At 68.9% G+C, this 55,213-nt stretch carries 63 protein-coding genes and 2 tRNA genes; 35 read left to right on the forward strand and 30 right to left on the reverse strand.

From position 1 onward, the window contains the following. Positions 1-584: 584 nt before the first annotated feature. The 4 genes from ACYVD1_RS08440 to ACYVD1_RS08455 all read right to left on the reverse strand — a co-directional run bounded on the left by ACYVD1_RS08440 (position 585) and on the right by ACYVD1_RS08455 (position 3,034). Positions 585-1,391 (reverse strand): MBL fold metallo-hydrolase, encoded by an 807-nt coding sequence (locus ACYVD1_RS08440; protein WP_460769946.1) that lies wholly within the window; start codon positions 1,389-1,391, stop codon positions 585-587. Between the two features lie 108 nt (positions 1,392-1,499). After that, a complete protein-coding gene (locus tag ACYVD1_RS08445) occupies positions 1,500-2,339 on the reverse strand; it encodes an NUDIX hydrolase (protein ID WP_460769949.1) in 840 nt (279 codons plus the stop codon). A 59-nt stretch (positions 2,340-2,398) separates the two neighbouring features. After that, positions 2,399-2,860 (reverse strand): RidA family protein, encoded by a 462-nt coding sequence (locus ACYVD1_RS08450; RefSeq protein WP_460769952.1) that lies wholly within the window; start codon positions 2,858-2,860, stop codon positions 2,399-2,401. Next, the gene (locus ACYVD1_RS08455; RefSeq protein ID WP_460747452.1) at positions 2,861-3,034 is read right to left on the reverse strand and encodes a DUF4177 domain-containing protein; all 174 of its coding nucleotides are present in this window, start codon (positions 3,032-3,034) and stop codon (positions 2,861-2,863) included. It abuts the gene before it with no gap. Between the two features lie 147 nt (positions 3,035-3,181). On the opposite strand from ACYVD1_RS08455, the gene ACYVD1_RS08460 reads away from it, so the two are divergent. The 5 genes from ACYVD1_RS08460 to ACYVD1_RS08480 all read left to right on the forward strand — a co-directional run bounded on the left by ACYVD1_RS08460 (position 3,182) and on the right by ACYVD1_RS08480 (position 7,188). Further along, entirely contained in the window at positions 3,182-4,234 is a 1,053-nt protein-coding gene (locus ACYVD1_RS08460; RefSeq protein ID WP_460769956.1) for an ArsA-related P-loop ATPase, read from the forward strand. 32 nt (positions 4,235-4,266) lie between these two features. Beyond that, positions 4,267-5,445, forward strand: coding sequence for an ArsA family ATPase (locus ACYVD1_RS08465; RefSeq protein WP_460770225.1), 1,179 nt, complete (start codon positions 4,267-4,269; stop codon positions 5,443-5,445). A 235-nt stretch (positions 5,446-5,680) separates the two neighbouring features. After that, on the forward strand, positions 5,681-5,878 hold the full coding sequence (locus tag ACYVD1_RS08470; RefSeq protein WP_460769960.1) for a hypothetical protein: 198 nt from the start codon (positions 5,681-5,683) through the stop codon (positions 5,876-5,878). 372 nt (positions 5,879-6,250) lie between these two features. Beyond that, positions 6,251-6,433, forward strand: coding sequence for a hypothetical protein (locus ACYVD1_RS08475; protein WP_460769963.1), 183 nt, complete (start codon positions 6,251-6,253; stop codon positions 6,431-6,433). Beyond that, positions 6,418-7,188, forward strand: coding sequence for an RNA-guided endonuclease TnpB family protein (locus ACYVD1_RS08480; RefSeq protein WP_460769966.1), 771 nt, complete (start codon positions 6,418-6,420; stop codon positions 7,186-7,188). Before ACYVD1_RS08475 ends, ACYVD1_RS08480 begins: the two co-directional genes overlap by 16 nt. A 68-nt stretch (positions 7,189-7,256) precedes the next feature. Here ACYVD1_RS08480 and ACYVD1_RS08485 read toward each other — a convergent pair whose 3' ends face one another. After that, positions 7,257-7,595, reverse strand: coding sequence for a WhiB family transcriptional regulator (locus tag ACYVD1_RS08485; protein WP_460769968.1), 339 nt, complete (start codon positions 7,593-7,595; stop codon positions 7,257-7,259). Positions 7,596-8,034: 439 nt separating this feature from the next. On the opposite strand from ACYVD1_RS08485, the gene ACYVD1_RS08490 reads away from it, so the two are divergent. Next, a complete protein-coding gene (locus ACYVD1_RS08490; RefSeq protein ID WP_460770227.1) occupies positions 8,035-10,419 on the forward strand; it encodes a penicillin-binding protein in 2,385 nt (794 codons plus the stop codon). A 137-nt stretch (positions 10,420-10,556) separates the two neighbouring features. On the opposite strand, the gene ACYVD1_RS08495 is transcribed toward ACYVD1_RS08490, so the two are convergent. Then, positions 10,557-11,009: a GatB/YqeY domain-containing protein gene (locus ACYVD1_RS08495; protein WP_460769970.1), complete on the reverse strand. Its 453-nt coding sequence runs from the start codon at positions 11,007-11,009 to the stop codon at positions 10,557-10,559. A 97-nt stretch (positions 11,010-11,106) separates the two neighbouring features. Between ACYVD1_RS08495 and ACYVD1_RS08500 the strand changes: the two genes are divergently transcribed. Together ACYVD1_RS08500 and ACYVD1_RS08505 are read left to right on the forward strand one after the other, a co-directional pair. Then, positions 11,107-12,027, forward strand: coding sequence for a metallophosphoesterase (locus ACYVD1_RS08500; protein WP_460769972.1), 921 nt, complete (start codon positions 11,107-11,109; stop codon positions 12,025-12,027). 97 nt (positions 12,028-12,124) lie between these two features. Further along, positions 12,125-12,198: transfer RNA gene (locus ACYVD1_RS08505), tRNA-Pro, on the forward strand. Between the two features lie 125 nt (positions 12,199-12,323). Here the strand turns inward: ACYVD1_RS08505 and ACYVD1_RS08510 are convergent. Then, the gene (locus tag ACYVD1_RS08510; RefSeq protein ID WP_460769974.1) at positions 12,324-13,874 is read right to left on the reverse strand and encodes a tyrosine-type recombinase/integrase; all 1,551 of its coding nucleotides are present in this window, start codon (positions 13,872-13,874) and stop codon (positions 12,324-12,326) included. Between the two features lies 1 nt (position 13,875). Further along, positions 13,876-14,634, reverse strand: a complete 759-nt coding sequence (locus tag ACYVD1_RS08515; RefSeq protein WP_460769976.1) for a hypothetical protein — start codon at positions 14,632-14,634, stop codon at positions 13,876-13,878. Between the two features lie 173 nt (positions 14,635-14,807). Here ACYVD1_RS08515 and ACYVD1_RS08520 point away from each other — a divergent pair, with 173 nt between their 5' ends. The 13 genes from ACYVD1_RS08520 (at position 14,808) to ACYVD1_RS08580 (ending at position 23,017) form a co-directional block, all read left to right on the forward strand. Then, on the forward strand, positions 14,808-14,984 hold the full coding sequence (locus ACYVD1_RS08520) for a helix-turn-helix transcriptional regulator (protein ID WP_460769978.1): 177 nt from the start codon (positions 14,808-14,810) through the stop codon (positions 14,982-14,984). Beyond that, a complete protein-coding gene (locus ACYVD1_RS08525) occupies positions 14,981-15,331 on the forward strand; it encodes a hypothetical protein (RefSeq protein ID WP_460769981.1) in 351 nt (116 codons plus the stop codon). The genes ACYVD1_RS08520 and ACYVD1_RS08525 overlap by 4 nt, the downstream gene beginning before the upstream one ends. A gap of 415 nt (positions 15,332-15,746) precedes the next feature. Next, positions 15,747-18,275: a DUF927 domain-containing protein gene (locus tag ACYVD1_RS08530; RefSeq protein WP_460769983.1), complete on the forward strand. Its 2,529-nt coding sequence runs from the start codon at positions 15,747-15,749 to the stop codon at positions 18,273-18,275. Between the two features lie 368 nt (positions 18,276-18,643). Continuing rightward, a complete protein-coding gene (locus ACYVD1_RS08535) occupies positions 18,644-19,207 on the forward strand; it encodes a hypothetical protein (protein ID WP_460769985.1) in 564 nt (187 codons plus the stop codon). Beyond that, entirely contained in the window at positions 19,204-19,938 is a 735-nt protein-coding gene (locus ACYVD1_RS08540; protein WP_460769987.1) for a helix-turn-helix domain-containing protein, read from the forward strand. The genes ACYVD1_RS08535 and ACYVD1_RS08540 overlap by 4 nt, the downstream gene beginning before the upstream one ends. Next, a complete protein-coding gene (locus tag ACYVD1_RS08545; protein ID WP_460769990.1) occupies positions 19,935-20,201 on the forward strand; it encodes a hypothetical protein in 267 nt (88 codons plus the stop codon). The genes ACYVD1_RS08540 and ACYVD1_RS08545 overlap by 4 nt, the downstream gene beginning before the upstream one ends. Further along, on the forward strand, positions 20,198-20,527 hold the full coding sequence (locus tag ACYVD1_RS08550; RefSeq protein WP_460769992.1) for a hypothetical protein: 330 nt from the start codon (positions 20,198-20,200) through the stop codon (positions 20,525-20,527). The genes ACYVD1_RS08545 and ACYVD1_RS08550 overlap by 4 nt, the downstream gene beginning before the upstream one ends. A 79-nt stretch (positions 20,528-20,606) precedes the next feature. Next, positions 20,607-21,164, forward strand: coding sequence for a hypothetical protein (locus tag ACYVD1_RS08555; protein ID WP_460769994.1), 558 nt, complete (start codon positions 20,607-20,609; stop codon positions 21,162-21,164). Continuing rightward, positions 21,164-21,370: a hypothetical protein gene (locus ACYVD1_RS08560; RefSeq protein WP_460769998.1), complete on the forward strand. Its 207-nt coding sequence runs from the start codon at positions 21,164-21,166 to the stop codon at positions 21,368-21,370. Before ACYVD1_RS08555 ends, ACYVD1_RS08560 begins: the two co-directional genes overlap by 1 nt. A 110-nt stretch (positions 21,371-21,480) precedes the next feature. Continuing rightward, positions 21,481-21,840, forward strand: coding sequence for a hypothetical protein (locus ACYVD1_RS08565; RefSeq protein ID WP_460770001.1), 360 nt, complete (start codon positions 21,481-21,483; stop codon positions 21,838-21,840). Beyond that, entirely contained in the window at positions 21,837-22,109 is a 273-nt protein-coding gene (locus ACYVD1_RS08570) for a hypothetical protein (RefSeq protein WP_460770003.1), read from the forward strand. Before ACYVD1_RS08565 ends, ACYVD1_RS08570 begins: the two co-directional genes overlap by 4 nt. Next, positions 22,106-22,420: a hypothetical protein gene (locus ACYVD1_RS08575; RefSeq protein ID WP_460770005.1), complete on the forward strand. Its 315-nt coding sequence runs from the start codon at positions 22,106-22,108 to the stop codon at positions 22,418-22,420. The genes ACYVD1_RS08570 and ACYVD1_RS08575 overlap by 4 nt, the downstream gene beginning before the upstream one ends. Positions 22,421-22,444: 24 nt before the next feature. Continuing rightward, complete coding sequence (locus ACYVD1_RS08580) at positions 22,445-23,017, forward strand: hypothetical protein (RefSeq protein ID WP_460770008.1); 573 nt, start codon at positions 22,445-22,447, stop codon at positions 23,015-23,017. A 1,076-nt stretch (positions 23,018-24,093) separates the two neighbouring features. Here the strand turns inward: ACYVD1_RS08580 and ACYVD1_RS08585 are convergent. Continuing rightward, positions 24,094-24,330: a hypothetical protein gene (locus tag ACYVD1_RS08585; RefSeq protein ID WP_460770012.1), complete on the reverse strand. Its 237-nt coding sequence runs from the start codon at positions 24,328-24,330 to the stop codon at positions 24,094-24,096. 111 nt (positions 24,331-24,441) lie between these two features. Between ACYVD1_RS08585 and ACYVD1_RS08590 the strand changes: the two genes are divergently transcribed. Both ACYVD1_RS08590 and ACYVD1_RS08595 read left to right on the forward strand, forming a co-directional pair. Continuing rightward, positions 24,442-25,545 (forward strand): helix-turn-helix domain-containing protein, encoded by a 1,104-nt coding sequence (locus ACYVD1_RS08590; protein WP_460770015.1) that lies wholly within the window; start codon positions 24,442-24,444, stop codon positions 25,543-25,545. Between the two features lie 12 nt (positions 25,546-25,557). Beyond that, the gene (locus ACYVD1_RS08595; RefSeq protein WP_460770017.1) at positions 25,558-26,136 is read left to right on the forward strand and encodes an HD domain-containing protein; all 579 of its coding nucleotides are present in this window, start codon (positions 25,558-25,560) and stop codon (positions 26,134-26,136) included. 186 nt (positions 26,137-26,322) lie between these two features. On the opposite strand, the gene ACYVD1_RS08600 is transcribed toward ACYVD1_RS08595, so the two are convergent. The 12 genes from ACYVD1_RS08600 to ACYVD1_RS08655 all read right to left on the reverse strand — a co-directional run bounded on the left by ACYVD1_RS08600 (position 26,323) and on the right by ACYVD1_RS08655 (position 33,021). Then, positions 26,323-28,548 carry an FtsK/SpoIIIE domain-containing protein gene (locus ACYVD1_RS08600; protein WP_460770019.1) on the reverse strand — a complete coding sequence of 742 codons (2,226 nt, stop codon included), beginning with the start codon at positions 28,546-28,548 and terminating at the stop codon, positions 26,323-26,325. Positions 28,549-28,839: 291 nt separating this feature from the next. After that, positions 28,840-30,102, reverse strand: coding sequence for a hypothetical protein (locus tag ACYVD1_RS08605; RefSeq protein WP_460770022.1), 1,263 nt, complete (start codon positions 30,100-30,102; stop codon positions 28,840-28,842). 29 nt (positions 30,103-30,131) lie between these two features. After that, complete coding sequence (locus ACYVD1_RS08610; protein ID WP_460770025.1) at positions 30,132-30,380, reverse strand: hypothetical protein; 249 nt, start codon at positions 30,378-30,380, stop codon at positions 30,132-30,134. Further along, positions 30,377-30,580 carry a hypothetical protein gene (locus tag ACYVD1_RS08615; RefSeq protein WP_460770029.1) on the reverse strand — a complete coding sequence of 68 codons (204 nt, stop codon included), beginning with the start codon at positions 30,578-30,580 and terminating at the stop codon, positions 30,377-30,379. Before ACYVD1_RS08615 ends, ACYVD1_RS08610 begins: the two co-directional genes overlap by 4 nt. Continuing rightward, positions 30,580-30,729, reverse strand: coding sequence for a hypothetical protein (locus ACYVD1_RS08620; RefSeq protein ID WP_460770033.1), 150 nt, complete (start codon positions 30,727-30,729; stop codon positions 30,580-30,582). The genes ACYVD1_RS08615 and ACYVD1_RS08620 overlap by 1 nt, the downstream gene beginning before the upstream one ends. Before the next feature lies 1 nt (position 30,730). Continuing rightward, a complete protein-coding gene (locus ACYVD1_RS08625; protein ID WP_460770036.1) occupies positions 30,731-30,961 on the reverse strand; it encodes a hypothetical protein in 231 nt (76 codons plus the stop codon). A gap of 122 nt (positions 30,962-31,083) precedes the next feature. Then, positions 31,084-31,224: a hypothetical protein gene (locus tag ACYVD1_RS08630; RefSeq protein WP_460770039.1), complete on the reverse strand. Its 141-nt coding sequence runs from the start codon at positions 31,222-31,224 to the stop codon at positions 31,084-31,086. A gap of 24 nt (positions 31,225-31,248) precedes the next feature. Continuing rightward, on the reverse strand, positions 31,249-31,407 hold the full coding sequence (locus tag ACYVD1_RS08635) for a hypothetical protein (protein WP_460770042.1): 159 nt from the start codon (positions 31,405-31,407) through the stop codon (positions 31,249-31,251). An 84-nt stretch (positions 31,408-31,491) separates the two neighbouring features. Further along, positions 31,492-31,926: a hypothetical protein gene (locus ACYVD1_RS08640; protein WP_460770043.1), complete on the reverse strand. Its 435-nt coding sequence runs from the start codon at positions 31,924-31,926 to the stop codon at positions 31,492-31,494. Positions 31,927-31,978: 52 nt separating this feature from the next. Further along, a complete protein-coding gene (locus ACYVD1_RS08645) occupies positions 31,979-32,167 on the reverse strand; it encodes a hypothetical protein (protein WP_460770044.1) in 189 nt (62 codons plus the stop codon). Between the two features lie 29 nt (positions 32,168-32,196). After that, a complete protein-coding gene (locus ACYVD1_RS08650; RefSeq protein ID WP_460770047.1) occupies positions 32,197-32,586 on the reverse strand; it encodes a hypothetical protein in 390 nt (129 codons plus the stop codon). An 81-nt stretch (positions 32,587-32,667) separates the two neighbouring features. Next, complete coding sequence (locus tag ACYVD1_RS08655; RefSeq protein ID WP_460770049.1) at positions 32,668-33,021, reverse strand: hypothetical protein; 354 nt, start codon at positions 33,019-33,021, stop codon at positions 32,668-32,670. Positions 33,022-33,108: 87 nt separating this feature from the next. On the opposite strand from ACYVD1_RS08655, the gene ACYVD1_RS08660 reads away from it, so the two are divergent. Both ACYVD1_RS08660 and ACYVD1_RS08665 read left to right on the forward strand, forming a co-directional pair. After that, positions 33,109-33,342 (forward strand): hypothetical protein, encoded by a 234-nt coding sequence (locus ACYVD1_RS08660; RefSeq protein WP_460770051.1) that lies wholly within the window; start codon positions 33,109-33,111, stop codon positions 33,340-33,342. Between the two features lie 414 nt (positions 33,343-33,756). Next, positions 33,757-35,283, forward strand: coding sequence for an amidase family protein (locus ACYVD1_RS08665; RefSeq protein ID WP_460770053.1), 1,527 nt, complete (start codon positions 33,757-33,759; stop codon positions 35,281-35,283). On the opposite strand, the gene ACYVD1_RS08670 is transcribed toward ACYVD1_RS08665, so the two are convergent. Beyond that, the gene (locus ACYVD1_RS08670; protein WP_460770056.1) at positions 35,280-35,798 is read right to left on the reverse strand and encodes a lytic polysaccharide monooxygenase auxiliary activity family 9 protein; all 519 of its coding nucleotides are present in this window, start codon (positions 35,796-35,798) and stop codon (positions 35,280-35,282) included. The two genes, ACYVD1_RS08665 and ACYVD1_RS08670, sit on opposite strands and share 4 nt — an antisense overlap. Positions 35,799-36,374: 576 nt before the next feature. Here ACYVD1_RS08670 and ACYVD1_RS08675 point away from each other — a divergent pair. Then, positions 36,375-37,499: a DUF4037 domain-containing protein gene (locus ACYVD1_RS08675; RefSeq protein ID WP_460770059.1), complete on the forward strand. Its 1,125-nt coding sequence runs from the start codon at positions 36,375-36,377 to the stop codon at positions 37,497-37,499. Between the two features lie 110 nt (positions 37,500-37,609). Beyond that, positions 37,610-38,434 carry an oxygenase MpaB family protein gene (locus tag ACYVD1_RS08680; RefSeq protein ID WP_460770061.1) on the forward strand — a complete coding sequence of 275 codons (825 nt, stop codon included), beginning with the start codon at positions 37,610-37,612 and terminating at the stop codon, positions 38,432-38,434. On the opposite strand, the gene ACYVD1_RS08685 is transcribed toward ACYVD1_RS08680, so the two are convergent. Both ACYVD1_RS08685 and ACYVD1_RS08690 read right to left on the reverse strand, forming a co-directional pair. After that, positions 38,427-41,411: an AfsR/SARP family transcriptional regulator gene (locus ACYVD1_RS08685; RefSeq protein WP_460770063.1), complete on the reverse strand. Its 2,985-nt coding sequence runs from the start codon at positions 41,409-41,411 to the stop codon at positions 38,427-38,429. The genes ACYVD1_RS08680 and ACYVD1_RS08685 overlap by 8 nt on opposite strands. Positions 41,412-41,542: 131 nt before the next feature. Beyond that, positions 41,543-41,716: a hypothetical protein gene (locus ACYVD1_RS08690; protein WP_460747618.1), complete on the reverse strand. Its 174-nt coding sequence runs from the start codon at positions 41,714-41,716 to the stop codon at positions 41,543-41,545. A gap of 816 nt (positions 41,717-42,532) precedes the next feature. Between ACYVD1_RS08690 and ACYVD1_RS08695 the strand changes: the two genes are divergently transcribed. The 3 genes from ACYVD1_RS08695 to ACYVD1_RS08705 all read left to right on the forward strand — a co-directional run bounded on the left by ACYVD1_RS08695 (position 42,533) and on the right by ACYVD1_RS08705 (position 44,653). Further along, complete coding sequence (locus tag ACYVD1_RS08695; protein ID WP_460770065.1) at positions 42,533-43,150, forward strand: hypothetical protein; 618 nt, start codon at positions 42,533-42,535, stop codon at positions 43,148-43,150. Further along, a complete protein-coding gene (locus ACYVD1_RS08700; protein WP_460770067.1) occupies positions 43,147-43,743 on the forward strand; it encodes a DUF4352 domain-containing protein in 597 nt (198 codons plus the stop codon). Before ACYVD1_RS08695 ends, ACYVD1_RS08700 begins: the two co-directional genes overlap by 4 nt. Positions 43,744-43,909: 166 nt before the next feature. Continuing rightward, entirely contained in the window at positions 43,910-44,653 is a 744-nt protein-coding gene (locus ACYVD1_RS08705; protein WP_460770069.1) for a hypothetical protein, read from the forward strand. A 92-nt stretch (positions 44,654-44,745) separates the two neighbouring features. Here the strand turns inward: ACYVD1_RS08705 and ACYVD1_RS08710 are convergent, their stop codons facing one another. Next, positions 44,746-46,056, reverse strand: a complete 1,311-nt coding sequence (locus tag ACYVD1_RS08710; RefSeq protein ID WP_460770071.1) for a hypothetical protein — start codon at positions 46,054-46,056, stop codon at positions 44,746-44,748. Positions 46,057-46,179: 123 nt separating this feature from the next. Between ACYVD1_RS08710 and ACYVD1_RS08715 the strand changes: the two genes are divergently transcribed. From ACYVD1_RS08715 to ACYVD1_RS08725, 3 genes are all read left to right on the forward strand, one after another. Beyond that, on the forward strand, positions 46,180-46,707 hold the full coding sequence (locus tag ACYVD1_RS08715; protein ID WP_460770073.1) for an NUDIX hydrolase: 528 nt from the start codon (positions 46,180-46,182) through the stop codon (positions 46,705-46,707). Positions 46,708-46,901: 194 nt separating this feature from the next. Beyond that, entirely contained in the window at positions 46,902-47,339 is a 438-nt protein-coding gene (locus tag ACYVD1_RS08720) for a hypothetical protein (RefSeq protein WP_460770075.1), read from the forward strand. A 149-nt stretch (positions 47,340-47,488) separates the two neighbouring features. Next, entirely contained in the window at positions 47,489-48,301 is an 813-nt protein-coding gene (locus ACYVD1_RS08725; RefSeq protein ID WP_460770229.1) for a DUF2786 domain-containing protein, read from the forward strand. A 211-nt stretch (positions 48,302-48,512) separates the two neighbouring features. Here ACYVD1_RS08725 and dnaN read toward each other — a convergent pair whose 3' ends face one another. Together dnaN and ACYVD1_RS08735 are read right to left on the reverse strand one after the other, a co-directional pair. Further along, positions 48,513-49,655 carry a DNA polymerase III subunit beta gene (gene dnaN, locus ACYVD1_RS08730; protein WP_460770231.1) on the reverse strand — a complete coding sequence of 381 codons (1,143 nt, stop codon included), beginning with the start codon at positions 49,653-49,655 and terminating at the stop codon, positions 48,513-48,515. 220 nt (positions 49,656-49,875) lie between these two features. Then, a complete protein-coding gene (locus tag ACYVD1_RS08735) occupies positions 49,876-50,334 on the reverse strand; it encodes a DUF4442 domain-containing protein (protein WP_460770233.1) in 459 nt (152 codons plus the stop codon). A gap of 139 nt (positions 50,335-50,473) precedes the next feature. Between ACYVD1_RS08735 and ACYVD1_RS08740 the strand changes: the two genes are divergently transcribed. Together ACYVD1_RS08740 and ACYVD1_RS08745 are read left to right on the forward strand one after the other, a co-directional pair. Beyond that, positions 50,474-50,562 (forward strand) — tRNA-Ser (locus ACYVD1_RS08740). Positions 50,563-50,699: 137 nt separating this feature from the next. Beyond that, positions 50,700-51,011 (forward strand): hypothetical protein, encoded by a 312-nt coding sequence (locus ACYVD1_RS08745; RefSeq protein WP_460770078.1) that lies wholly within the window; start codon positions 50,700-50,702, stop codon positions 51,009-51,011. Positions 51,012-51,141: 130 nt separating this feature from the next. On the opposite strand, the gene ACYVD1_RS08750 is transcribed toward ACYVD1_RS08745, so the two are convergent. From ACYVD1_RS08750 to ACYVD1_RS08760, 3 genes are all read right to left on the reverse strand, one after another. Beyond that, positions 51,142-52,074, reverse strand: coding sequence for a universal stress protein (locus ACYVD1_RS08750; RefSeq protein WP_460770082.1), 933 nt, complete (start codon positions 52,072-52,074; stop codon positions 51,142-51,144). A gap of 117 nt (positions 52,075-52,191) precedes the next feature. Then, the gene (locus ACYVD1_RS08755) at positions 52,192-53,109 is read right to left on the reverse strand and encodes a universal stress protein (protein WP_460770085.1); all 918 of its coding nucleotides are present in this window, start codon (positions 53,107-53,109) and stop codon (positions 52,192-52,194) included. A gap of 163 nt (positions 53,110-53,272) precedes the next feature. Next, positions 53,273-55,051, reverse strand: coding sequence for a MinD/ParA family ATP-binding protein (locus ACYVD1_RS08760; RefSeq protein ID WP_460770087.1), 1,779 nt, complete (start codon positions 55,049-55,051; stop codon positions 53,273-53,275). Positions 55,052-55,213 lie beyond the last annotated feature (162 nt).

The following is a 55,213-nucleotide window of genomic DNA, read 5'->3' on the forward strand; positions in this document are numbered from 1 at the left end:
ACAGTGACTCGACAGGGGCGTGCTGGTGCAGCAGACTCATGGTGACGGCCTTCGGGTTGGTCATCAGCGTCTCGACAGCGCACATGATCACGCGAAGGCCGTTGTTGTGTCCGGGGAACGGGAAAGCCCGTGACCGAGATGTTGTGCGGTCACGGGCTCGAGGTTAAACGACAAGCTAGGGCGTGTTTTTTGGATCATTCCGCGCTCGCTGCCACCACGCTGCCTCTCGCGGCGCCGATGAAGCTCGGACAGCCAAACCCGGGCTGAACTTCGCTCATCGTCTGGCGGGAGATTGCGTGGACGGCCGCTCGCATCGATGTCGGCTCCGCCGACACGAGCGAAAGCATCCAGAAAAACACGGCCTGGCCAGAACCCGCCCCTACCAGCAGGTAGTGCCCCCACCGGTAGGCGCCGCACCCGCTGGTAGGCCTTGTGCCCGCCACCAGGTGGCCGCGTCCGTCAGGACGCCGTGGCGGGACGGAGAACGCTGTGCGGCCGTCACCCCTTCGGGGTGACGGCCGCAGCGCTGTTCCGGGGGTCTCAGCGGCGGAGAGAGGGCACGCCGACCGGTACGCGGCACCCCGTCAGTTCTCGACGCCCTCGGGCAGCTCACCCTTGGTCGCCAAGTAGCGCAGCTGCGCACGGACCGAGGAGGCCGCCGCGGGCCGGATCCGCTCCGCGATGTCCGGGTAGACCCGGTCGATGACCTCGTCGACCTTGGTCGCGCCCGCCTCCACCGCGTCCCGCACCTGGGCCAGGCGCGACTCGCGGTGGCCGATGTAGGAGTTCAGCGTCGCCAGCGGCGACGTCAGGATGGGCCCGTGGCCCGGCAGCAGGGTCCGCACCTGGTATTCCCGGGCCAGGTCGCGCAGCCGGTACAGCGAGTCCATGTAGGGGGCGAGACCGTCGTCTCCGTCGATTACGGGAGTCCCGTGACCGAGGATCGTGTCGCCGGTGAGGACGGCGCTGTCGGCCTCCAGGAAGAAGCACACCGAGTCGTCGGTGTGCCCCGGGGTCTCGAGGACCCGGATCTCCAGACCTTCCGCGTCGATCAGCTGCCCGTCCGACAGACCCGCACCGCTCACCCGCATCTCCGGGTCGACCGCGTGCACAGGGGCGCCAGTCAGCTCGGAGAAGTACCGCGAACCCTCGGTGTGGTCGAAGTGTCGGTGTGTCACCAGACCCATCAGGACCTGAGCGCCCTGTTCCTGAACGGTCCGCGCCACACGTTCCAGGTGCCGCTCGTCGTGCGGCCCGGGGTCGACGACCACGACACCGCGCGCACCCGGCTCCCTCAGGATCCAGGTGTTGGTTCCCTCCAACGTCATCGGTCCAGGGTTGGGGCACAGTACGCAGCCAGCGCGCAGTGTCCCGGAACCGTCGATCCTCATCGCACCTCGCTTCGCTCGCCGAAACCGGACTGGTCTGAAGGACGGCCAAGAGGACATGCTGGGAAACCTATCCGCGGAGCGGCGCTCCACACCGCTTGGTGGGCACGCTCACTGCGCCGTGTTGGGTCTCGGTAGGGGGAAGTGGGTCCCGTCTGGGGCCACGATACGGAGTTGACCGTCGATTTCCCGAACGTCCGGTTCGATGGGAACGATATCCCGTCGGCTCTCCCGCACACCTCGGAGGGTCCGCCGATCCGCCAGCTGGGCACAGGCGATCACCGTCGGCGGGAGCATCGGCATCCGGCCCGCCTCCCACTCCGAGGCGACCACCGAGGGGTCCGTCCACTGCGTGAGGTCCGCCTCGCCTCCGACGTCGCGCGCCCGCTGCCCCGGAGGGAGTTCGGCGGTGAAGAACCAGGTGTCGAAACGGCGCGGCTGCGGTGCGGGGGTGATCCAACGCGACCATGCGCGCAACCACTCCGAGCGCAGTACGAGGCCACGTCGTGACAGCACCTCGGTGAAGGAGCGGGAACGGTCGATGAGGCCCAGCCGGTCCTCCTCCCAGCCGTCGACGGCGGTGTCCAGGGTGATGGACTCCTCGCCCGCGCGCTCCGGCTCACTGGCCAGCAGCACGCCGGTCTCCTCGAAGGTCTCGCGGACGGCGGCGCACACCAGCGCCCGGGCCATCGGCACGTCGGTGCCGAGGGTCTCCGCCCACTCCTCCGGACTCGGGCCGGTCCAAGGCAGGGCGCCGTCGGCGTCGCGCTCGTCCACCCGGCCACCGGGAAAGACGTAGGCGCCCGGGGCGAAGCCCATGGAGGGGACCCTGCGCATGAGCAGGACCTCCATGGGGCACTCCGCCTGGGCCCCTGTGGTGCCCGCCGCCGGACGCAGAAGCATCACGGTTGCGGCGGGACGGGGCCGGGCCACGCCGTCGTTCTCGGTCATCGACGCACTCCTGTCGTTCGCGATAGCCGCGCCGTGGCCCGGAAGATCCTCGGGACCGGTCAGCGGACCTCAACGATCATGTCAACCTCGACCGGAGCGTCCAACGGCAGGGCCGCGACACCGACGGCGGCCCGGGCGTGCACGCCGGCCTCGCCGAAGACCTGGCCCAGCAGTTCGCTGGCCCCGTTGATCACGCCGGGGTGCCCGGTGAAGTCGGGGGAGCTCGCGACGAAGCCGCCCACCTTCACGATCCGCACCACGTTCGACAGTTCCCCGATCTCGGCACGCACCGCCGCGATGGCGTTCAGCGCGCAGACGGCGGCCAGGTCCTGAGCGGTCTCGGCGTCCACCTCGGCACCGACCTTGCCGGTCTCAGGGAGCTTGCCTTCGAGGAACGGCAGCTGCCCCGAGACGTACACGTGGTCACCGCTGCGCACGGTCGGCTGGTAGGCAGCCACCGGGGGTACGACCTCGGGCAGGGTCAGGCCCAGTTCAGCGATGCGCTCCTCGGGGGTCGCCATCTAGACGGCCCGCTTCATGTAGGCGACGTACTGCTGGTTGCGCGGGTCGGTGCCCTCGGGCAGCGGCGCGGGCACGACGGAGACCAGCTCCCAGCCGTCCTCACCCCAGTTGTCCAGGATCTGCTTGGTCGCGTGCGACAGCAGTGCCACGCTCTGGTACTCCCACTTGGTCATGGTCTAACCCCTCTCGGTCGTCAACGGCCCCGCAGGGCCGCACCTCAACGCCGCTCACCCTACTCACCCGCACCCAATCGGCAGGCCAGGCGACCCCCGCGCCGCGGCACTCTCGCCCGGTGACGGCCCGCACATAGACTCCCTTGGGTGAACGATCGTGAACGGGGAACGCACGACCGGGGCCCGGAGGGGGCGTTCGCCCCTGCCCGACTGCACATCGTGACGGGCAAGGGCGGCACGGGTAAGACGACGGCGGCGGCGTCCCTGGCCCTGGCACTGGCGTCCGGGGGCGGACGGGTGCTGCTGGTCGAAGTGGAGGGCCGCCAAGGGGTGGCCACCCTGCTCGGGAGCTCGGCCCTGCCCTACGAGGAGCGCGCGATGATGTCCGCTCCGGGCGGCGGCTCCGTGTACGTACTGGCGGCGGACGCCGAGGCGGCCCTGCTGGAGTACCTGGAGATGTTCTACGGGATGCGCAGGGCCGGGCAGGCACTGACCAAGCTGGGCGCAGTGGATTTCGCGACCACCATCGCGCCGGGCCTGCGGGACGTCCTGCTCACCGGCAAGGCGACCGAGGCGGTCCGGCGCCGTGTCGGCGGGCGGCGCCGCTCCACCGACACCCCTTCCGAAGCGCCCTTCCACTACGACGCCGTGGTCATGGACGCACCGCCCACCGGGCGGATCGCGCAGTTCCTGAACGTGAACTCCGAAGTGGCCGGGTTGGCCCGGGTGGGTCCGATCCGCAACCACGCCGACCGGGTCATGGAGGTCATCCGCTCCGAGCAGACCAGGGTGCACTTCGTGACCCTGCTGGAGGAGATGCCCTCCCAAGAGACCCGGGACGGGCTCGCCGAGATCGGCGGACTCGGACTCCACCTGGGCACGGTCTTGGTCAACATGGTCAGCCCTCCGCTCCTCGGCCCCACCGACCTGGCGGCCGCGGCCGCCGGAGACCTGGACACCGCCGAACTCGCCTCCGGGCTGAAGGCGGCCCGGCTGGACGGCGCCGAGGAGCTCGCCGCGGACCTCGCCGGCGAGGTCCGCGCCCACGCCCTGCGCCACCTCCTGGAGCAGAGGGTGCGCGAGGATCTCGAGGGACTGGAACGCCCCCTGCTGGAGCTGCCCTTCTTGGCGGGCGGAGTGGGCCGGGCGGCACTGGGCACACTCACGCAACGGCTGATCGAGCAGGGGGTGGCACGGTGACCGGCACCGCTCCGGAGGGCACCCGGGCCCCCGTGTCCGAACGGTTCAGGTCCAGTACGGTCAGGTCCGAGGCGGGTCGGCTGGACGTGGACGGCCTCGTCGACGACCCGGCGACCCGGATCGTCGTGTGCTGTGGGGCGGGCGGGGTCGGCAAGACCACCACCGCGGCCGCCTTGGGCCTGCGCGCTGCCGAGCGCGGACGGCGGGCCGTCGTGATCACCGTGGACCCGGCCAGGCGCCTGGCCCAGTCGATGGGCCTGGAGGAGTTGGACAACACTCCCCGCCCGGTACCGCTCCCCGAGACGGCTACGGGCAGCCTGCACGCCATGATGCTGGACATGAAGCGGACCTTCGACGAGGTCGTGCGGGAGCACGCCGACCCCGAACGGGCCCGCCAGATCCTGGCCAACCCCTTCTACCAAACGCTTTCCACGAGCTTCTCCGGAACACAGGAGTACATGGCGATGGAGAAGCTGGGACAGCTGCGCCAGTCCGGCGAGTGGGACCTCATCGTGGTGGACACCCCGCCCAGCAGGTCGGCCCTGGACTTCCTCGACGCCCCGAAACGGCTCGGCCGGTTCCTGGACGGCAAGCTCATCCGGTTCCTGAGCACCCCTGCGAGCACGGGGGCGTTCCGGTTGCTCGGCGCCGGATTCAACGTGGTGAGCTCGGTGGTGGGCAAGATCGTCGGTGCCCAGTTCCTGGCCGACCTGCGATCGTTCGTCTCCGCCTTCGACACGGTGTTCGGCGGTTTCCAGGAGCGCGCGGAGCGCACCTACCGGCTGCTCCAGACACCGGGAACGGCATTCGTGGTGGTGGCCGTACCGGACACGGACGCGATGCGCGAGGCCTCCTACTTCATGGAGCGGCTGGCGAAGGAGTCCATGCCGCTGGCCGGTCTGGTGATCAACCGGACCCACCCCCTGCCGCCCGGCCCCGGGGCACGGCTGGGCGCCGACACGGCACTGGCGGCGGCCGCGCCTTTGGCGGAGGGGGGAACACACCCGCTGGCCGCCGCCGCCCTGCGGCTGCACGCGGAACGGGTTCAGACGCACGAACGCGAGGCGCGGCTGAGCACTCGGCTGATGTCCGCGCACCGAGGGGTCCGGGTGGCCGAGGTCGCCGCCCGGCCGGAGGACGTACACGACCTCGTCGGCCTGCGCGGGATCGGGTCGGCCCTGGCGGGGGAGGACCCCACCGAGGGGTCCTGACCGAGGGTCCGCTTGAGGTTGTGAGCTGTTCCGGGTTCCATCAGCAACCCTCCACCCCGGTCAACACACAGCACGACGGCCGCAGGCCACCGGCGCAGAACCAGGCACTCAGACCGGTCCGGAGAAAAAATCAGGGGAGTTCGCCGATTCTCCGGACACCGGCCGGATCGGCCCGCTAACGTCTTTCTCGAACGTGTGAACGAGGCGAATGAGACGCCGGGAGGGGGTGGAACCCGTGGCCGAGACCGCTCTACACCAGGACGAGCAACAAGCAGAAGGCAAGAACAAGCGCAAGAAGAAGCGGGGGTTCGAGCCCCGCCCCGGGCACGCGGTCCAGGCCTACGTCTTCGCCCTGGACCCCGGCGCCGAGACCGAGCAGCGGCTGCGCTCGCACTGCGGAGCCGCCCGGGTTAGCTTCAACTGGGCACGCTGAATCGCCCTGGCCACCTGGGACCAACGCAAGGCCGAGGCCTCCTACGGGGTTGCTGAGTCCGAGCGCACCCCGTGGCGGTCCTGGTCGCTGCCCGCCCTGCGGCGGGCGTTCAACGCCACCAAACGCCAGGACCCCCGGTTCGCCACCTGGTGGGCGGACAACTCCAAGGAGGCCTACAACACCGGCCTAGCGAACGCGGCGGCTGCCTTTGACGGCTACTCCGCCGCCAAGCGGGGCGATCGCAAGGGTGCGAGGGTGGGGGTGCCGCGGCCCAAGTCCAAGCACCGGGCGCCGCTGTCGTGCCGGTTCACCACCGGGGCGATCCGGTGTGAGGACTCCCGTCGTCATGTCACCTTGCCGGTGGTGGGGCGGGTGCGCACCCATGAGTCCACCCGCAAACTCCACCGCCGCCTGGCCAACGGCACCGCGCGTATCCTCTCGGCCACGGTCTCGCACCGGCGGGGGCGGTGGCAGGTGGCCTTCCAGGTCGAGATCGAGCGCGCCCCACCACTCCGGCCCGGCCGGAGGGGGTGGCCGGGGTGGACCTGGGCCTGACGTCCCTGGCGGTGGTCGCCGACTCCGACGGTGGGGCGCGGCAGGTGGCCAACCCCCGCCACCTGGAGGGGGCACTGACCGACCTGCGCCGGGCCTCGCGGGTGGTGTCGCGGCGCCAGGGCCCGGACCGGCGCACCGGGCGCCCTCCCTCGAAGCGGTGGGTCAAGGCCAACCGGAACCGCAACAGGGTGCACCACCGGGTGGCGAACCTACGCACCGATGCGCTGCACCACCTGACCACCAGTGTGGCGCGCGAGTACGGCACCGTGGTCATCGAAGACCTCAACGTGACCGGGATGGTCAAGAACCGGCGTCTGGCCCGCCGCATCCATGATGCGGGGTTCGGGCAGATCCGCCGCCAGCTGGACTACAAGACCGCCTGGAACGGCGGGCGCCTGGTGGTGGCCGACCGGTGGTTCGCCAGTAGTAAGACCTGCTCGGGGTGCGGGGCGACGAAAGCCAAGCTGCCGCTGCACATCCGGGTGTTCGACTGCGATGAGTGTCCCCTGGTGTTGGACCGGGATGTGAACGCAGCGCGCAACCTCGCCGCCTTGGCGGCGCAGGTGGGCAGTACCGGTACCGGAGTGGCCGGAGACCGGGGAGCGGAAGCTCTGAAGGCCCGTGGAGCCGACCGTAGGACCCGCACCACCCGCACCCGCCGCAGGGCGGGTGCGGGGCGGGCCGGTGGCGCAAGACCGCAAAGGCGGAAAGAAACGGGACACCGTCGTCAGGACACCCAGCTGAGGTTGTGGTGACACCGTCACGGACCTTTCGTACAGAAACGCACGGAATGCTGATGTTTGCTTAAGTCATCAGCAACGGTTCAGGAGGCTGCGCTCGGAGTTGAGGAGGCTTCACCGCACTTGGCGGCCGCGTACCGGGAGAGATCATCCGCGCCATCGCGGCGGGCCTCCTCCAGGACGGGGGCCCACCTGGTGACCTCCGGGTGCTTGCGCAGCAGGGAGCGGCGCTCTCTCTCGGTCATGCCGCCCCAGACCCCGAACTCGACGCGGTTGTCCAGCGCGTCGGCCAGGCATTCGGCGCGTACCGGGCAGCCGTGGCAGAGGAGCTTGGCCCGGTTCTGCGCGGCCCCCTGAACAAAGAGGGCGTCGGGGTCGATCCGTCGGCACTGTGCGCGCGTCGTCCACTGGTTGGTCCACATGTGGCCCACTTCCCAGACGTGTGGTCTCGCTCTCGCGGTCACGGGTGGTTGGTGTGCTCTGGTTGAGTGGAGGAGAACACGGTGGCCTCCCGCTACCGCGTGGGGTTCGATGTACACGTGGTGTCACGACACCCCCACATCTCGAAAGTACGGTCCGAACGGTCACACCGACCAGAACCCAATCGACCCACTTCCCGTCTCATGGATATGGCCCGAGCGGGCCATTGCGCGACCGCGGACCTCTCTCCCTCCGACTGGGGAGGCGCCCGCCGGCCGAACCGCACCGGGGCCGGTCTGCGATAACCGTGGAAAGATGGTCTGGGGGCACTGCACGTGCGTCAGCACGGGCGATGCGGCGTGAAAACACACCATTCGTTACCGATCGCACCACTTTTGAGCGTTCGTGGTCACTTAGTCTGATGGGGTGGGTCAGGGGACATTGCTTCAAAGAATCAGCCAACTGGTGGTCGTCGGCGTGATAGCCGGTCTCCTCGTAGCCGCGCTCGCCCTCCCGGCGGTCGGCGGCATGGGGATCACCGCACGCAACGTCGCCAGCGGCTTCCTGGACATGCCCAGCCAGCTCGAGACGCCGCCGCCGCCGCAGCGGTCGACCATCTATGACAGCGAAGGCGGCACCATCGCCGAGATCTTCGATCAGAACCGGGAGCTCGTCGACATCGACGACATCTCGCCGGTCATGATCGACGCGATACTGGCGATCGAGGACTCCCGCTTCTACGAGCACGGCGGCCTGGACGTGTCCGGTACGCTACGCGCCGCCATTCGGACGGTCGGCGGGAACACCGAGGGCGCTTCCTCCATCACCCAGCAGTACGTCAAGAACGTGCAGATCGAGGCCGCGACCTCACAGGAGGAGCTGGACGAGGCCCAGGAGGAGACCGTCGCCCGCAAGATCCGGGAGCTGCGCTACGCGATGGCCCTGGAACAGCGGATGAGCAAGGACGAGATCCTCGAGGGCTACCTCAACATCGCCTACTTCAGTGACGGCGCCTACGGCGTCGAGTCCGCCGCACAGCACTTCTTCGACGTGTCCGCGGGCGAGCTGGAGCTGCACGAGGCCGCAACCATCGCAGGGCTCGTGCGCTATCCGTACCTGTACAACCCCCGCTTCTTCCCCGAGCAGACCCAGGACCGGCGCGACATCGTCCTGGACCGCATGGTCGCCACCGAAAAGATCACCGAGGCCGAGGCCGAGGAGGCCAAGTCCGAGGAGATGGAACTCGAGCTGGACACCCCGCCCAACGGCTGTGTCCCCAGCGACCAACCGTTCTTCTGCGACTACGTGGTGCAGGAGATCGAGAAGGACGACCGGTTCGGGCCCAACGAGACCGAACGGGCCCGCTGGCTGCGCACCGCCGGGCTGGAGATCCACACCACCCTGGACCCGCAGACGCAGGAGGCCGGTCAGGAAGCCGTGGACGAGTGGGTCCCGCGCGAGAACGACTCCCGGAAGGTCGCCGCGCAAGCGGTCATCGAGCCCGGCACCGGCCGGATCCTCGGCATGATGCAGAGCCGCAACTACGGCCCCGACGAGAGCAACCTCGGCGAGACCACGGTCAACTTCACCGCCGACTCGGACCGCGGAGGCAGCACCGGGTTCCAGGCGGGTTCGACCTTCAAGGCGGTGGGCCTGGCGGCCGCGCTGGAAGAAGGGCTGCCGTACAGCACCTCGTTCAACTCGCCGAGCTCCACCACGGTGACCGGGCAGGAGTCCTGTGACGGCGGCCGGTTGGAGTCGTGGACACTGAGCAACGCCGGTGACAGCGACGAGGGCAACCACAACATGGTCTCCGGCACCCAGGCCTCCTCCAACACCTTCTTCGCCCAGCTCCAGGCGCGTGCCGGGCTGTGCAACACGATGGAGATGTCGGAGAAGCTGGGCCTGCAGCGGGCCGACGGGACCGTGTTCACGGAGAACGCCAACTCCCTCGCCAACAGCAGCTTCGTCCTCGGCAGCGAGGAGGTCTCCCCGATCCGGATGGCCAACGCCTACGCGACCTTCGCCTCCGGCGGAACGTACTGCCAGCCGCAGGCGATCGACCAGATCGAGGACCGCCAGTCCGGCACCACGATCGACGTCGAGCCCGAGTGCGAAGAAGCGATCGACGAGGACGTCGCGGACGGCACCAGCTACCTGCTGCAGCAGACCTTCAGCGGCGGTACCGCAGCGGGTCTGGGCATCGGACGCCCCGCGGCCGGCAAGACCGGTACCACCGACGGCTCCGCCGCCGCCTGGTTCGCCGGGTTCACGCCGCAGATGGCCAGCAGCGTGTTCGTCGGCGACCCGCGCGGTCCGCAGGAGTACCCGCTGCGCAACGTCACCATCGGGGACCGGCACTTCCCGGTCGTGTACGGGGCGACGATCCCCGGACCGATCTGGCAGGAGACCATGCGCGGCGCCCACGAGGGCCTGGACACCGAACAGCTGGCGTCCGCGCCGAGCCAGTTCGGCTCCACCTCGCAGCCGAGCGGCGGCGATGACGATGACGACGATGACGCCAGCCCGGCCAGTGACGACGGCGGCGTACCGAACGTCGTCGGCATGAGCGAGTCGGACGCGGTGTCCGAGCTGGAGGAGGCCGGCTACTCGGTGAGCGTCTCCGGAACGTCCGTCAGGTCCTCGGAGTCCGAGGGTTCGGTGGCGGCGGTCAACCCCGACCCGGGTAGCCGACTCCCCGACGGAGCCACGGTCAACGTATTCCTGAGCGAAGGCGGCGGACAGGACAACGCCGACAGCTCGCCCCCGGAAGGCTGGCACCCGGCACAGCCGGCGGGGCCGATCGGGCGCAACGGCACGGACTGAGCACGGTCCACGCCCAACGGCTGACCGGCGGGCTGACAACTGAAAGCGGGGGCGGTGGTGACCTGGTCACCACCGCCCCCGCTTCGTGTGCCGCACTGGTCTGCCGCGTGCGCTGAGACCCCTGCCGCCGGGTACGGTCAGCCGAGCTGGCTCTTGACCTCCGCGGCCACACGGGAGCCTTCGGCCCGACCCGCGATCTGCGCGTTGACGACCTTCATGACCTTGCCCATCTCCTTCATGCCGGAGGCACCGGTCTCGGCGACCGCGGCCTTGACGACCTCCGCGAGCTCGTCGTCGGTGAGGGGCTTGGGCAGGTAGTCCGCGAGGATCTCGCTCTCGGCCCGCTCGTTGGCGGCGGCCTCGGGGCGGCCGCCGTTGTCGAAGGCCTCGGCGGCCTCGCGGCGCTTCTTGGCCTCGCGCATGAGCAGCTTGGTGACCTCGTCGTCGTCGAGGGACCGCTGGGAGGAGCCCGCGGACTCCTCAGTGGCGATGGTGGTGAGCACCATGCGCAGGGTGGCGGTGCGAACCTTCTCCTTCGCCTTCATGGCGGTGGTCAGGTCGGACTTGAGGCGGGCTTTGAGTTCGGACATGGCCTGATCCTATGGCCGCCCGGTGTGCGCCCACCAACGGTTTGCGCGGGGCGGCCGCCGGATCTGAGACCATCAGTCAACGACGAAGGAGGGCCGGATGGGCGCCGAAGACAGAACACTCCTGCGCCGCATCGGACGCGCGGCCGCAGTCACCGGCGCGGTCGGTGTGGCCGGGCTGGGGTACGCCTCGGTCATCGAACGCAACTGGTTCCGGCTGCGCCGGTACGAACTCCCCCTGCTGCCCGAGGGCAGCCCCCGCATGCGGATCCTGCACCTCGCCGACGCTCACCTGACGCCCGGCCGGAAGATGCTCATCGACTGGATCCGGAGCTTGGAGGCCTACGAGCCCGACCTGGTGGTCAACACCGGGGACTCCCTGGCCCACCCGGAGGCGGTCGGTCCCTTCATCGACGCCCTCGGCCCCCTCCTGGACCGGCCCGGCGCCTTCGTGTACGGATCCAACGACCTGTTCTCCCCCCAGCTGAAGAACCCGGCGCGCTACCTGTGGCGGACCAGCAAAACCGACTACAACAAGCGTCGGGTGCCGGACCTGCCCTGGCGGGACCTGGGCGCGGCGATGACGGCCTCCGGGTGGCTGGACCTCAACAACCGCAAGGGCTCCCTGAAGGCGGGTCAGCTCGACGTGGCCCTGGCCGGCGTGCACGACTCACACATCAAGCTGGACCGGTACGAGGACATCGCCGGTCCCGCCGACACCGCGGCCGACATCCGGCTGGGCGTCCTGCACTCCCCGGAGCCCGCGAACCTGGACCGGTTCGAGGCCGACGGCTACCAGCTCCTCCTCGCCGGGCACACCCACGGCGGCCAGCTGTGCCTGCCGTACTACGGGACGCTCGTCACCAACTGCGGGATCGACCGCAAGCGGGCCTGGGGCCTCAACGGGTACGGCGACGCGTGGCTGCACGTCTCCGGCGGCCTGGGCACCTCCCCCTACGCCCCGGTACGGTTCTGCTGCCGCCCCGAAGCGTCCCTCCTGGACCTCGTCGCTGCGCCCTGACCGACCTCGCCCCGGGCTCTGACCCGCGCGGATCCGCTTCGGCGGAATCGGCGTGCACAACCACTCCACACGTCCGCTAGACTTGGGGACGTTGCTTCGGGGTGTAGCGCAGCTTGGCAGCGCGCTTCGTTCGGGACGAAGAGGTCGTGGGTTCAAATCCCGCCACCCCGACGGAAGAAACAGCAGGTCAGGGGCCTGATTCGGGAAACCGAGTCGGGCCCCTTCCTCGTTCCCGGGGCCGTTTGGGAGATTCCTGGGAGAAATTTTGGATCGGGTAACCATGATGTTGCTGTGAGTCATCGGCTCTGAGCTCCCCTCAGCGGCACCACGTTCCCAGCCCGGACCGCCTCCCGCTCCCGCAGGAGCGACTCCAACACCGCCACCGGCGACCCCGACGCCAACTCCAACCGCGCGTCCAACGCCCGCTCCCACTCCCGCGTCAACGCGTCCATGAGCCGCCGGCGCATCTCCGGCGTGACATGGCTGTACCTGGACTGGACCGAACCGTCCTCGTGACCGAGGCGTTCGTCCATCAGAGGCGCCGACATCCCGAGCTCGACCATGGCGGTCTTGTTCGAGTGCCTCAGCCCGTGCGGGGTCAACCCCGCAGCCACCGGCTCCCACTCACCCGACGCCCGCGCAGCGGCATTCCTGCCACGCACCGGCACACCCGGCCACGGCTCCCCCGTCACCGGAACCGGCCGCTCCGGCTGCGGCGCCTTCTTCGGATACCGGCCCGAGGCCGACGGCGAGAACACCCACGTCGCGAACCCGTTCCTGCGCCAGTGCGGCGCCGTCGTCGCCGACCCGCCGTGCACGAACCCGAGTTCGGACACCGCGTTGGTGACCCGGCGCCTGGTCGTCTCCGACACCGTCTCGGGCTTGTTGAGCACGTTGGAGACGGTGCCCGAGGACACCCCGGCCAGTCGGGCCACGTCGACCAGCTTGGCGCCCGCCCCGCCGGTGCGGATCTTGGCCGCGCCCTTGAACACGAACGTGCGGCCGTGGCACTCGCAGGGCGTCGGCGCGGACGCCTCGATGTGATCGGCGACCAGGCGCCCGAGGAAGTCGGGGATGTCCACCGTCCGGTAGGAGTCCTCCTTGGGCGGGAGCAGGTGGAACACCCCGTCGTCGTCCTCCCACAATTGGGCCTCGACCCGCACGGCGCCGGCGCGCACGTACTTCGTTTCCAGGCCGACCAGCTCCGCCCACCGAACCCCGGTGAAGAACTTAAGCAGCACGGCCACGAACTCGTCGTCCCTGCCACTGAGTAGCGCTGCCCGTTCCGCGATCCGCAGCGCCCCGAGCGTGTTCGTGATGACCTTCTCCGGCCCGCGGGCACGAGACCGGCCGGCCCGCTTACCGCGACCGCGCCGTTTCGTCGCCGGGTTCGCCGCGATCGCCCCCTCGTCGACGGCGTCACCCAACATCGTGTGCAAGGTGCCGCGCCACGTCTTCACCGAGGACACCGCGTACCCGGCCTCCTTCTCCCGCCGCTCCCAGGCGTCCACATCGAACGACGTGATGTCGGCCAGAGACCAGCTCTCGAACTCGGGGAGCAGGTGTTCTTCGATGTGCCGCTTGAGGTTCTGCATCGTGGACGGAGCGAGATCCTGCGCTGCGTACCAGCGGCCGGCGTACTCGCCGAACGTGATTCGCCCCGACCTCGGGTCGGTCCACTCACCGCGCCGTACGTCGGTCTCAGCTGCGGTCGCTGCCTGCTTGGCCGCCGTCTTGGTGGGGAACTTGATCGTCTTGCCGCGGCTATCGGCGACCGTGCCATAGCTGCCGTCCGGGCGCTTGTACCTGCCTCGGAAGTACGTGCCGCGACTCTCCGCGTACCCCACGTCAGTCCTCCGGATCCGGTGAGCCGAGGATCTTCCGGGCGGCCGCCTTGCCCTCCTGGCGCTCCCGCTCAAGGTCGTCCTCGGTGCGGTTGACCAGATACTCCTGATGCCGCTCCCACCGAGCCTGATCAACCCGCAGGGCCAAGTACCGCACGACGGTCTTCCACGACAGCTTCCGATCGAGGGCCTTCATCGCAGGAGCCGTAGCCCTGTCGACCAACTCGTCAAGAGCAGCAAGCTGCCCCATCTCCAGCTGGCCGAAGTCGGTGAAGTCAGGAACGTCGTCGGGGCGGTTCTCCTGCTGGAAGCGGCGCCGGCGGATCTCCTGCTGGGTTCCCAGTTCCCGGTAGCGCTGAAGCTCTTCCTCGCTGTCTGCGGGGAGCGGTTCGGTGCGGGCTCCCATCGGGAGGGGCTCTTCGCCGCGCGCCCACTTCCACGCCTCCCGCGCTGAAAGCTCACCGACCCCGGTCACGTCAGCATTCCCGTGCACCGTGGTCGGCAACATCAAGGCGTTCGGTGTGGTGGACAACGCAACGGCCAGGACGGTCAGCTCGTCGACGTTGATGCGGCGCGCGCCGGGGCGGTCCTCGGCAGCGGCCTCGATCTTGTGAATCGCCTCGGGAGGCACCGGGTAGCCGAGTTCCTTGGTGCGGGTCGCCAGCGTGGGGACCGACCATCCCACGCGCTCTCTGAGTCGCCGGATGTTGGCCGCGACGGTCTTAGTCGTGGGTCCGTGGATCTTCGCCTTGCGCGTCGCCATAGGCGCCACTGTAACGAGCACTCCCGTCGCCGCCTTCCGTGTGTAGCTATGTCCGGTGAGTGCTGCTAGCATCTCCAGAAACAGAACTACTGTCAACATGGCTCTGTTGATTTAAGGGACGTATGTGAGGAGTGGCGTTGGATACCAAGAAGCTTCCGAATGAGCCTCGCTGGGTGACCAAGGAGTATGCAGCCGAGAGCATCGGCGTGCACCCCAGGACTCTCCAGCGCTGGTGGGAGGAAGACCGCTACGGGCCCGAGCGGCACCGGGTCGGCCCGAGCGGGCGCCTGGTCCGCTACCTGAAGGCCGAAGTGGACGCCTGGAGTGACGAGGCCAAGGGGGCGGCGTGACTGAACTGCCCAAGCTGTACACGGCGAAGGACATCGCGGACGCCCTGCGCAGGACCAAGGAGTCGACGGTCAAGGAGAGGGCGCGAAAAGGCGAATACCCGCATGTCCGGGTCGGTCGCCGCAACATCATCGCGTTCACCCGTGAGCAGTACGACGAGATCATCCGCATGGGGGAGCGGCCCGCGACCTCAGGTCCCGCCGCGGCCGCGAAACCCTCCCGCACCGGCAGCCGCGCTGGAGCAGGGGCACCGCGCCGCCGCACGGCCGCGCCGTCCACCGCTGTGGAACCGCTGCGGGCACGCCCGCCGCGCCGTAAGCGCAAAGGCGGTGGCCCTGATGCCGCGTAACCCCAACCACGAAAACGGCCCGCTCAGCGCGCCAACGCTGACCGGGCCAGAAACCCCGCGGGTGTGCGGGGAGAAGACCACGAGGAGCTATCAGTGATTTCCCAGGGGTCTCCCCTTACCGTAACCGCTCCTCCTGATGGAGGACAGTCCACCCTCGACAAGCTCCCGACTGCGTTCGCCAGCTTGTTCCCGCCGGCCGGGCGTCGGCGCCGCTGGATCGCGATCTACAAGTGCCCCCGATGCTCCGGACACCACACCACCTTCTCGTGGTCCGGGAAAGTTGCTGGTCGCCGCGCCTCAGGATGCGGCCGCGCCATCTGGGTCGTGGTCGCCCGCCGCTACGGCGGTGACCGATGAAACCAGAACACGAGGCCCAACCCACCCCCTTCCACACCGACCACGAAGAGGGTGACCGGTGATCAAAACCAGCTCTCTGGACACCGTCAGGGACGCACTCGAAAACGCTGGAAGCACCGTGCGGGGCAGCGGGGCCCAACTGTCCGCGATCTGCCCATCCCACGAGGACCACGCAGCTTCCCTGTCCGTCGGGCATCAGGACGGGAAGGTCCTCCTGAACTGCCACGCGGGCTGCGACAGCGCCGACATCGTCCATGAGATCGGCCTAACCATGGCCGATCTGTTCGACGAGGACCCCGAGCCCCGCAGTAACGGGCGGCCCAAGGTCGTGGCGAAGTACCCATACGTGGACGAGGGCGGTCAGGTCCTGTTCGAGGTCCGCCGGTATGAGCCCGGCTTCGGCAAGGACGAAAGGAAGACGTTCCGCCCCTACCTTCCCAAGGCCGACAAGTCGGGCATCGGGAACGTGCGACGCGTCCTCTACCGCCTCCCCGAGATCATCACTGCCTCCCAGGACGGGATCCCCATCTACATCACCGAGGGCGAGAAAGACTGCGACAGGCTCGCCGCCCTCGGGTACGTCGCCACCACCAACGTTGGCGGCGCGGGCCCTCGCAAGTGGAAGGAGGAATACAGCACCTACCTGAACGGCGCCGACGTGGTGATCGTCGCCGACAACGACGACCCCGGACGCAAGCACGCTCGTGCCATACAGGCCTCGGTCTCCAGGGTCGCCAAGTCCGTGGACGTCCGGCGCCCCGCTGTCGATCACAAAGGCGCTGACCTCTGCGATCACCTCGCCGCCGGACACACCCTTGATGACCTCCTCCCACTGGAGGAGGAAGACGAGGAAGAGCCTGAAGCCGTCCCGACCGCGGATCCCGAACCAACCGACTCGTTCGACTACTCCGGAGTGTTCGGGCTGCCCGCTCGCACCGAGACGCCGAACAACTATCGGGTCAACCACGGCGGGGTGTTCGTCAAACGGCTCGTCGGCGGGAACGTGGCGTGGGCACGGTTCGCGTTCTCCCCGCTGGCCATGACCGCCACCTTCGAGGACCCCGACGGGAATCAGTACGTCGAACTGTCCTGGACCGACCACACCCTGGGAAGCTCTCGCACCATTTCTCGGATCGTCTCCAGGCACATCATCCGGCAGGGCCGAAAGCTCATCGAGCAGCTCGGGGCCGCGGGCCTACCCGTCATCGAGGGCGACGCTCGCGCAGTCGAACGCTGGCTAGCGGAGTTCGAGGCCGCCAACCGAGGACAGGTTCCCAGCGAGAAGCTGGCGCGCTGGCTCGGCTGGCAGGACGATGGCAGTTTCGTCGCATCGCCCGATGAGGGCATCAAGGTTGATGTGGCCTACGAGGAGACCCGCGGCCCCGCCCGATCTCATCGGCGTAAAGGCACCGTGCAGGGGTGGCAGGACACCATTGCCACGCTGGAGAACTACCCGGTGCCGCGGGTCGTCCTCGCCGCAGCCTTCGCCGCGCCTCTCCTGCGCGCCCTGGGCCTGAACAGCTTCACCGTGGACGTGTCCAGCCGCAGCACCAAGGGCAAGACCACTGCTCTGCAGATCGCGGGCAGTGTCTGGTTCGACCCCTCAGAGCACGCCAACGCGATGTCGAACTGGCGCAGCACCTTGTACTCGATCGAGAAGCGGCTGAACCTGGTCCGCGGTATCCCCGCGATCTTCGACGAGACCATGGCCGTGGCCGACGACAAGATCATCGACGAGGTCTTGTACCAGGTCCCCATGAACCACGGGAAGGCCCGATCGGGCGGCGCGTTCGGGAACATGTTGCCCTGGGAGACCATCCTTCTCTCCTCCGGGGAAAGGCCCGCCCTGTCCTTCACCACCAGCCAGGGCGCGGCCGCGCGCATCCTGGGCACAACCATCGCCCCGTTCGGCGACAACGGCGGCCCGACCGCGTTCGCAGCCAGGGAAGGGGTCACGGCCCACCACGGCCACGCGGGCCCGGAGTTCGTCCGATACCTCCAGGAAAGGTTGTCCGATCCCGGGGGTCGGGACGCCCTGCGCAAGCGTCACAAGGAGCTCTCAGAGCAGCTCAAGGGCGACAGTGACATGACCGCCCGCCGCGCCCCGATGGTCGCCGCCCTGGTCCTGGCCGAGATCACCGCGTGCAGGATCGGCCTGCTGCCCTACGAAGCGATGCCGTTGGAGCAGTGGGAGGCGCTGTTCTCCACCCCGAACCGGACCGATGATCGGCCGGAGATGGCCATGGACGTATTGCGCGAGTACGTGGCTGGACACAGCGGGGAGCTGTTCCCAGGCAATGACCGGGACAGTCGGCAACCGGCCCCGGGATGGCTCGGGGTGCGTCACGTCGACGACAGCGGCGAGTGCACGGCGCTGCTTCCTGACCGGGTCCGCAAGATCTTGGAGAACAGCGGGTACTCGCTTGAGGCCGTGATCGGTGGGTGGCTGGATTCCGGCTACCTCAAGACTCGTGAGAACCAGCGGCCCGCCCACCTGATCCCGAAACGGTTCGCGGGCACTCGGGTCAAGTGCTTGTTCTTCACCGAGGACGCGATCGAGCTTTCGGGATCCGGGAGCGGTTCATGAGCGCCCTGGGTGGGGGTGGTACGCACTCGTTGCGTACCGGGTTAAAGGTGTCGTCATTGCAGGTCAGGGCGATTTTTGGGGCTCTGTCGAGGGTGGTACGCACTTCCGTGGATGACACACCCCTCGTGTGTGTGCGTGTGTGCGCGAGCGGGCGCGCACACATAGATGGGTGTGTGTTCCTGCGTACCGCGCGTACCACCCCCTCTTTCTCTCTATTTAGAGAAAGAAATACCAGGTCAAAGACTTACAGGGGTGGTACGCAAACCGGTACGCAGCCGGTACGCGCTACGTACCACCTTCCGTGCGGCCCCTCCGCAACCCAGAAAGCCCAGATCAGATCCAGAACCGATGAACAGGAGACCATCACCTTGATCACCGCAGCACCCGGCTACGTCGCCCGCTTCAAGAACGACAACGGCCGCACCACCCACAGCACACCCGTCCTCGCCTGGGAAGCCGGCGGCGCCGCCCTGATCCTCGACCCCAAACGCGGCGAACTCGCCCGAGCCCGCGACACCCCCGGTTTCGATCGCGTGGAGCAGGACCTTGAATTCCCCATAGTCGCTGCGGTTCCCGGGCAGGGTTGGCGGGCCGAGTACACCGACGACGAGTACGGCCCCTCCATCGCCCCGGTTCTGGCCTGGACCATTAACCACACGGGGCTGACGGAACCGGTTGTCCTGGATGCCGAGGGTTCCCACATGCCGGAGTCGAGCATCTCCAAGCTGGTCCCGCCCGACGACGGCGACCCGTGCTCGATGGAATCGCAGGAGCTGAACGACGCCGTCTCCCAGACGCTCAGCGCCACCAAGCCCACCCTCACGTCGGTGCCCGACCCTGACGAGGACCTCGTTGACGCCGTCGTCGCCAAGCTCCTCCCCCTCCTGGTCCACAAGGCCCGTACGGACGGCGACCCCGGGGAGGCGTCGTGACCGGCATCTCACGAGGGAGGGGAAGCCCTAAGACCACCCCCATCGGCCACGCACTCCGGGACCGCCGACAGCAAATCGCGCTCACCCAGTCCGCGCTCGCCTACCTCGCCAGCCTCACCCGCGGCACCGTCCGCAACGTCGAAGCAAACAGCGTCACGCCCGGCGAACGCGCCATCGGCAGCATCGCCGTCGTCCTCGGCCTGAACCCCGTCAAAGCTCAGAGCGACAGGACCCTCGACCCCGTCCTGTCCGCGGGCATCGTCCGCATCATCACCGGGCTGATCCTCGACGGCGACCACCCCGACGAGAAGTACCCGCACGACAACGGCCGCATCGCCCAGGAGATGGGCGTGTACGAGAACCTCGTGCGCACCCTGGCGGACCGGGGCGAGCCCGACGAGGCCACCGTGCCGGACGCGAACGAGCTCGCGTCGATGATCCTGCCGCGCATCCGTAAGCCGGTCGATAAGACCGCCGTGGCCACGTGGCTCGGACACCTCGGTGTGGACGAGGGCAGCATCCGCACGGTGGCCCCTGCCCCGCCGGACTGTCCCAACCGGGGTCCGGACAACCCGCACACCATGACCGTCATGGTCAGCGTCGCCCCGTGTGACGCCGGCGAGTTCAAGCAGATGGCCAAGGCCCGGCGGATCGTTCACACCAACGACAAGGAAACCCTCATCAAGACGTTGCGGCAGATCGCAGACGAGATCGAGGGAGGCGACCCGTGACCGCGCCGTCGAACTCGGAACTCGCCCGGCAGCTCCGCGACCGCGCCAAGGTCCACGACGGCCACAGCCAACACCGACGCGCCCTCCTGGTCGCCGGCGTCCTCCTGGACTCAACCAAGACGGTGACCAGCGCCCGACGCGAGTTGGCCAAGACCAACGTCCCCAACGACCTGCGAGACCGGGCCGCCGCGGTCCTCGACCAAGTCGCGACCACCACCCGCACCCAGACCCGCACCAACACGACCCTCAAGGAAACCCAGTGACCCGCAAACCCCACATCACCGTGGAACACCGCCACGACGGGTGGCCCAAGAACCACGGCCGCCAACCCGGAACCGAAGGATGCCGGTCCGTCCTCCCCCGACTCCGCCGCGGCCTCGACGTCTGCGACGACACCGCGTGCTGGAAGGCCACCAGGACGGACAAGTACGGGTCCACAACCGGCTACTACTGCGGTGAAGACCTGCCCGAGGACATCTTCGACAGCCCCGAGTTCGAAGCCGCGCTCACCAAGGTCGAGGACGCGACCGGCGCTAACGGCCCCGAGGCCATGCGGCTGCACTTCCTGAACGAGGACCCCGGCCAGTGACCCGGACACAGTGAGGCCCGGGGCGCACCAACCGCCCCGGGCCTGAACACCAACATCCCACACACCCGGAAGGACCAACGTGGCTACCGCCCTGGACCACAACCCCGTCGCCGCCCGAGCACTCCACGAAGTCGAGACCACCACGACCCCGATCAGCCCCGAACACTTCGCCCGCCTCACCGGATACGCAGGCCGCAACCAAGCCCCCTACCTTCTCGCTACCGCATGGCACCGCGGCCTCATCACCACAGCCACCCTCGCTGCCCACGTTGGTGACGCCTGGTCCGGCGCCGAGTTCCCCGACCGGGCCCTCGAACACCACGAGTGGTTGGAGCTGTTCGACACCGCGGGGTTCACCATCGACGGTCGACCCGCTCCCCGCCCGGCCCGGCCGGTCACCCTCTGGCGGGGGTCCGTCCTTGAGGCTCGGGCGAACTGGTCGTGGACCACCGACCGGGCCATGGCCGCCCGGTACGCGTCCGGGGAGATGAACGGACGCCTGCCCGGACGGGTGTACCGGGTCACCGCGCCGCCGCACGCGCTCCTCGCTGCGAACAACGGCCGGACCGAAGCGGAGTACGTGGTCGACACGTGGGGGCTCACCATCGAGGCCGACGACACCGAGGAGGCCGCGTGATGACCGCGGTGCTGTGGGGGACGGCCGCCGCCTTGTGGGGCCTGGTGGCCGTCCTCGCCGCAGCCGCCCGGTTCACCCGACGGCTCGCCGACGCCCTCCAAGCCGCCCTGGCCGACACCGGGAACCCGCCCGAGGAGTGCGTCACCTGCGCTGCGGCGCCCGTAAGTCCCCCGCACAGACCTGCGAAAGTCCCGAAGCCCGCCTGACGAACGTGAAAAAGGGGCCGGGAACCCAGACCCCGACCCCTTCGCCTCACCTGACACGACCAATCTACCGAGGAGGTGACATGGAATCCGAGTCACCGAATGTCCACGTAATGGGACGATCCGCCGCAGCGCTCGCCCTCGCCGCGGGCAAGTCCATCGAGGGCGCCGCCGCTGAAGCCAACGTCCACCGACGCACTGTCAAGCGCTGGACCGACGACGACGAGTTCAACGCCGAAGTCCGCAAACTCCGAGGCCAGATCCTGGAGCGCGCCGCCGGAGCCCTTCAACATGCATGTCTGGCCGCTGTTGAGACGCTGGTGGGCTGCTTGGGCTCGGACTCCGACACCGTGCGTGTTCAGTCCGCGCGGGCGATCCTTACCGGGGCTGTGGCGTTCCGGGAGGCGGTCGAGGTCAATGAGCGGTTGGCCGCGATCGAGGATTCCTTGGCGGAGCGGGGGGAGGCTGCGTGAAGCCCACCAACGTCCACACACGGATACGGCGCGCTGAGGCGGCCCTACAGGGCCCGAACGCAGCGATGGTGTACCGGACACGCCTGCGGGACCTCGGAACCGTCCTCGGGCATCTGAGCGCCCTTCTGTGTGGGGAGGACCCGCCCGAGGTCGACAACACCACCCGGGCGCGCCTGGCCGTCGCCGCACAGGACCCGCCGACCTCGTTGCTCGGACGCGTGCACGCCGCCGGAGCCAACTACCTCCTCCGAGGAGGCGGTGACCGGTGAGCCGCAGCACTAGGGCACGCCTGGAGCGCGCCGAACGATCCCTGCCGCCGCCCCGCCGCGACGAGTGCGTCTCGCACGGGCAGCTCTGCCCGGCCTCCTCCCCGTACGGAGGTTGGCCCGGCGGGGAGGGCGTCGCCGTCGCCTACCAGCAGCGGCACGGGGTCGACTTCCGCCAGCTCCGCTGCCGTCCCGGCGACGGCACCGACGCCCGGCACTGGCTCGCTCAAGCCGGGGTCCTGCACACCCTCGCGCCCAACGGAGACTCAGTCATTTACATGATCATCGGCATCGACCTCGAAACAATGGCCTGACCAGTACAAACAGGGGGAAACAGCATGGGTAAGAAACACGTCCACACCGAGGACCACCGCGCCGAACAGCGCAAACAGGAAATCCTCCGCGACATCGGGACGGCCTACATCAGTGGCGGGTTGCAGAACGACGCTGCCGCCCGCGCCCACTACCCGGCCAAGGTCAAGCGGGAAGTCCTCGCAGCCGGCGGCGACACCGCCACCGCCAAGGTCGCCGAGGAGTGGGCGCAGGAACTCGTTCAGGAGGTCGAGGCCGACCGTTCCCACCAGGGCCTGGCCGCCGCCCGCAGGTCCGCGGAGGCTTGCGCGGAGGAGATCGCGGGCCGGGTGCACGACCAGATCCAGGCGCGCGACCACGAGGGGGCCGCGCTGTCTGACGAGGACCTTGAACACGCGGTGATGACGGGCCGCCGTCCGGGCGGGTTGAGGGAGCGTGCTGCTGCGGCGGCTGCCCAGGGTCCGGCCGGCCCGCGGGAGCCGGCCACCGAGGAGCAGCGCCTTCTGCTGGCGGAGTTGAACGAGCCCAACAGGGAGAAGCGCCGGGAGATGCGGGAGGCGCGCGGCGGTAAGCCGTGGCGCGGGATGCAGACGGGGTAGGGCGCGGTCGGTGCCTCGGTGCGGGTCCGGTGGGATTGAGGTCCTACCGGGCCCGCTTTCTTTCTGGGATCGCAGGAAAACCCTGGTCAGGGTCATGTTGAGGCCGACCTCAATTTGGTGCAAACCGGGCAGGGGTGGCCCGCTGTCTAGTTTTTTCTAGGTCAACCACAACTGTTTGGCTCTGCCGAACAGACGGACTGCCCTCGCGCACGGGGAACGCCCTGGTCACCCTGCTTGCGGGATCCCACACCCTCGGCAGGAGGCAGAGGTCCCGCAGGAACCTCTGGGTCACCCTCGCGTCGGCGCCTGGTCGCGACCGTCACCGTGACGGGCGCGATTCCATCCGCCGGCCGGACGGAACCCGAACCTCGAGGATCGTCTTACCGGGAAGCAATCAAACCCTGAACCATCCAAATCCTGACTTCCGATAAGCCAGCATTATCGGAAGCCAGCGGGCATAGTGGTGGGGAAGCTCCCGGCGCCGAGGCAGGGCCCGCCCCGGTGTTGGGAGACCGCCCCTCGGGCTGAGGGTCGGTGGGGGCGGGCAGCCGAAACGGCGCACCGAACCCCGCGAGGGATAAGGAGCGATCCTTACCCTTCGCCCCGGGGCTCCTCCGCCAGCTTCCCCGCGGGAGGAGCCCCGACCCCCGGGCGCGAGGAAACCCCGCCACCAGTTCAGTGACGGGGCTCCGAGTTCGAGGGCGGGGCCGGGGGTGACACTCCGGCACGTGACCCCGGCCCCTGGTGGCCAACACCCATTCCGGTAGGCCTGCCGCCTTCCCCTCGGTGAGGCGGCGCCTGGACCCGCACGCCGACTGTTGGGAGGCGCCGGCGCGCGGGGGTCTACTTGGAGGGGCCCGGATCCGGGGCGTCCTCGTCTTGGCGGCGGCCGTACTCGGACATACGGCGGTCAGCGTCTTCTTCCTCAGGCGTCAGCGGCCGGTTCTGCGACTTCGCCATGGTCTTCTCCAACGGGGTCGGTCGGGTGGCCAGGTGCACACGGATCAACAGGGTGAGCTCGGAAAGGTCCGCAGGCCCGGTAGGTGGTTCACACCGCCACAGCCGCGCCGGCGCTCTCACAGCGGCGCCAACGGCCCGGCCATACGGCGCGCAGGGAACCTGAGCTTGTGCTCCAGGGCGCCGGCGGACTCCTCCATCAGGGTCGGCTCCAGGTGCTCCACGACGGCGGTCGCCATCCAGTACCGAGGGGTGCGCCAAACTCGGTACGTGTCGCCGTACATGCGCCGCAGCCGCTCCAGTTCAAGGGCGTCGCCGTCGCGAGGGCGGGGCGCACCCACCAGGTCCTTCGCCATCCCAAACACCTGCTCAGAAGGTCGTCTGTACTCTGGGAATCGACGCTACGGAGCCCCGCACCCCACCGGCAGTGACCCCGGGTACGGGATCCCGCCCCCGAGGAGCCCTCGATGTCGCCACCCCCCACCACAACCCCGACCACCGGTCAGGGCACACCGCCCCGACCTCGTTCCGGAGTCGTCTCCGGGTACGTCCTCCGCCTGATCCGCGAGCACCTGTCCCTGCCGCAGGAGAGGTTGGCCGAACAGCTACGGGTGTCCGCCGACACCGTCGCCGGGTGGGAGACCGGGCGCCGCGCGCTGACGTCGGTTCCCGCCGGCCAGGTGCTCGTTCACCGCCACAGGCTCCTACGCCTCGGGGCCCAACCCGCCCTGTTGGCGGCGCTGGACAAGGCGATGGAGGCCGACGTCCTCCTGTCGAGCGTGATCGACGACGACCAGGACAACCCGTTGGGGGCGTGGGTGATGCAGCGCGACCTGGTCGAAGTTCTCGCGTGGCCGCTGACCGGCACCCCACCCGAACCGGTACGGAATCTCCCGCAGCCGAGGCGTGCGCGCCGGGGTCCGGTCCCCTCCGGCCCGGAGATCACCCGCCCGGAGCGGGACCAGCTGTTCACGAACCTGCGTCGGACCGCTGAGCAGGCCACGGCCCCCGGAGAGTTCCTCCTACGCCGGCAGGCCCTGTATTTGTGCGGGTATGACGACGGCGCCGACCCCGCCTGGTTGGCGGAGCAGCAGCGCCGCCCCGCCCCGGACGACTGGCTGTCGAAGTGGTTGGCCTCGCGGTCGGTGGCCTCGGTCGCGACCCGGCACGGCGACACCGACCGGCTCGCCCACTTCATCGACACCACGTTGGTGGACGACGACCGCGGAGAAGCCGCCAACCTCGCGTATTGGGCGTATTGGGTTGGGGAACTCGACCTGGAACTGACCGACGACTTCATGGGGTCCGGGCGCCTCGGTGCCTGGGACGGGCGCCGACTCCTGGGGCACCTCATGGACCGGCTCACACCCGGGCACGGGTACCTCGACCTGTACGTGCACACCGTGTGGTCGCTGCTGGCCGCCCGCCCGCGCCTGCTGGCGTCCGACCCCGCGGCGTCGACGAGGCTGGCCACCGCGGCCGCCAAGCTGTTGGATGACCGTGGCACGTCGGCGTCGGCGCGCCGCGAGCTGAACAGCATCCGTTACGCAATCCGCCTCGCGCAGGCGTAGAAGGAAGACTCCATGAGCGACGAGGAGACCACCCGCGCCGGCCACCTTCTCTACGAAGTCGGCACCCTCAAAAACCAGCGCAGGACCGGGTGGTGGATGGCCGGGGTACGCGACCCCGAGTCGGTGGCGGAGCACTCGTGGAGGACGGCGCTGATCGCGTCGGTGATCGCCTCCATGGAGGGCGCCGACCCAGCCAAGGCCGCCCTGATCGCGGTATGGCATGACAGCGGGGAGACGCGTTCGGGGGACGTGAACCATCTGGGTCAGAAGTACGTGGGGTCCAAGCCGGACGCGCGGGATATCGCCGCGGACCAGACCGACGGGATGTCGGCGAAGGTGGGGGAGATGGTGCGGTCGGCGGTCGCCTCCTACGAGGAACAGGACACTGCCGAGGCGTTGTGCGCAAAGGACGCGGACAAGCTTGAGTGCATGCTCCAGGGCATCGAGTACCGAGCTCAAGGCCACGCCTCGGCTCAGCGGTGGATCGACGGCAGCCGCGGCAGGATCAAGACCAAGTCCGGCCAGGAGCTCGCGGACGCGACCTTGGAGCAGGGCGCGTTGGATTGGCTGTACGCCGCGATGGAGAGGTAACGGGCCGTGGACATGGCGAAGGCCCTCAGGCGGTGCCTGAGGGCCTACCAGCCCCACCCCCTAGGAAGGGCCTAGAAACCCTACTTCGCAGGTCACACAGGGCTCTAGGGGCTAGACGAAAGGTCTAGAAACTAGACCCGACAGCCCTAGTCCTAGACCCCCGCCAGAGGCCCGTTAGAGCCTTCCCTAGGCGCGGTCGAGGGCGTCCTGCACGTGCTGTCGCCGATACCCGTTCCGGTTCGCACCGTCCAAATCCAGCTGCTTGGAGTGCACCCCGAGCGGCTTCAACGCCGCCGCCAACTTCGCCGCATCCCAACCCGCGTACTCGTCGCTGTGACGGGCCAACCGCGGCAACAGATCCGTGGTGTGCCCGCCCTTGTGATGCTCCATCACATCCAGCAGTGCCGACAACAAGCGCACGTCCGGCCGGTCGCCGGCCGCCGGCAACGTGCCGGCCTCCTTACGGATCTCGTACGCGCGCCGGGCGATCCCCGCGACCTCGGCATCGTTCATGAACGCCGTCCGCTCCTGCACCGGGTCAGCGCCCTCGGCCAACAGGAACCCGGCGCCGCGCTGCTGCGCAGTGAACACCGACGCCGAGAACCCCCGGGATGCGTTGCCCGCACCCAGAATCGTGTCGCTCGCGTCGCTCGTCGTGGATCGCAACGCCCACCGGATGCTCAGGATGTCGCGCAGGCGGGACGGAACCACGTCCGCGGCCGGCCGCTGGGTCACGACTCCGGTGATGATCCCGGCCGCCCGGCCCCGCCCGACCAGGTCCGCGATCCCGGTCACGAAGGCCTTGCCCTTCTTGGTGTCGCCATCCCCGAGGCTGAATTTCTGCACTTCATCGCAGTGAAACAGGATCGGGGGCATGTCGAACTTCTCCGCGATCTTCTTCGTGACCTTCCGCTCCCCGATCTTGCGGAGCTTGGAGTACCGGCGGCGCATCTCCCCCTGGAGTTCACCGATCATCTCCATGATCTCGTCATGATCAGGTTCGGGCAGAACCTTGTGGGCGACCGGTTCGAAGTCGGCGAGGTCGAACCCGCCCTTGCCGTCAGCAAGCCACAGGCGCACGTTCGGGTCCAAGGCCATGAAGCCGAGGACGTTGTTGCAGGCCACGGACTTACCGCCGCCGGGTTCACCACCCACCAGGTAGGACCGTTCCACCAACGAGAACTCCACCGGGCGGCCCCGAGGGTCACGGCCGGCGAACACCTTGTCCGACCAGAAGTCGACCGGCTTGGTGCGGGTGACCAGCGGAGACACCACCGGTCCGCCCTGCATCGGGTCCTCGTCGGCGCACCACAACCGCACCCGGCCGTTGTGGCCGCGCACGGGGTCGAGGGCTAGTTGGACCTCGTCGACGCCGATCGCGCCGGCCAACTCGCCGCGGCGCTTGACGGCCGATTTGAAAGTGGTGCCCGGCGGGAGTTCGGCCACAGCCTCCCAGGCGTCACCGCTGCGGGTGACCGGCCCGACCAGGCGGATCTCATCTTGCTTCTTAGCGAGCTTGGCGGACACGAACACCTTGCGGACCTCCTTGCCCGAGGGGGACGGCCCGAGCGCCTTGTGTCCTGCTTCTGCGGCCCCGAGGGCGGACTGGCGGCGTTCGACGACTCCGGCGACGGTGAGCACCGACAGGATCGCGAGGAGCGGCACGAAGGGTGTGAGCAACATCCAGGCCGCGACCCCCGACCCGAGGAGCACCCCGCCGCTGGCCAGGGTGATGTTGCGGCGGGTCTTGCGGGTGGCCAGCACCAGGTTGGGGTTGGTGGCGAGGTGTTGGTTCAGCTCCGCTGCGGTCATCCACCGCCAGAGTGCGCCGGCGCCGTGCGCGGTGCCCACGGTGCCGTCGACGAGCTCGAACTTCAGGGCGGCCCAGGCCATACGGTCGGGCCGTTTGGCGGCCTGACAAGCGCGTGTGGCGACGGCACGGGCGCCGGCGGGAACCGTGAGGGTGCGGCGCTGGTCGGGCACGTCCACGTCGGTGCCGGGGGCCTGGTCGTCGACGATCTCCGCGTCCTGTATGAACGACTCAAGCTCAGTCGTGGGCTTCTCGCCCACAACTGCATCGTCGGGGGTACCGAGATTGTCGGTACCCTCTGCCGGGTCGTCCGTTGCCCAGGAGGCAACGGTTGCCGGACCTGGACCTTCGTTACGGAGGTCCGGCCCTGTGACCTGCGCTTCAGGGTCAACCTTGGGCGTCTCGCCCACAACTGAATCGCCAGGGGTACTCGCGTCGTGAGCACCCTCCGGCGGGCCGTCCACAGTCGTGGCCTCCTCGGCCACAACTGCCTCCTCCTCGGGAGTAACTGTGGCTTTATGACCACGGTTGGGTTCGGGCTGGTGGCGGGTCGGGAAGTCGATGACCTGACCACCGATCGTCACGCGCTTCGGTGCTGCCATGCTGGTGGTGCTCCTTCTCGTCAAGGGGTGGCGGCCCGCCCGCTGGGGTTCCAAGCCGTGGGCGGGCCGCCTGCTAGCGGTCTTTCAGGCCAGCGCGCCGGAGACGCGCGAGCTCGTTCCGGGTGGACCGGTGGTCAGACGGGGTCGAGGACGTGAACACGGTCCGACCGCGGGGCGAAACCCACTTCAGGTGCCCGCACCCCGACCTGGTTTCGACCGTCCACCCCTGGGAGCGGGCCACACGGGCGGCCCTACGCAACCCGTCAGGGATCTTCCGGGGAAGCCGCGGCATCACCCCTCACCACCGTCGTCGGCCTCGACATCCCGCTTGTGGCGCCGGGCGGTCGACTCCCCGATACCGAGGGCGTCGGCGATCTGCCGGGCCGTGGCGTCGGGGTTCACGGCGAGGTGCTCAGCGACCCGCAGTCGGGTAGCGGCACCTTGGAGACGGCGGGTTTGGACGGCGTCCACGACCTTCTCCTCGGCCTCTCCGCCGTCGTCGGTCACACCGACCGCCACACCATCCGCCACACCGTTCACCGATCCGCCAAATTGCAGGTCGGGATCGAAATGGCGGGTGGCGGCCACGGTGTGGCGCCTGCCCGTCTCGGTGCCGTTCGGCGACCCGTTGGCGGTGCCGGTGTGGCGGTGGTCAGGCTGACCGTCGGCGCCGCGGGCTTCCAACCAGTCCTCGATAGCGGCGACTGCCTTGGCGCCCTCGTCGACCTCCTCCGGCACGTCGTCCTCGGGAACCTGCGTGGCCGTGTCGACCACGGAGGCCGTGGTGTCGAACAGGTCCGACCCGGACGCTTCCGCGCGCAACGCGTCCTCGTCGGCGCCGTCCACCACCCTCGCGTTCGCACGCACAGCCCGAGCCGTCACATCGGCAATCAAGTACGCGAACCCCGCAGCCGCACCGGCCCCGAGTGCGGACAACGCCGAGAGCGGCGACACCCCGGCCCCGGCGACCCAACCGGCCATGTTAACGACCACCGAGGTAGACATCGGCACGACGACCAAGGCCACCAGAAGCAGCTCACGCCACCCCTCCCAGACCGGGGCGTCCCGGTCGTCCGCGATGCTGGCCTGGTCCACGAACGCCCGGAACAGGATCGCGAACGTCGTGGATACGGTCAGGCACAGTTCGACGACGTAGCCGACCAGCGCGGGTCCGCCGGTGTGCACGGAGATAGCGGCCAGCCCGATCGCGGACCCGATACTCAAAGCCACCGAGGCGGCCAAGGCCCCGGCCAGGAACCGTCGGCGCCCCCTCTGTAGGGTCACGACCGCACGGGCCGGAGATAGGGCCTGACGTGCCGCGGTGATGGCTTCCAGGGTGGCCTCCGCGTGGGAGGCGCGCCGGTCAGCGACCCGACCCCGCCGGAGCTGGCGGCGGTGTTCGAGGTTGAGGGCGGAGCGCTGCTGGTCGTCCCTCAGCCGGTCATGGTGGCCGCGCACCTGCGGGTTGGTGCGCGGGTCGGTCAGGAGCGTCTGGTCTGTGATGTCGGCCAGGGCGCGGGCGCCGGTGGCCTGGTCCGTGACCGTCTGGACCACGGACGGGCGGGGCTTCCTCCCTGGCCAGTTCATCGGGCCTCCCGGTCTTCTAGGTCCTGGACCGCGATGCCGTCCAGAAGCTCTTCGATGTCCACGCCCCGCTCATCAGCGAGGTTCTGTAGCGCGTCCGCGGCCAGACCCAACGTGGCCTCGAAAAGGTCCACGAGGATCCCGTCCACGCCCGCGTTGATGACGGTCTGGTCGCGTGCGTCGGCGTCCTGGCGGACCACCGCCCGAACGAGGGTCAGGGCGACCTGGTCGGCGTCCTCGGGGTTCATCGGGTTGCCCCTTCTGGTTCGGGGATCAGGTTGGTGATGAGGGTGGACTTGGTGGCCCGGTCAGCGGCGCCGTCCAACAGGACCGCGAGGGCGGCCAGCGGCAGCGCCACCACCCGCAACAGGGCGATGAGGAGGGCGACCAACAGGACGGCGAGGACGATGGCGAACCCGTGCTCGGTAACCAGTGCGGTGGTCGACATCAGTCCTCGCCTCCCCACACGTCGAGGGCGACCATCACGACGGTCACGACGGTGCCGAACGCCAGCGCACCGAAGAGCGAGAACCCGAACGCGATGCCGACGATCACAGCGAACGCCGCACCCGAGATCAGATTGAAGTAGTGCTCCATGTCAGGCACCTCCGTGGTCAACGACGCGCCGGAGCACGTTGGTCGCGGACGCGAGGGCGTGGGCGTCGTCGGCGCTGCCAGCGAAGTCCAGGCACCCCTGGACCTGCGAGACACGTCGGCGCACGTTGTACAGGTCCGCGTGTTCAGGCAGTTCGAGGGCGGCGTTCATGGCGTTGACGAGGGCGATGACGTCCGCGAGCGGGACCGTTGGTCCTGGTTGTTGCTGTGGCATGGTGTGGATGGATCCCTTCTGTAGGGGCGGCCACGGGGTTGCTGGGTAGGCATGGCCGTGGCCGCCGGATGGGGGTCTGGGGGGTTCACCCGCGCCAACGGGTGAACTCCTCCTTCGTGCGGCTAGTAGCGGACGTCGACTCGCACGACGTCGGTGTTGTTGAACGGCAGGTTCTCGTAGTAGATCGCCGCGTCCTCGGGCACTCGGAGGGTCTTCTGGCTGCCGTTCGTGTAGTGGATCGTGACGGTGACGGTCGTGGCCACGGGTGCTCCTTCGTTCGGGCGGCTCTACTTGGTGGGCTTGGGGTGCCCGTACGCCTGCTGGTAGGCGCCCGGGTTGCAGGAGCACGAAGTGTTGGAGCAGTTGCAGTTCGGCTGGTCGGTGCCGTGACCGCACGTGCCGCAGGTGCCGCTGATGTCGTCCTTGATCTTGCTGAAGAGGCCCATGACGTTCTCCTTCTGATTCGGGTTGTCGGACCGGTTGGTCCCCAAGCCGCCCGAGCGGGACAGGCGGCACAGGCACCGGCCGGTTCAGGAACCAGAAACCAGGGCGGGCGCGTGCTCGGGGTAGCGAGACTCCAACCAGGACAAGGCGCCGGCCAACAGCTCGCTGTCCGTCACGTCCGGGTCCTCGGTCATGAAGTCCATGACCCTCACCCCCGGGAGGACCCCGGTAGTGCAGGACCAGGTGCCGGGTACGAACGGGCACCGGCCCGGCCCGTATGTGCTGCGCATAACCAGAACCGTGGTGGTGCCGAGGGTGAAGGCCCCGACCGCGGAAAGGTCGGCGTCAGGCAGAACGGCCTTCTCGCGGCCCTGGAGGCGGGTCAGGATCTTGTCGAGGCCGGTGGCGTTGTCGGCGGTCGACGCGATGATGTGGCGTGCGCGCCGGTGGTCGACGATCTCCTGGCAGCGCCGGCGGGCTGCCTCAGTCTCGGTGTCGGTGGTGGCGAGTGTGGTGGCCATGGGTCCCCTCCCAGGGGTGCGGTGTGTGCTGCGGTGCTGCGGGTTGTGCGGGTCAGATCTCCGCGAGGTAGTGGCGGCGGAGGAGCTGGTAGTCAGACCACGTGATGTCGCCCCGGTCGACGGCCCCGTCGTGCCAGGGGCACAGGAACTCGTCGGGGTCGGCGTCGTCCGCGATGGGGAGCCCGCAGTTCTCGGTGGTACCGAGGCGGTCGATCTCGTACACGCAGGTGCCTTCGAACATGGCGGGCTCCCTTCCTCGGGGCGGTCTGGTTAGCGGGGGTCGGTGTCGCCCTGGTGGAGGAGGTCGGGGTGGTCGCCGTCGTTCACCTCGTGCTCCAGGTCGGCGAGGGTGTGGCCGTGCGGGACAGCCACTTCACCGAGGAGGGCCAGGTGCCGGTCGTACACCGCCAGCGAGGCGACCCACGAGTAGGCGACCGCCTCGATGCCGAGGGCCTGGAGTTCCCCGAGCACCCACCGGCCGACCGGGCCGGAGCTGGTCGAGTCCATGGCGCCGGTGACGGTGTCGAGGATCAGGAGCTCCGCGAGCTGGTCGGTGGTCAGGTGGCCGGTCTGGTCAAGTAGCTGGTCGAGTTCGGTGTTCACGGACGCTTGGCCGCGGCGGGTCTCCATCGGGAGGGGAAGGGTGGTTACAGTTGGCACTGGATTCCTCTTCTCTGACAGGGGTTGAGCGGTTCCAGGGCCCGGCCGGTGGTGGTTCACCAGCCGGGCCTTCTGCGTGTCTTAGGCCGCGAGGGCGAGGAGCTCGGCGCGGGCGGCCTTGAACTCGGCCTTGCGCGGCCGGTAGTCGACGAGGGCGGCGAGGACCTGGGCCTGCGTGTAGCGGGTGCAGGCGCGGCGGGCGCCGGCCTTGAGGGCGAAGCCGCGGGTGCCGGCGCCGGCGACCTTCTTGCGAAGCGTCGAGGCCATCCCCGTGGCGACGGCCTCGTCGACGCCGAGGGAGCGCAGGTGGCTCGCGACGGTGTGCCGGGAGTTGCGGTGCGCGGCGTGGGCGGCGGTGCGGGTGGCGACCAGGGCGGTGCGGGCCTGGCGGCGGGCGAGGCGGTTCTGCTTCGCCTGGGTGATGGTGACCTTCATGTCTGCCTCCTGCTTGTCCGTTGCTCTGTATAGATACATAGTATCCATACCTAGGAAAGGGTGCAAGAGGTATCTATACTGAGTTTCATGAGCAGAGAACTGGACGCCCTCCGAGACGCCACCACCCGCTACCGCGAGACCGAAGCTGCCCACAAGCAGTCCACCGAGGACGTCCGCCAGAAGATCGTTGACGCCCTTGAAGCCGGAGAAACACCGACGGACGTTAACCGTGAAGCCCCGCACACTCCTGCTTACGTGCGTCGCATCGCAAAGGAGGCCGGAGTCTCGCCCCGCCCTCGGGGTCCGAAGAAGCAGGACTGACCGGACAGCACGACGGCCCCGGCCGGTGAGGCGCTCACCGAACCGGGGCCGACCTACGTCCGCCGACAGCCTCGTCGGCCTGGACAGACGCTGGGAGATTCCTGGGAGAAAACCGGCTCCCGCACCCTGTCCGAGACTCCTCCAAACTGCCCCAAACCAACGCTTTGACCTGCACTTCTTTCCAGCGGCACTGGTCAACCAGCCGGGGTTACCTTGTTCGGGACGAAGAGGTCGTGGGTTCAAATCCCGCCACCCCGACCAGCACGAGGGCCGGTCCTACGGGACCGGCCCTCGTCGTGTTGGGGGCCGAATAGGGGGCCAGGTTGGTTTTCCTCGGCCATGAGTGGCCATCCAGTAGACAGGCACTACTGGATGGCCACACTTTTTTGTCTCGTGGGGAGCCGGGAAACGACCATGGACGAGATCCAACAGATGTCAGCGGCGGCCCTGGTCCGCGCGATCCGGCGCAGGGAGGTCTCCGCCCGGGAGGCCGTCACCGCGCACTTGGAGCGGATCGAGGCGGTGAACCCGGCGATCAACGCGGTGGTCACCGTGGAACCCGAACAGGCCCTCGCGGCCGCGGACGCCGCCGACCGGCGCACCGTTTCCGGCGCCGAGCTGCCGCCCCTGCACGGGCTGCCGATGACCCACAAGGACACCCACGCGGTGGCCGGTATGCGCAGCACCAGCGGATCCCCGGTCTTCGCCGAGCACGTGCCCGTCGAGGACGATCTGGTCATCGCCCGACTGCGCGCGGCAGGCACCATCGCCACCGGGAAGTCCAACGTGCCGGAGTTCGGGGCCGGTTCGCACACCTTCAACGAGGTCTTCGGCACCACGACCAACCCCTATGCCACCGAACGCAGCGCTGGCGGCTCCTCGGGCGGGCTGGCCGCGGCCCTCGCCGCCGGTATCCAGCCGCTCGGCGAGGGGTCGGACGTGGGAGGGTCGCTCCGCATCCCGGCGTCGTTCTGCAACGTGGTCGGCTTCCGTCCGTCCTACGGGGTGCTGCCCGCACCCGCGCTCAACAACGACTGGGCCTGGCTCGGCCGCACCGGGCCCATGGCCCGCGAGGTGTCCGACATCTCGCTGTTCATGTCCGCGGTCGCCGGCCCCTCGGCCCGGGTCCGGCCTCCCGCCCCGCTGACCGGTGCCGACTTCGCCGTGCCCGCAGCCGGGGACCTGTGCGGCGTACGAATCGGCTGGAGTCCCGGCCTCGGGCTCGGTGTTCCCGTGGACCCCGAGGTCCTGGAGGTGCTGAACCGGCAGCTGAGCGTGTTCGAGGACGCCGGAGCCGTCGTGGAGGAGGCCGCTCCCGACCTCACCGGCGCGGACGGGGTCTTCCGGACCACCCGTGCCATCGACTTCGCCGCCGGGCTCGGCTCCCTGGTGCGCGAGCACCGCGACCTCATCAAGCCAGAGGTGGTGTGGAACGTGGAGGCGGGATGGGAACTGGACGCGCGGCAGATCATCGACGCCACCGGGGCGCGGACCCGGCTCGCCGCCGCCGTCCGGGACTTCTACTCGCGCTACGACCTCTTCCTCAGCCCGGCCGCCCAGGTCGTGCCCTTCGACGCCCGGCTGCGCTACCCCGCCGCGGTCGACGGCGTGGAGTCCACGACCTACCTGGACTGGATGCGTTCGGCCTGTGTGCTCTCGGCCACGGGACTGCCCGTGCTGGCGGTACCGGCCGGGTTCACCCCGGCGGGGCTCCCGGTCGGGTTCCAGATGGCCGTGGACCACTACCGGGACGTGGAGGTGCTGCGCTACGCACGGGCCTTCGAAGAGCGCACGCGCTGCGTCGACCGGCGACCGGGGACCGACCACTCGAGGCGCCCCGGGCCGGCTGGCGAGGCCGGACCGGGGCTCGGGCGCGTCCGGGAACCAGCCGTCCACCGGACACACCCTCGACGCACTCAGGCGCCCGGAGGGGATCGTTAGCTGATGTCGACGTCGACGCAGGCGTAGAAGGCCATCTCGGTGTCGGCGACGTTCCAGCGGGCCAGCACGGTCTGCTCGCCGCTGTATCCGGACAGGTCGACGTCGTGGCTGAAGTTGAACGGCGGCTGCGCGCCGCCCTCGTCGAAGCTGTCGACCAGTTCGCCGTCGATGAAGTACTCCCACTCCGCCGTGGCGTGGGCGGCGGTGAGGGTCCACTCGAAGGTGGCGGTGCTGCTGACCGGGGTGACGTCCCAGCCGTAGTTGTCGTCGTCCAGCTCGGAGAAGGCCTCATTGCCTCCGGAGCAGCTCATCAGGCCCTTGGGACCCTCGACGCTCTGCGGCTCCCACTGGATGGGTCCGCACTCGACGGTGCCCTCCGCGCACTGGGCCTGGCGGCTGGGCGGGTCGGAGATGTAACCGTGGGCGCTGGCGGTACCGGCCGGCATCATCGTGAAGACCAGGGCGGTACCGGCGGCGACGGCCGCGGTGGAGCGGATCTTGCTGCGAATGCTCATGAACAGAGCCCTTCTGTGGGTCACGACCTCGGAAGGCCATAGCGGGATGACCCGAACCGTTGCCGGTCCAGGGCGGGCGGGTGCAGGCTCACGGCCGGTTATTTCCGTGAGTCCCGGACGGGGTCCGGGAACTGTCCCTTGGTTTCCGGGAAAGTCCGTCCACCCAGTTCCGATGACGGTAAAGAGCGGGTTACCCGCCGTCAAGACCCCTGTTACCGGTGGGAGTGGAGTGACTCCCGTACCAGTGCGCGGGCCCAAGCGGTGGAGCTCCGGCACCGGTACTGGTCGGCTGTCCCGGTCCGGAGCGCCCGGAACTGGCCCGATGCCCGGCTCCTGGGCGACCGGTCTATCGGGACGAGGACTAGACCAGGAGGTCCCTCCGTGGAGTATCCGGGCAGACCTCACCGAAAGGATAGATTTCCCTTACCTCCGGCCCACGAGGGAATTCGCTGCCCTGTGGGCACCCGTGGACGCGGCAAAACCCGTGGACGGGCCGCGCCCTGCATGGCAGAACGGTGGTCCGATCGACCGACCTGCCGGGCCCGGCCCGGCACCAGCGAGGAGAGGCCGACACCGATGCCCGAACCGCACCCGTTCCCGCCCGGCGTGTTCCCGCCCGGCGTGGAGCCGCCCCCGTACCGGCCTGACGGGGGACGGCCCCAGTTCCTCCCCGGGATCGAACTGTCCCGCGCCCTGTACGGGGAGGCCGTGGCCCCGCTGCTGGGCGGGGTCCCGCACGCGGCGGCGCTGGTGGGAGCGGGTTCGGAGGTGCTGGGCCTGGACACCGAGCGCTCCACCGACCACGACTGGGGGCCGCGCCTCCAGCTGTTCCTCTCCGAAGGCCACCAGCGGGTCTCGGACCTGTTGGCGGAAAAGCTGCCCCAGCGGATCCGCGGCTGGCCCACCCGGTTCGCCCCGGTACCGGACGACCCCGGGGTGCACCAGCTCACCGACGGCACTGAGGGGCGGCACTGCGTGGACACCGCCGAACCCGGAGCGTGGTTGACAGGGGAACTGGGGTTCGACCCGCGCGCCGGGGTGACCACCGCCGACTGGCTGGCCACCCCGACCCAGCGGCTGGCCGGGGTGGTGGGCGGCGCGGTGTTCCACGACGGCACCGGGGAACTCACCGCCGCCCGCCGGGACCTGGCCTGGTACCCGGCCGACGTCTGGCGCTACGTGCTGGCCTGCCAGTGGCGGCGGATCGCCCAGGAGGAACCGTTCGTGGGCCGCTGCGCGGAGGTCGGCGACGAGCTCGGCGAGCGAGTGGTCACCGCCCGGCTCGTCCGCGACCTCATGCGGCTGTGCCTGCTGCTGGCCCGCCGCTACCCGCCCTACTCCAAGTGGCTGGGATCGGCGTTCTCCGCGCTGCCGGACGCGTCAGAGGTGGCCCCGGTGCTGCGCCGGGCACTGACCTCAAATGACCCGGAGCAGGACCTGGCCGAGGCCTACCGGCTGGTGGCCGCGTGGCAGAACCGGACCGGGCTCGCGGAACCGCTGTCGCCCGAGCCCCGCCCCTTCCATTCCCGGCCGTTCCCGGTACTGGATGCCGGGAGGTACACGGAAGCGCTCCTGGAGCGGATCGAGGACCCCGCGCTTGCCGACAGGCCTCCGGTGGGCGCGGTCGACCAGTACGTCGACAGCACCGACGCCTTGGTGCGGCCGGGGCTGCTCCGGACCGTGTCGGCCACCGTCCGGTAGGGGCTGGTCCGGTGGAGATGTCCTCCGGTGGGTGCGCGGTCGGGAAGGAGCCCGGCCGAGTAGGCGTGTGTTGCAGTGCGCGCTCGCGGACACTGTCATACGATCCAGGTATGGGCCGATCGTCCGATCTATCGCCGCTCCGGCGGATCAACGCGGAGGCCTGCCTCCTCGCCGGGGCGGGACGCGCGGTCCTGCTCCAGATCGCGCACCCCAGCGTCGCCCGGGGCGTGGCCGAGCACAGCGATTTCGCCTCCCGCCCCCTCGACCGGCTGCGCGGCACCCTGTACTACGTCTACGGGACAGCGCACGGCACCGAGGAGGAGCGCGAACGCGTCCAAGCCATCGTGCGCGCCATGCACCGCAAGGTACGGGGACCCGGATACAACGCCCTCGACCCCGAACTGCTGCTGTGGGTCGCCGCGACTCTGTACCAAACCGCTGTACGCCTCTACGAACTGACCGTCGCCGAGCTCTCCGAGGAGGAGCACGCCGAGCTCCTGCGCGAGGCCGCGGTGTACGCCACCGCCCTCGGTCTGCCCCCGGAGGAGTGGCCACAGAGCCCGGCGGAGTTCGACGCCTACTGGGAACGTGCGCACGCGCGCTTGGAAGTCAGCCAGGAGGCCCATCGCCTGGCCCAGGAGCTCTTCCGCCCGAACAACCGGCTGCTGTGGCCGCTCACCCTGACCCAGCGCTTCCTCAGCGGGGGCCTGCTGAGCCCGGAACTGCGGAGGGATTTCGGGATCCCCTGGTCGGAGGCCCACCAGCGCCGGTTCGACCTGCTCATGCGCCTCACCCGCAAGGTGTATCCGAAGCTACCGAGGGCAGTGCGCACGCTGCCCGCCCGGTTCTACCTGCGCTCGATGCGCAGGAACGGCGGATGGACGGCGTCGAAGTCACGGTCCAGGAAACCCAAGCGGTCCGGCGGGGTCAGATAGCTGCCAGTGCCTCCCTGGCCTGCTGAGCTTCGGGCAGCCCGAGTTCCTCGAAGGTCCGCAGTGCCTCTGTGAGCAGCTCTCTGGGGTGCACGGCGCCAACGACGGGGTCGGGAAGCCGCCCAAGCGCGAGTGAGGCGCGGGCCAACATGTATGCCTCGCCGCGCTCACTCGCGATCTCCCGGGCTCTCCTGAGCACCTCTGCAGCCTCGTCATAGCGGGAGGCAGCCGCATAAGTCATTCCCAGGTCAGTGAGGATTTCAGAGTCCCCGCTACGGTCCCCCGACTTTTCCGCGAGAGCCAAGGCCTCGTTGTGGGACTCGATTGCCTCTTCCCAACACTCCGCCGACCGGTATGCCAGTCCGAGAGAGTTGTGAACGTAGATCTGGTTGCCCACGAGCCGCAGCTTGATGGAGAGTTCCAACGCTTCGCGCAGGTCCTGGAAGGCGAGCGGGAGGTTTCCCAGCCCAATCCTGGCTTCACCCGTCACGCGCTTGACCCTCGCCCTGACCTCGCTCTGTTCCTCCCCGCCCGACTTCAGTATTGCCTGCTCACCACAGCGAATCGCGTTTTCGTTTTCACCGATCGTCTGATGTAGCACGGCGAGGTTTCCCCACTGCTGCGCTTCCACTCTGACGTTGCCGATTTCAGCGGAACGATCCAGGACGCCCCGGATCGCCACCATTGAATCAGAGAAACGGCCGACTCTCTCATAGACCATACCCAAATTAGCCAAGGCACGAATGGTACCCTTCGAGTCACCGATTTCGTTCAGTAGATCACGAGCTTCCGTCAGGAAATTGAGCGCGTCATCGAAACGGCCTGATATGTAGTGGGCGATTCCGAGGCCAATCAGCATCACGGCCCGCCCACGGTGGTTTCCCTGCTTGTCACTTATCTGGAGCGCCCGCTCCTGCGAGCTGACCAGAAGTCCCATCTGGCCACGCAGTGCGTAGAAGCGCCATACGGCGTCAGCCATGCGCCACGCATGTTCACCGTTGTCGTGTGAAGCGAAGTGTTCGATCGCATCAGTCAGATTTTCCTGATGCAGCGAGAACCATTTCTCCGCGCCTTCGGCGCCGGAGATATCCGTTCGGTACCTGGAGCTCAAACTGTCCGAGTCGTCACCATGTACGCGCGGCCCTAGGAGCTCTGCGGCGTGCTGAGCCGTGGACAGATAGTACTCCGCCAGGCGGGACCTGGCCCTCGCGGACTCGTCGTGCCCGAACTCCTCGACCGCACGCTTATGCGCGAAAACCCGGATCAGATCGTGCAGACCGTAGACGTCCCCCTGCGGTTCATCCAGCAGGCAGACGCCGACGAGCTCTTGGAGCGTGTCATCTGCCTCCTCCATCGACGTTCCAAGCAGGGACGAGGCACCGGCAAGGTCGATGGTGTGCCCGATCATCAGGCCCAGCAGAAGAAAGGCCCGGCGCTGTTCGGGGTTGAGACTCTGGAAGGAAAGATCGATAGCCAACTCGACGCTCTGGCCTTCGACGCGCAGTTCGTGGAGTTTTCGGTCCCTCTCTCCGAGCCTCCTGGCCACGTGTGCGAACGACCACCTGGGGCGACTGAGCATTCGACCGGCGATCACCCGCAAGGCGAGCGGAAGACCACCGCATATACGTGTGATCTCGCGCGCCTGGCCAAGTTCGTTCCGTACTTTCTCATCTCCCAGAACTCGCCCCAGGAGTTCTAGTGATGACCTTTCATCGAACATACCGAGCGAGATGAAACGGGCACCACTGAGCCCGGACAACTCATTGCGGGTCGTGATGAGGGTGATCGACCCGGGGGAGGACAACAACAACGGGCTCACCTGAGCGTAGCTCGCCGCGTTGTCCAGGATGAGGAGTGCCTTGCGCCCCATAAGGGTCGCTCGCCACAGTGCTGACCGCTCCTCCAAGGACTCGGGTACAGCCCTTGGCTCGACCCCCACGGCACGCAGCAGGACACCGAGTGCGGAGGCCGCGTCGAGCGGCTCCTTGTTCGACGTGTATCCGTAGAGGTCGATGAACAGTTGGCCGTCAGGGTATTTCTTGGCGAACTCGTGTCCGAACCGAACCGCAGTCGTGGTCTTACCCTCGCCACCCGACCCGGTAATGACACAAACCTTGGCCCGCTGCTCGTCGGAGAAGGCCAGTTCCTGCAGCTTCTCCAACGGCTCCTGCCGGCCGGTGAAGTCGGTCAGGTCACGGGGAAGGTCATTGCGGACCAGGTAGGGACCGGCGGAGTCCGCCAGCGGCGCGCTGGCTGGGTTCTCCCTCGAAATCTCCCCAGCGTCCTCTTGGAGGATCCGGGTGTGCAGACCGACGAGCTCCGGCCCGGGGTCGACGCCGAGCTCCTCCGCGAGTCTGGATCTGAACTCCTCGTACACGGCCAGCGCCCTGGCACGCTCATTGTTTCGCCACTGCGCGGAGATGAGCAGATGGTGCAACCGCTCCCCGAACGGTTGCTCGCTGACGAGCGGGCTCAGGACTGAGGCCACATCGCCGTAACGACCAAGGTCCATGGCATGCGACGCCCAGGCGATGACGGCGGACCAGCGTTCCTCGACCAAAGGGGTGACAACTGAGTGGTCAAGGTATTCGGAACCAACCCCAGAGAAGGGGGCACCACGCCAGCACCGCAGCGCCTGGTCCAGCAGCTCGACAGCGGTTTCCGGATCACTGTCGGCCGCGCGCCTCCTTAGGCTGCGGAATCGGTGCAGATCAACGCTCTCCGGATCGACATCCAGAACGTAACCGCCCTGGGTCGTGGAGATACTTCCTGGAATAATACGGCGCAGGTGCGAGACTTGGACCTGAATAACCGAACGCGCTGTGCGCGGGGGATCATCACTCCAGAGATAGCCGATGATCTGGTCAACGGTGACCTCCCGCCCTAGGTGCACCAATAGCGCACCTAGTACACAGCGCTGGCGTGGTCCGCCGACCGGAATCGGTCTGCCATCGGACCAGACGGTGATGGGGCCAAGCACTCCGAATTCCACAAGCAGCCACCCTAGCAAGGGGAATGGACCGTGAAGTGGAATCATGGCATGCCAACGGCTCCGAGCATCACCCTCCATAGAGACACTCGGAGTGACCGTTGGACTACCTTACGGAGAAGTCACTTGTCGTCGCCGGACTTCTCCTCAGCCGGAGCGGACTCGGCGGGCTTCTCCTCGGAAGGGGCAGGCTGCTCGCCGCCGTCGGGGTCGCGCAGGGGGCTCATCTTCGCCGTGATCTCGGCTCCGGCGATGATCGCCTCGAACTGCTCGTCCACGGTCAGCATCTTCGGCACTCGAACTCCTTTGCGTACAGCACTCGTGTAGAGCCGCAATGTAGCCCTACGTCGTCTACGAAGCATCATCAGGACTCACCGCCTTCCGGCGGAACGGCCACCCGCGGCGCGGCCGCCTCAGCTACGCCACGGGTGGCTTGTGTCCAACGAACGTCGGACCGGATGGGACCACGAGCCGTCCTCTCGTGGAGACCGATCGCGTCGAACGTGCATCACACTAGAGAGATTCTCTTGCGCTCTGCTTTCAACCGGCTTTCAGCACCCCCATGAAACCCAAGGTCGTAGCGCCGCTACCCATTGTTGACTCCTGGCCTTATCGGGGCGACCACGGTCCGCATCCAACACTTCAGGTAACTACACGAACACGCCCGAGCGGTTCTTCGGGACTCCGTTTCCGGAGCACAAGGGGAAGCCCTGAACGCTTTCGGAAGCGGGGTACGGGACTAGGGCGTGTTCAGCGGACACTTACCCTGCTGCGCGTCGCCCCAGCGGCACTGTCACTGCGCATCTCTCAGTCGACAGCCAAACCCGGGCGGGCCCCCGCTGTGCGATGCTGCCGAGCTTGCGAGGCAGTGCACAGTAGGGGAACTCCTTCTTCGGCCTTGTGCCAGCACCACTGGATGCGCCGCTCGCGACGGGCAGCATCCACCGAACACCTAGAAGTTACCCGGGCGGCCCCACACTGAACATCATCGACCTTGAAAGGGCGGGCCGCGGCCGAACCATAAGATTTGACCTGGCCTCTTCCGGCCACCAGCCGGTCTTCAGAGGTGATCACGGGCCGCTTCGCCCGCTTTCCGCCTACACTTCGGCCTCGTGGTTCACCATGTCAGCGAGGCCGACGTCCCCAATCGGCCCACCCTCCTCGGGAGTCCCCTAGCGCGCGCCGCGGTCCTGTCCGCGATCGGTGCGGTCTTGGCGCTCGGTGTGCTCGTCGTGGCCGTGTTCGGCGGGCTGGAGAAGGCCGACGCGCTCGCCGATCCCGAACCGGCCGGGACCGAGTTGGCCAACGACCTGATCCGTCTCGCCCCGCACGAGGCCCGGGTGGTCTCCGACGAGTCCGACGACTTCCTGCAGGTCCGGGCGGACATCGAGATGCACGGGTCCGAGCGGCCGGTCGGGACCTTCGACGCGATCGAATCGGCCGTGGCGCACATCGGGCCCTCCGACGACGCCCTCGAGGACCCCGACCTCCTCTTCCAGCGCATGCCGGAGGGATACGTGTCCCACCTGCAGCCGCACATGTTCGAGGAGGACGCGATCATCTCCTGGCCCCTGCCGGACGGGATGGCACCGGACGAGGTGGACGACGTGCGGGTGGCGGTGCACGAGGTCGAACGGATCGAGGCCCGCGGCGGCGGGGGCATCCTGTGGGTGGCCGACGACGGCCTCGTGGGTTCCGTCTCCGTGCCGCTCGAGGAGGCCGGACCGTGAACCGAGCCCTCTCCGTGCTGGTCTGCCTGGCCATGATCGCCCTCATCCCCGTCCTCCAGTACTTCATCGTCAGCGATGAGGACGCGGTCGGGCCGATCACCACCTCCGGTGACGAGAACGAGGCAGTGAGCACCGACGATTTCAGCGTCGAAGTCGCCGAGGTCGACCTCACCAGCTCCCTGTCGGTCCCCAGCGGCCTCGGCGAGGGTGGCGAGACGGTGGAGGCCAACGGCGCCTGGGTAGTCGTCTGGGCGCGTCTCACGGCCGCACACACCACCATCGACACGTTCCCCGCCGAGCTCCAGATGGCGGACGGCACCACCTACTTCGAACGCGGTTGGTTCACCGATACCCTCGACCGCGAGTCCCTGTCCCCCGGACTCCCCCTGCAGGGCGCCTTCGTCTTCGAGGTCCCCGTCGAGCAGATCGACGAGCCCGCCCTGGTGGTGACGCACGCCGAGGGCTACGACGGCCGTCTGGGCGCCCAGGCCTCGATTGACTTGGGCCTGACCGAAACCGAACCCTCCGACGAGCCCGTCGCCCTGCTCCCGCCGGAGATCCAGACCGGGGAGGACACCCATGCGACCGAATGACCCCCACGGGCCGCGGCCCCAGGGGTGGCACCCCGGACAAGCTCCCTGGCAACCGCCTCAGGGTCCTCCGCCCTCCCACCCCCGGCCGCCACAAGGGCCGCCACCGGCCGCCCACCCGCAACCGGGCCCGACCCAGCAACCACCGCAGGGACCTCCCGCACCCCCGGTGCCCCCTGGCCAACAGGGCTACGGACCGCCCGGACAGCACTGGCACCGGCCGCCGAACCAGCAGCCCCAGCACCCCGCCGCCGAGGCCACCCGGTCCGGCCGGGGACGACGGCGCCGTACCGAACCCCCGAGCGCTAGCGGGCTCCGACACGCGCGCCCCCTGTGGAAACGCCTGCACCTGCCGTACGTGGCGGCTCTGCTGGTGCTCCTGCCGGTCATGCTCGGCTGGCCCTACTGGACCGAGCTCAACGAGGGCCGGGAACACGGGCTCATCCCCCCGGAGGCCGAGCCCGTGTCGGAGGAGACCGCCACCCTCGCCGGAAGCGAGTGGCACATGCTCGGCTACCTCACCGGGTACCTGGAGGACAACCCGCCCCCGCCGGACGGGGTCGAGCTCGTCGACGCGGGCTTCCGCGTCACCCCCGACGACGAGGACGCCAGCGCACTGCTGCAGTCGTACTGCCGTTTCAAGGCGGTGGACGAGGACGGCCGCTCCTGGGAACCGGTCCCCGAGTACAGCATGCGCAGCCTGGCCGACGACCCCGGTTCGACCATGGGCGGTTGTGCCGACGGCGAGGGCCAGGCCATCGCACCGGGCTCCGAACAGACCTTGGTGCTGTCGTTCCTGGTCCCCGAGGACGTGGCGGAGGAGCTGCGCTTCGAGGTCACCGTGGCCACCTCCGACAGCGAGGAGGGGCCCAGCCCGGAAGCGCTGCTTTTCGAGGCCGAGCCCATGGAGTGAGCCACCGCGAACGGCCCCGCCAGGCCGCGGCGCCCCGCGGCCGTCCGTCACCTCCGCGGCCGTCCGTCACACATCCCCGGACTCCTTCCCGTTCAGCCCCGGTGGCGGCGCTGGCCCGCCGCTGGCCGCCGTAGGGCGTGCCCGGCCACCTGCCACACGCGTCGGCCGGTGCTGTTCCCCTCCGCCCGGCGCAGCGCGATCTCGAAGGCCGCGGCCAGAAGGCACAGGCGCATCAGCATGTGCAGGGCCTCGACGGCGAAGTCGACCGGCTGCAGCCACGGCCACAGCTCGCCCTGGAACCGGCCGGGTCCGAGCAGGACGAACACGCCGCGGTTCAACAGGCTGAAGACCAGGTCCAGGAGCACGAAGAACACGCAGAAGGACAGGTAGAACACCGGACCGGAGCGGAACACGAAGCGGACCGCGTTCACGCAGGGGAGGAACTGCTCCCGGAGCCCGGAGGCGGCGTTGCGGCCGAACAGTCTGCTCAGGCGCGCCGCTCCCGCCACCGCGGTCCCGAAGCGTCCGTGCCGGCGCTGGTCGAAGAGCGCTTCCTGGTCGTCGATCTGGGCCCGGTAGACCACGGCGGTGATGGTGAGCCACAGCATCGGGCCGAGGAAGCCCTCCTTGACCGCGGTCCACACGGCCGCGAGCGCGGCGGTCACCCCGGCGGCGAACTCGGGGACGTTGACGAGGTCACCGAGCCCGTCGAGGCCGTTGGTGTAGGCGGTCTCGACCGCCACCCAGGCGACACGCGTCGACATCCAGTCCTGGGCGAGGCCGACCATGGCACCGAGCGAGAAGATCACCATGAACATCCACACGCCCTCGAAGAGCGCGGTGAGTATGCCCAGCACCGGGTTGCGGCCGCTGTTGTAGAAGTGGCCGCAGACGCGGCGCAGGCCCCAGGCGAGCAGCGCGATCACCAAGGGCAGTCCGAACCAGGTGAGTTCGGTCGGGGCCGCGAAGGCCTCCACACCCGCGGTGTTCAGCAGGCTGATGCTGTAGGTGTTGTACTCCTCCTCGATCAGCCCCCAGGCCCCGTAGAAGATCAGGAACGGCAGGATGGCCAGCGCCACCCCGTCGACCACCCGGCGCTCGCCCTCCGCGAACCCGCTCCGCCTGTTCCGCCGGACGACCTCGGACCCCAGTTCGGTGTCGACCAGCCGGAGCCCCGGCCTGAGCAGCTGGAACATGAGGACGAAGGTGACCAGCGTGACGAGCAGCGTGAGCCCGAGCCCCGCGAGGGAAAGGGCCGGGTTCACTTCGATGAAAGCCACCAGACCGCGCATGAGCAGGGTGTGCAGGAGCATCCCGGCGGTGTAGACGCACAGCAGGGGAGCCCAGTGGCGTCGGGCGAGGTCGAGCGCGTAGACGGGAAGGAAGGCTGCGGAAGAGGTCATACGGGCCATAGGTTCAAGAGATTAGCGGGAATGTCCCACTCGTTTTCCGGTTGTCCACAGGCAGGCGGGTGGCCGGACCCTTGATCGCCGGACGCGAGCAACCGCTCAGGTTGGAGGAGCTTGATGCAGGAGGGCGACGGAAACGGCTGGGTGGAACTGGCTGACGGCTCCAAGAGGTGGGGGCTGTACGGTGCCGCCGGGCTGCTGTTGTACGCCACCGACATGACCGGTTCCGGTCACGTGCTGCTGCAGCACCGGGCGGGCTGGACCCACATGGGCGGCACCTGGGGCATCCCCGGCGGCGCCCGCAACCGCGACGAGAGCCCGCTGGAAGCCGCCGTGCGCGAGTTCCGCGAGGAGGTCGCGGGCGACCTCGGGGACTACACCGTCCTGGGCAGCCACGAACAGGACCTGACGGTGTGGCGCTACGACACGTTCCTGCTCCGGATCCCGAACCTGGCCCCGTTCCGCCCCGGCAACGCGGAGAGCAAGGAGATCCGATGGGTCCCGGCCAGCACCGCCGAGGCGCTTCCCCTGCTCCCCGCCTTCCGCACGGCCTGGCCGCACCTGTACGCCGGGCTGCGTTCCGCGTCGGTCGGCCCCGGGGATGCGGCGAACCCCGACACCCGGGGCACTTCCCAGGCCGGTTGATCGTTGACACCAGAGGGGGACAACGTGCGCACCTCTGGGATAGTTCGTACCGGTACCCGATGCCAGGTGCCGGGGACCCTCCTAGGGGGTAAGTCAGGGACGTGCCCTGATGTGTGTACAGCCCTGACATTGCATGCTGAAGGGAACGGCCCTGCGATGAGTGGGCGCCACGCGATTCGACTGGAGCTGTGAACATGACGCTGGAGCGCGGTAACGCATTCACTCCCGTCGCCTCGGCGACGATGATCTGGCCGTGGGGGGCATCCATCGTCGGCGGTTCGGTCGCCGGCGCCCTCTCCTTCCTGACCAACTTCGGCATGGCCGGGATCCCCGGCGCGGTGACCACCGGCATCTTCTTCTTCGCCCTGATCGGCGGGATCGGCGGGGTGCTGAGCAGCAAGGGTGACCGCCGGGGCCGCCGGTGGGCCGCCAACTACCCGTTCCGTTACGCGTCCGCACCGGCACTGCTCGGTGGCGGCGGCGCCGCCGTGGTGAGCTACATCGCCTCGGTGGTCGGCAGCTTCGCGATCTTCGGCGGCCTGTTCACGGCGGCCTTCACCGGCCTGTGGGTGGGTCTGGCCCTCTGGGTCATCATCGGTGTCATCGCGATGGTCGCCGGAAACAAGAGCTAAGGGATTCGGTTGGTGATCGGCGCCACCGTGATGGTGGTGGGGAACAAGAGGGCTTAGGCTCGATGTTTTCCGCCTTGGAGCGGATGGACGGACCACACCTCACCTACGGGAGACAACCGGCGCCGATGACTGAAGCTGCTCGTCAGAAGATGGTCGAGCGGGTCCGCGGGCTCCTTCGCATGGCGGAGGACCCCGCGGTTACTGATGCCGAGAGCCAGGCGTTCACCGCCAAGGCCGCTGAGCTGATGACCCGCCACGCGATCGCCGAGGCTGAGGCCCGCGCCGAAAGAGGCGAGGAACCGGACGCGATCAGCCGCATGGACTACACCGTTTCGGGGGTGGGCGGCCACGGGAAGGCCCGGGTCCGGGCGCTGGCCGACATCGCCGCCGCCTACGGGTGCCAGTCGGCGGTCCGGGGAAACAACTCCGAGAACACCGAGCGCACCATCATCCTGGTGGGAACCATCGACGCACTGGACGCGCTGCGCATGCTGATGCCGTCGATCTCCATGCAGATGGAGGCCTCGGCGAAGTTCATGAGTTCCGCCCACGTGGCCGATATCCGGGAACTGCGCAACTACACCCGCTCCGCCCTGGAGACCGAACGCAAGCGTTACTACCGTTCGTTCGTGCGCGCCTACGGTCAGGCGGTGGCCGAACGCATTCGCGACTTCCGGGCGCGCCTTCAGGAAATGGCTTCCCCGGACGGGGAATCGGGCGTCACTCAGGGTGATGGCGAGAAGGGTTCCGCACGCGGCGCGGAGTTGGTACTCAAGGACGATGTCCACCGGGTGACCGAAGAGTTCCACAAGCAGTTCCCACAGTTGCGCAAACACCGGCCCGAGCGCACGCACAGCGCCGCCGGATACCGCGCTGGCTACCGCCGCGGGCGGCAGGCTGAGCTCGGTCTGGACACCCCCGTGACCACTGGTCGGGCGTCCTCTCTGGCCGACGGCGAATAGCTCTGCGCGCGGAGTTGTCCACAGGCTGTGCACAGTTTCCGAGTCAACACCGTTTTCCCTTGTCACAGCGGAAATTCGGGTCGATTCGACGGGCAGTTCGGACCTCTGGGAGGGCCGATCACCCCGGGTTATCCACAGGCTTGCGAACAGCCTGTGGATAACTTGTGGACAGCCCTGTGGGCAACGTTCCCAAGAACGGGAAAACCGCTGGTCAAGTAATACGCAACGGCTGGACAAGGTAGCGGAATACCGGGTCCTCGCCCTCCTTCGCCGGAACATCGGTGAACACCGCGGGTTTCGTGGGCTCGGTGAAGTTCAGGTAGGCCGTACCGCTCCCCGCACCGTTGAGCCCGTCGACCAGGTAGTCGGGCTTGAAGGCCAGCTTGATCGGCTCCCCCTCGTACCCCACCTCGATGGCCTCCACGGCCTGCGCGTCCTCGCCCGAACCCGCTTCCAGAACGACCTCACCCTCCGTGAAAGCGAGCCGCAGCGGGGTGTTTCGGTCCGCCACCAGGGCGACCCGTTTCACGGCCTCCAGCAGCGGCGCGACGGCGACCTCGGCCCGTCCGGAGAACTCTGTGGGGAACCAGGCGTCGTACTTGACGAAGTCACTGTCGATCAGCCGGGTGGTGCTCCGGCGCTCACCGTTCTCGAAGCCGATCATGCCCTCGCCCGGCGAGAGGCTGACCCCCTCACCCACCTGGACGGTGGACAGGGCGATGTCCACGTTGCTCTGGTTGATCAGCCCTCGGACCGTGTTGGACAGGGTGCGGGCGGGCACGAGCGCGGACAGGTCGATCCCCGGGTCCTCCGGCTGCCACCAGAGCTCGCGCACCGCGATCCGGTACCGGTCGGTGGCCACCACCCGCAGGGTGTCCCCGGAGAAGTCCAGGTAGGCACCGGTGAGCATCGGCAGCGTGTCGTCCCGGCTGGCCGCGGGGGTCACCTGGCGCACGGCAGTGGTGAGGGCGTCGGACGACACCGAGCCGATCCTGCCCGGCATGCCGGGCAGGCTGGGATAATCCTCCAGCGGCATGGTGATCAGGGTGAACTTGGCGGCCCCGCCGCTGACCAGGACCTTGGGGCCGTCGGTCTCGATGGACACCGTGCCGGTGGGGAGGTTGTTCACGATCTCGGCGAGCAGCCGCCCGGGCACCAGTGCCGCCCCGGGCTCCTCCGACAGGACCTCCACGGAGGCCCTGGTGGAGACCTCGTAGTCGAATCCGGACAGGTGCAGCGCGCTGCCGTCGGCGGAGACCTCCATCCGCATCCCCGCGAGAACGGGGACCGCGTGCCTGGTGGGCAGGGCCCGAGCGGTCCATGCGACCGCCTCCGCGAACGCGTCGCGATCCACTCGAAGTTTCACTGCACTGCCTCCTGGTCGACCGACTGGCTTCCAGGTCAACGTACCCAGCGGTACCGACAATCGACAGGCCCCGAGTGGGCCCCGTGAAAAGGCCTGTGACAGGGGAATGCCCCGGCCGGACGGGCGGAAGGGGTGTCTGACCGGGGCGGTTGAGGGGGGACGCCCGAGCGGGGTGCCCGTGCGCCGGGCGCCGACCCGGCTGGCGGCGCTACTTCCGGTTGGGGCGCAGCGTCCAGACGACGGTCATCCTGCCGGTGACGGTGCCGTCGTCGGTGCGCAGCTCGATGTCGACGGGGAACTCGGGGCGCTTGCCCTCGTCCAGCTCAGCGACGATCTCGTCCCGCGTGCGCCCCAGGGTGGCGTCCGCGGTGACGTCGCCCATGGCGAGCTTGAGGTAGCGGATCTCGGCGCTCACGGCCAGCGGAACGGCCCGCTCCAACTGGTCGCCGAAGGTGCCGATCACGATGGCGCCCGAAGCCGACTCGGCCAGCGTGAACATGGCGCCCGCGTGCGGGCCGCCGACGTGGTTGTGGTGCTCTGCGTTGTCGGGCAGGCGCATGACGGCACGCCCGTGGTCCAGCTCGCTGAAGGTCACTCCCAGGGTCCGCGCGAAGGGAACCGCGGCGAGGAACCCGGACTTGACCATCTCCGCCGTCTCGGCGTCCATTTTCTCCATACCCCAAGGTTACTCACGAGTAACCAACGAACGCCACCCCAACCGGCCCTTCAACGAGGTAACTCCGGTATCCACGCGAACCCGTCCCCGCCGTGGGCTACCATGTCTGGCGGAGAGTCACTCTCCCCTAGGAGGGTTCGCATAGCGGCCGAGTGCAGTGCTCTTGAAAAGCACCAAGTCCTTGACGGGGCTTCGTGGGTTCAAATCCCACACCCTCCGCGGCGAGAAGGCCGCCCACCGGAGCGGTGGGCGGCCTTCGTCATGCAGTGGGTTCTACCGCCGCCAAGGCTCCGCAGGCGCTTGCCCCGCCCGGTGGTGGGAGGGGAGACTGCCTCACGAGCCATGGAGGTGCATGTATGGCCTTGGTGCGTAGGGGATCCCGGCGTATCACCGTGGACGGCGAGGTCTACCGTTGGCGTACACGCCGCCGACCGACATACGGGCAGGGCCTGGGCCAGTCGTCCATGACCTTCGCCGTCGAGCTCGCGGAATCCCATGGGCAGGTGCTCGTGGTGGATACCGGTCGTCTTCGCCCTGACAACTGGCTGGGGCTCGGCCCCGTTGCTCCCGTCACACCGGGCGTGGTCGCCGCTGCCGTCCGACAAGCTCTGCATGAGGGGTGGAACCCCCGGGCAGCGGGCGCGCCCCGCCATGTGACACTCTCCTAGCTCCCGATATACGGCTACGCCAGCGACGCCCCTGACGGAAAGCTGTGGGCCACCGGAGCAGGCTGAACCGGGCTCGCGGAAGGGGCCCGGCCGGAGCTCCCTCCCGGCCGGGCCCCTTCGGCACGGGCAGCTAGTTCTCCTCGTCGGCGTGCTTGGGGAGGACCACCACCGGGATGTGCGAGCGGTGCAGGACCCCCTGGCTCACCGAACCAAGCAGCAGGCCCCGCACGGTGCCCCGGCCCCGGGAGCCCACGACGATGGCGTCGGCCTCCTTCGCGGCCTCCAGGAGGGCGTCTACCGGGCTGGCCTGGGTCCGCACCACGCTGACCTCGACGTTGATGTCCTCGCGCTGGTCGTCCATGACGTCGGCGATGAGTTCGGCGACGACCTTCTCGGACTGCATCTCGAACACGTCGTCCTGCGGCTGGTAGCCGGCGGCGGTCATCGCTATCGGGTCGTACGGGTACGGCACCTCCCAGCTGTTGACCACCACGAGGTCGGCGTCGGTCTCCGCCGCCATAGACACGGCCAGGCCCAGGGCCCTCCGGGCGGTCGGGGAATCGTCGACACCGACGACGATCCGGTCGAGCTTGGTGGTGGCCGGTTTGCCCTGGTTGTCCGAAGGGACCACCACGACCGGGCACGGGGCCTGGGCGGACACGCGCACGCTGACCGAGCCCACGAGCATCGACTTCACCGTGCCCATACCCCGCGTACCCAACACGATCAGGTCACCGGGATGGCTCTGCCGGATCAGCGCCAGCGGCGCCTCCTCCAGGGCCGTGAAGGTCTCGACGTCCACCGACGGCTCCGCCTCGTGGATCAGCTCGACGGCGGACTCCAGGATCTCGGTCGCCTGACCCGAGATCTCGTCGGTGGGCTGGAACCGTTCAGGTCCGCCGTAGGCCGACACGATCAGCGGCATACCCAGCGCGTACACGACATGGAGCGGAGCCCCCCGGCGCACCGACTCGGCCGCGGCCCACTCCAGTGCGGCACGCGAGTGGTCGGACCCGTCCGCGCCCACTACTACCTTGGCCGGACGCTCATTGCTCTTAGCCATAAGTTCCCCCTTAGGGCGTTTCGCCCTTGGCGCTGTCCACCATCATCACCGAGTAGAGCCGGATCATGCGGCAACGGCACGGGAGAAAAGGTCCCTTTACCGCCCGACCTTGGTCCCTCAGTCCGTCTCGTCGGCGTGCGGTGGCAGCACGGCGACCGCGCCCTTCGCGTGGTGCAGGACGCCCTGGCTGACCGAACCCATCACCAGGCCCCGGACACCGCCGCGCCCGCGGGAACCCACCACGATGAGGTCGGCGTCCTCCCCGGCCTTCAGCAGGGCCTCGACGGGGTCCGCCTGCATCCGGACGGCGCTGATGTCCAGGTTCTCGGTCCGGTCGTCGATCACTTCGGCCAGCACACCGGCGACGACCTCCTCGGACTGGCGGTCGAAGACTTCCTCGTGCAGCGACTGGGCGTCGGCCGCCAGCGACGCCGCATCCTGCGGCAGCGGTACCTCCCAGCTGTTGACGACCACCACCTCGGAGTCGGTGGCCAGCGCGTGTTCCAAGGCGAAACGCAGGGCCCTGCGCGAGGAGTCGGAGCCGTCCACGCCGACGACCACCCGCCCCTCGTGCCGACCCCGCTCTCCCTCCGGCACGACGACCACCGGGCAGGGCGCGTGCGACGAGGCACGCACACTCACCGAACCGAGCATGATCGCCCGTACCGCGCCCAGGCCCCGGGAACCGACGACGATGATGTCCCGGTGTCCGGCCTCGTTGAGCAGGACCGCCGGCGCGTCCTCCTGGGCCAGCGCCGTGGCCACGTCCAGGCCGGGCTGCGCCTCGCGCGCGTACTCGGCGCTCTCGGTGAGCAGTGCGTGCCCGGCCTCCCTGGCCGCCTCGCCGGCCTTGTACCGCCCCGACTTCGTGTTGGAGAAGGTTCCCGTCACCGTCGGCGTACCGAGGCCGTGGACGATCCGGAGCTGCTCGCTGCGCCTCGCTGCCGCCGCCGTCGCCCAGGCCAGGGCCGCGCGGGCGGCGGGTGAGCCGTCCACCCCCGCGATGACCGTCGGCGGGCGTTCCTGTGCGTTCATGTCCTCCCCTTCCCCCTCCCCTCCATTGTCGGGATCGGGCGGCGAGAAGCCAGAGTCGGACGGTGCCGCGCGTAATCGGCCCCTCCCGCGGATTCCTCGGATCCCCCGGACCACCCTCTTCCACAAGCCTTCGGCCACTCTCTCCCCGTCCTCCCTGCTTGCCCTAGCGTGCGAACGCCTCTCCCACACCCGCGGCCAGCTGCAGGTAGGAGTCCTTGGTGGCGGGCGCGAGCTGGTCCAGGTCCACCTCGGCACCCTCCTCCAGGTGTCCGTCCCAAGGCACCCGCACCACGGAGCGGCAGCGTCCGGAGAAGTGCTCCTCCAACCGGTTGAGGTCCACACTGCTCTTACTGTTGGAGCGCACCATGGACAGCACCACCACGGCGCTCTGCACCAGGTTTCCGTGCCCGTGTGCCTCCAACCAGTCGAGGGTGGCGCTCGCGCTGCGCGCCCCGTCCACGGAGGCCGAGCTCACCAGCACCACCTGGTCGGCGAGTCCGAGAACGCCGCGCATGGCCGCGTGCAGCAGGCCCGTTCCGCAGTCGGTGATGCAGATCGAGTAGAAGTGCTCGACGATCCGGGCGACCTCGCGGTAGTCCGCGTCGCTGAAGGCCTCCGAGACCGCGGGGTCCCGGTCGGAGGCGAGGATCTCCAGGCGGCTGGGGGCCTGCGAGGTGAACCCGCGGATGTCCGCGTAGCGCGACACCAGGTGGCGCTCGTTGAGCAGGTCCCGGATGGTCGCGGCGGTCTCCAGGCGCACCTTGTCCGAAAGCGTGCCCCGGTCCGGGTTGGCGTCGACCGCGAGGACCCGGTCACCGCGCAGGGAGGCCAGGGTGGCGCCCAGGGCGACCGTGGTGGTGGTCTTGCCCACCCCGCCCTTGAGGCTGAGCACCGCCACGCGGTGGTGTCCCTGCGCGACCGGGGTGCAGGCCCGGGCCACGAGCTCGCGCTGGCGCAGCACCTTCGCGGACTCGCCCGGGTTGATCAGTCCGAGGCTGGCGGCGTGCACGGCCTTGCGCCATCCGGTGCTCGGTCCGTGACGGCGGTTGCGGACCAGGGTCGCCGCGTTGAGCGAGTCGGAGGTCTCCCCGTGCTCCTGCTCGGGTCGACGGGTCGGCGCGGCCCCGGTAGCGGTCCGCGGCGAGGGGGCGGGTCCGGGGTCGCGCGGACCGGTCAGGGACGACGGCGGGCTCGGGGCGGCGGGCGGGCTCGCCTCGGGTGGTGGGCTCGACGCGGCGGGCGGTTCGGTCCGCTCCGCGGGAAGCGTGCCGTCGGAACCGGTGTCCCGGCGGCCGCTGCTCCAAGGGCTCGGCGATCCGAGGAAGTCCGTGTCCTCGTCCTCGTCGGCGGGAGCTGGCGCGGAGCGTGCGACCGGGGGAGACGGCGGGCCCAGGCGTTCGGTGCGCTCCGCACGGTCGGCCTCCAACGGCGGCAGCTGCTCGGGTTCGGGGACCTCCGGGTCCTTGCGCAGCTTCCGAGGCCCCAAGGGGTCCGGGTCCTCTCCGCCGGGGCGGGCGGGGCGCTGCGGTCGGCGCTCCTCACGCCACGGCTGCGAGTTCGGCGGCTCCGGCGGCCAAGGGCGGCTTCGGGGCCCCGGCATCAGGCGAACCGTGCTGCTGCGCATCTCCTCGGGGTCGTCGAGGGTGTCCTCGTCGTCCAGGCCTCCCTCTTCCTCGTCGGGGGCCGGCCCCTGGAAGGCGGTACCCGGCAACGGGGGCGGTGTGTCCTCGGGAAGCCGTGCGTAGGGGGGCGGCGGGGGTGCCGCGCCCTCGAAACCGCCGAACCACTGTTCCCTGGGGGTGGGGGAGGAGGCCGCCGGGCCCGACGTGTCCTCGGTCGCGGACTCGCCGAACTCCTCGGAGTCGTCCGTCGGCCGCCAGATCGACTCCCGGTCCCGCGACTCCGACTCAGTGCCTGACCCGTTCTGTTCGTGCTGTGCCACCGGGGCTCTCCTGCGTCGAGGGGGCGTTTCGTGGAGGTAGGACGTCCCCGAGGAGGTGTCGGGATCGTCCCTCGAGTGTTCTCTTACCCCCACAAGCACAGCAAAGCATCATCGAAGGCCTGCTGAACAGAGCGATCCGGGGACGTAGCCCCGCCCGCCCAC

It is taken from the genome of Nocardiopsis nanhaiensis, from assembly GCF_054778635.1.

Coding starts and splice junctions, on each gene's coding strand:
- ACYVD1_RS08440 (WP_460769946.1), bottom strand. CDS start 1,391: ATGAGGATCGACGGTTCCGGGACACTGCGCGCTGGCTGCGTACTGTGC.
- ACYVD1_RS08445 (WP_460769949.1), bottom strand. CDS start 2,339: ATGACCGAGAACGACGGCGTGGCCCGGCCCCGTCCCGCCGCAACCGTG.
- ACYVD1_RS08450 (WP_460769952.1), bottom strand. CDS start 2,860: ATGGCGACCCCCGAGGAGCGCATCGCTGAACTGGGCCTGACCCTGCCC.
- ACYVD1_RS08455 (WP_460747452.1), bottom strand. CDS start 3,034: ATGACCAAGTGGGAGTACCAGAGCGTGGCACTGCTGTCGCACGCGACC.
- ACYVD1_RS08485 (WP_460769968.1), bottom strand. CDS start 7,595: ATGTGGACCAACCAGTGGACGACGCGCGCACAGTGCCGACGGATCGAC.
- ACYVD1_RS08495 (WP_460769970.1), bottom strand. CDS start 11,009: ATGTCCGAACTCAAAGCCCGCCTCAAGTCCGACCTGACCACCGCCATG.
- ACYVD1_RS08500 (WP_460769972.1), top strand. CDS start 11,107: ATGGGCGCCGAAGACAGAACACTCCTGCGCCGCATCGGACGCGCGGCC.
- ACYVD1_RS08515 (WP_460769976.1), bottom strand. CDS start 14,634: ATGGCGACGCGCAAGGCGAAGATCCACGGACCCACGACTAAGACCGTC.
- ACYVD1_RS08560 (WP_460769998.1), top strand. CDS start 21,164: ATGACCGCGGTGCTGTGGGGGACGGCCGCCGCCTTGTGGGGCCTGGTG.
- ACYVD1_RS08565 (WP_460770001.1), top strand. CDS start 21,481: ATGGGACGATCCGCCGCAGCGCTCGCCCTCGCCGCGGGCAAGTCCATC.
- ACYVD1_RS08580 (WP_460770008.1), top strand. CDS start 22,445: ATGGGTAAGAAACACGTCCACACCGAGGACCACCGCGCCGAACAGCGC.
- ACYVD1_RS08585 (WP_460770012.1), bottom strand. CDS start 24,330: ATGGCGAAGGACCTGGTGGGTGCGCCCCGCCCTCGCGACGGCGACGCC.
- ACYVD1_RS08590 (WP_460770015.1), top strand. CDS start 24,442: ATGTCGCCACCCCCCACCACAACCCCGACCACCGGTCAGGGCACACCG.
- ACYVD1_RS08595 (WP_460770017.1), top strand. CDS start 25,558: ATGAGCGACGAGGAGACCACCCGCGCCGGCCACCTTCTCTACGAAGTC.
- ACYVD1_RS08600 (WP_460770019.1), bottom strand. CDS start 28,548: ATGGCAGCACCGAAGCGCGTGACGATCGGTGGTCAGGTCATCGACTTC.
- ACYVD1_RS08610 (WP_460770025.1), bottom strand. CDS start 30,380: ATGAACCCCGAGGACGCCGACCAGGTCGCCCTGACCCTCGTTCGGGCG.
- ACYVD1_RS08615 (WP_460770029.1), bottom strand. CDS start 30,580: ATGTCGACCACCGCACTGGTTACCGAGCACGGGTTCGCCATCGTCCTC.
- ACYVD1_RS08620 (WP_460770033.1), bottom strand. CDS start 30,729: ATGGAGCACTACTTCAATCTGATCTCGGGTGCGGCGTTCGCTGTGATC.
- ACYVD1_RS08625 (WP_460770036.1), bottom strand. CDS start 30,961: ATGCCACAGCAACAACCAGGACCAACGGTCCCGCTCGCGGACGTCATC.
- ACYVD1_RS08635 (WP_460770042.1), bottom strand. CDS start 31,407: ATGGGCCTCTTCAGCAAGATCAAGGACGACATCAGCGGCACCTGCGGC.
- ACYVD1_RS08640 (WP_460770043.1), bottom strand. CDS start 31,926: ATGGCCACCACACTCGCCACCACCGACACCGAGACTGAGGCAGCCCGC.
- ACYVD1_RS08645 (WP_460770044.1), bottom strand. CDS start 32,167: ATGTTCGAAGGCACCTGCGTGTACGAGATCGACCGCCTCGGTACCACC.
- ACYVD1_RS08655 (WP_460770049.1), bottom strand. CDS start 33,021: ATGAAGGTCACCATCACCCAGGCGAAGCAGAACCGCCTCGCCCGCCGC.
- ACYVD1_RS08660 (WP_460770051.1), top strand. CDS start 33,109: ATGAGCAGAGAACTGGACGCCCTCCGAGACGCCACCACCCGCTACCGC.
- ACYVD1_RS08665 (WP_460770053.1), top strand. CDS start 33,757: ATGGACGAGATCCAACAGATGTCAGCGGCGGCCCTGGTCCGCGCGATC.
- ACYVD1_RS08670 (WP_460770056.1), bottom strand. CDS start 35,798: ATGAGCATTCGCAGCAAGATCCGCTCCACCGCGGCCGTCGCCGCCGGT.
- ACYVD1_RS08675 (WP_460770059.1), top strand. CDS start 36,375: ATGCCCGAACCGCACCCGTTCCCGCCCGGCGTGTTCCCGCCCGGCGTG.
- ACYVD1_RS08680 (WP_460770061.1), top strand. CDS start 37,610: ATGGGCCGATCGTCCGATCTATCGCCGCTCCGGCGGATCAACGCGGAG.
- ACYVD1_RS08710 (WP_460770071.1), bottom strand. CDS start 46,056: ATGACCTCTTCCGCAGCCTTCCTTCCCGTCTACGCGCTCGACCTCGCC.
- ACYVD1_RS08715 (WP_460770073.1), top strand. CDS start 46,180: ATGCAGGAGGGCGACGGAAACGGCTGGGTGGAACTGGCTGACGGCTCC.
- ACYVD1_RS08720 (WP_460770075.1), top strand. CDS start 46,902: ATGACGCTGGAGCGCGGTAACGCATTCACTCCCGTCGCCTCGGCGACG.
- ACYVD1_RS08725 (WP_460770229.1), top strand. CDS start 47,489: ATGGTCGAGCGGGTCCGCGGGCTCCTTCGCATGGCGGAGGACCCCGCG.
- ACYVD1_RS08735 (WP_460770233.1), bottom strand. CDS start 50,334: ATGGACGCCGAGACGGCGGAGATGGTCAAGTCCGGGTTCCTCGCCGCG.
- ACYVD1_RS08745 (WP_460770078.1), top strand. CDS start 50,700: ATGGCCTTGGTGCGTAGGGGATCCCGGCGTATCACCGTGGACGGCGAG.
- ACYVD1_RS08750 (WP_460770082.1), bottom strand. CDS start 52,074: ATGGCTAAGAGCAATGAGCGTCCGGCCAAGGTAGTAGTGGGCGCGGAC.
- ACYVD1_RS08755 (WP_460770085.1), bottom strand. CDS start 53,109: ATGAACGCACAGGAACGCCCGCCGACGGTCATCGCGGGGGTGGACGGC.